The organism is Nocardia sp. NPDC055053, from assembly GCF_053608285.1.
In genome coordinates this window covers 1-57,671 of sequence record NZ_JBSGVD010000035.1, presented here as the reverse complement: position 1 = coordinate 57,671, position 57,671 = coordinate 1, and the positions used below count along the sequence as shown (strand labels likewise).

Annotated in this window: 44 protein-coding genes and 1 tRNA gene (1 of these 45 running past the window's edge); 19 read left to right on the top strand and 26 right to left on the bottom strand. The window is 69.2% G+C overall.

Going from position 1 to position 57,671, the window contains the following annotated elements; all coding sequences use genetic code 11:
• The 4 genes in view from narI to ACWF82_RS27930 are tightly spaced (at most 11 nt apart) and all read right to left on the bottom strand, a layout consistent with a single transcriptional unit that may run on beyond the window.
• On the bottom strand, positions 1 to 533 hold the 5' portion of the coding sequence (narI, locus tag ACWF82_RS27945; protein WP_452505897.1) for a respiratory nitrate reductase subunit gamma. The gene continues 223 nt to the left of window position 1, outside the view; 533 of the gene's 756 nt are visible here — the first part of the coding sequence; it begins with the start codon at positions 531 to 533; its stop codon lies off the left edge, out of view.
• Positions 530 to 1,210 carry a nitrate reductase molybdenum cofactor assembly chaperone gene (gene narJ, locus ACWF82_RS27940; protein WP_452505895.1) on the bottom strand — a complete coding sequence of 227 codons (681 nt, stop codon included), beginning with the start codon at positions 1,208 to 1,210 and terminating at the stop codon, positions 530 to 532. The genes narI and narJ overlap by 4 nt, the downstream gene beginning before the upstream one ends.
• Positions 1,207 to 2,901, bottom strand: a complete 1,695-nt coding sequence (gene narH / locus ACWF82_RS27935) for a nitrate reductase subunit beta (RefSeq protein WP_452505928.1) — start codon at positions 2,899 to 2,901, stop codon at positions 1,207 to 1,209. Before narH ends, narJ begins: the two co-directional genes overlap by 4 nt.
• Before the next feature lie 11 nt (positions 2,902 to 2,912).
• On the bottom strand, positions 2,913 to 6,638 hold the full coding sequence (locus ACWF82_RS27930; protein WP_452505894.1) for a nitrate reductase subunit alpha: 3,726 nt from the start codon (positions 6,636 to 6,638) through the stop codon (positions 2,913 to 2,915).
• 538 nt (positions 6,639 to 7,176) lie between these two features.
• On the opposite strand from ACWF82_RS27930, the gene ACWF82_RS27925 reads away from it, so the two are divergent.
• On the top strand, positions 7,177 to 7,983 hold the full coding sequence (locus tag ACWF82_RS27925) for a helix-turn-helix transcriptional regulator (RefSeq protein WP_452505892.1): 807 nt from the start codon (positions 7,177 to 7,179) through the stop codon (positions 7,981 to 7,983).
• Here the strand turns inward: ACWF82_RS27925 and ACWF82_RS27920 are convergent.
• Positions 7,980 to 8,813 (bottom strand): alpha/beta fold hydrolase, encoded by an 834-nt coding sequence (locus ACWF82_RS27920; protein WP_452505890.1) that lies wholly within the window; start codon positions 8,811 to 8,813, stop codon positions 7,980 to 7,982. The two genes, ACWF82_RS27925 and ACWF82_RS27920, sit on opposite strands and share 4 nt — an antisense overlap.
• 220 nt (positions 8,814 to 9,033) lie before the next feature.
• Here ACWF82_RS27920 and ACWF82_RS27915 point away from each other — a divergent pair, with 220 nt between their 5' ends.
• The gene (locus ACWF82_RS27915; RefSeq protein ID WP_452505888.1) at positions 9,034 to 9,933 is read left to right on the top strand and encodes a hypothetical protein; all 900 of its coding nucleotides are present in this window, start codon (positions 9,034 to 9,036) and stop codon (positions 9,931 to 9,933) included.
• A gap of 25 nt (positions 9,934 to 9,958) precedes the next feature.
• Here ACWF82_RS27915 and ACWF82_RS27910 read toward each other — a convergent pair whose 3' ends face one another.
• The 5 genes from ACWF82_RS27910 to ACWF82_RS27890 form a co-directional block, all read right to left on the bottom strand.
• Positions 9,959 to 11,056, bottom strand: a complete 1,098-nt coding sequence (locus ACWF82_RS27910; RefSeq protein ID WP_452505887.1) for a hypothetical protein — start codon at positions 11,054 to 11,056, stop codon at positions 9,959 to 9,961.
• On the bottom strand, positions 11,016 to 11,747 hold the full coding sequence (gene mtnC, locus ACWF82_RS27905; RefSeq protein WP_452505885.1) for an acireductone synthase: 732 nt from the start codon (positions 11,745 to 11,747) through the stop codon (positions 11,016 to 11,018). Before mtnC ends, ACWF82_RS27910 begins: the two co-directional genes overlap by 41 nt.
• Positions 11,744 to 12,319, bottom strand: a complete 576-nt coding sequence (locus ACWF82_RS27900; RefSeq protein WP_452505883.1) for a 1,2-dihydroxy-3-keto-5-methylthiopentene dioxygenase — start codon at positions 12,317 to 12,319, stop codon at positions 11,744 to 11,746. The genes mtnC and ACWF82_RS27900 overlap by 4 nt, the downstream gene beginning before the upstream one ends.
• Positions 12,320 to 12,321: 2 nt before the next feature.
• Positions 12,322 to 13,959: an S-methyl-5-thioribose-1-phosphate isomerase gene (gene mtnA, locus ACWF82_RS27895; protein ID WP_452505881.1), complete on the bottom strand. Its 1,638-nt coding sequence runs from the start codon at positions 13,957 to 13,959 to the stop codon at positions 12,322 to 12,324.
• Between the two features lie 85 nt (positions 13,960 to 14,044).
• A complete protein-coding gene (locus ACWF82_RS27890; RefSeq protein WP_452505879.1) occupies positions 14,045 to 16,354 on the bottom strand; it encodes an arylsulfatase in 2,310 nt (769 codons plus the stop codon).
• Positions 16,355 to 16,627: 273 nt separating this feature from the next.
• Between ACWF82_RS27890 and ACWF82_RS27885 the strand changes: the two genes are divergently transcribed.
• From ACWF82_RS27885 to ACWF82_RS27870, 4 genes are read left to right on the top strand one after another with little or no spacing between them, the layout of a single operon-like run.
• A complete protein-coding gene (locus tag ACWF82_RS27885) occupies positions 16,628 to 18,205 on the top strand; it encodes an ABC transporter substrate-binding protein (RefSeq protein WP_452505877.1) in 1,578 nt (525 codons plus the stop codon).
• Positions 18,202 to 19,161, top strand: coding sequence for an ABC transporter permease (locus tag ACWF82_RS27880; RefSeq protein WP_452505875.1), 960 nt, complete (start codon positions 18,202 to 18,204; stop codon positions 19,159 to 19,161). The genes ACWF82_RS27885 and ACWF82_RS27880 overlap by 4 nt, the downstream gene beginning before the upstream one ends.
• Complete coding sequence (locus tag ACWF82_RS27875; protein ID WP_452505874.1) at positions 19,158 to 20,012, top strand: ABC transporter permease; 855 nt, start codon at positions 19,158 to 19,160, stop codon at positions 20,010 to 20,012. Before ACWF82_RS27880 ends, ACWF82_RS27875 begins: the two co-directional genes overlap by 4 nt.
• Positions 20,009 to 21,751, top strand: coding sequence for a dipeptide ABC transporter ATP-binding protein (locus ACWF82_RS27870; protein WP_452505873.1), 1,743 nt, complete (start codon positions 20,009 to 20,011; stop codon positions 21,749 to 21,751). Before ACWF82_RS27875 ends, ACWF82_RS27870 begins: the two co-directional genes overlap by 4 nt.
• A gap of 50 nt (positions 21,752 to 21,801) precedes the next feature.
• Here the strand turns inward: ACWF82_RS27870 and ACWF82_RS27865 are convergent, their stop codons facing one another.
• The 5 genes from ACWF82_RS27865 to ACWF82_RS27845 form a co-directional block, all read right to left on the bottom strand.
• Positions 21,802 to 22,146: a hypothetical protein gene (locus ACWF82_RS27865; protein ID WP_452505871.1), complete on the bottom strand. Its 345-nt coding sequence runs from the start codon at positions 22,144 to 22,146 to the stop codon at positions 21,802 to 21,804.
• A gap of 38 nt (positions 22,147 to 22,184) precedes the next feature.
• Entirely contained in the window at positions 22,185 to 23,624 is a 1,440-nt protein-coding gene (locus ACWF82_RS27860) for an ATP-binding protein (protein ID WP_452505869.1), read from the bottom strand.
• A 55-nt stretch (positions 23,625 to 23,679) separates the two neighbouring features.
• Positions 23,680 to 25,419 carry an NTP transferase domain-containing protein gene (locus ACWF82_RS27855; RefSeq protein WP_452505926.1) on the bottom strand — a complete coding sequence of 580 codons (1,740 nt, stop codon included), beginning with the start codon at positions 25,417 to 25,419 and terminating at the stop codon, positions 23,680 to 23,682.
• Between the two features lie 162 nt (positions 25,420 to 25,581).
• Positions 25,582 to 25,872 (bottom strand): MGMT family protein, encoded by a 291-nt coding sequence (locus tag ACWF82_RS27850; protein WP_452505867.1) that lies wholly within the window; start codon positions 25,870 to 25,872, stop codon positions 25,582 to 25,584.
• A gap of 3 nt (positions 25,873 to 25,875) precedes the next feature.
• A complete protein-coding gene (locus ACWF82_RS27845) occupies positions 25,876 to 26,667 on the bottom strand; it encodes an alpha/beta hydrolase (RefSeq protein ID WP_452505865.1) in 792 nt (263 codons plus the stop codon).
• Between the two features lie 88 nt (positions 26,668 to 26,755).
• Between ACWF82_RS27845 and ACWF82_RS27840 the strand changes: the two genes are divergently transcribed.
• The 4 genes from ACWF82_RS27840 (at position 26,756) to nudC (ending at position 36,266) form a co-directional block, all read left to right on the top strand.
• Positions 26,756 to 30,547, top strand: coding sequence for an ATP-dependent helicase (locus tag ACWF82_RS27840; RefSeq protein WP_452505924.1), 3,792 nt, complete (start codon positions 26,756 to 26,758; stop codon positions 30,545 to 30,547).
• Positions 30,544 to 34,200, top strand: coding sequence for an ATP-dependent helicase (locus ACWF82_RS27835; protein ID WP_452505863.1), 3,657 nt, complete (start codon positions 30,544 to 30,546; stop codon positions 34,198 to 34,200). The genes ACWF82_RS27840 and ACWF82_RS27835 overlap by 4 nt, the downstream gene beginning before the upstream one ends.
• An 85-nt stretch (positions 34,201 to 34,285) precedes the next feature.
• Positions 34,286 to 35,341, top strand: a complete 1,056-nt coding sequence (locus ACWF82_RS27830) for a potassium channel family protein (RefSeq protein ID WP_452505861.1) — start codon at positions 34,286 to 34,288, stop codon at positions 35,339 to 35,341.
• A gap of 34 nt (positions 35,342 to 35,375) precedes the next feature.
• Positions 35,376 to 36,266: an NAD(+) diphosphatase gene (gene nudC / locus ACWF82_RS27825; protein WP_452505859.1), complete on the top strand. Its 891-nt coding sequence runs from the start codon at positions 35,376 to 35,378 to the stop codon at positions 36,264 to 36,266.
• Positions 36,267 to 36,279: 13 nt separating this feature from the next.
• On the opposite strand, the gene ACWF82_RS27820 is transcribed toward nudC, so the two are convergent.
• Positions 36,280 to 36,510, bottom strand: a complete 231-nt coding sequence (locus tag ACWF82_RS27820) for a mycoredoxin (RefSeq protein WP_189027531.1) — start codon at positions 36,508 to 36,510, stop codon at positions 36,280 to 36,282.
• A gap of 131 nt (positions 36,511 to 36,641) precedes the next feature.
• Between ACWF82_RS27820 and ACWF82_RS27815 the strand changes: the two genes are divergently transcribed.
• The 3 genes from ACWF82_RS27815 (at position 36,642) to ACWF82_RS27805 (ending at position 39,666) form a co-directional block, all read left to right on the top strand.
• Positions 36,642 to 38,798, top strand: a complete 2,157-nt coding sequence (locus ACWF82_RS27815) for an ATP-dependent DNA helicase UvrD2 (RefSeq protein ID WP_452505858.1) — start codon at positions 36,642 to 36,644, stop codon at positions 38,796 to 38,798.
• A 110-nt stretch (positions 38,799 to 38,908) separates the two neighbouring features.
• Positions 38,909 to 39,235 (top strand): hypothetical protein, encoded by a 327-nt coding sequence (locus ACWF82_RS27810; protein ID WP_452505856.1) that lies wholly within the window; start codon positions 38,909 to 38,911, stop codon positions 39,233 to 39,235.
• A 176-nt stretch (positions 39,236 to 39,411) separates the two neighbouring features.
• Entirely contained in the window at positions 39,412 to 39,666 is a 255-nt protein-coding gene (locus ACWF82_RS27805) for a WhiB family transcriptional regulator (protein WP_189027533.1), read from the top strand.
• A gap of 78 nt (positions 39,667 to 39,744) precedes the next feature.
• Here the strand turns inward: ACWF82_RS27805 and ACWF82_RS27800 are convergent, their stop codons facing one another.
• The 3 genes from ACWF82_RS27800 to ACWF82_RS27790 form a co-directional block, all read right to left on the bottom strand.
• Positions 39,745 to 41,094, bottom strand: coding sequence for an ABC1 kinase family protein (locus tag ACWF82_RS27800; RefSeq protein ID WP_452505854.1), 1,350 nt, complete (start codon positions 41,092 to 41,094; stop codon positions 39,745 to 39,747).
• A gap of 59 nt (positions 41,095 to 41,153) precedes the next feature.
• Positions 41,154 to 42,026 (bottom strand): TOMM precursor leader peptide-binding protein, encoded by an 873-nt coding sequence (locus ACWF82_RS27795; RefSeq protein WP_452505852.1) that lies wholly within the window; start codon positions 42,024 to 42,026, stop codon positions 41,154 to 41,156.
• Positions 42,027 to 42,236: 210 nt separating this feature from the next.
• Positions 42,237 to 43,652, bottom strand: coding sequence for a zinc-dependent metalloprotease (locus ACWF82_RS27790; RefSeq protein WP_452505850.1), 1,416 nt, complete (start codon positions 43,650 to 43,652; stop codon positions 42,237 to 42,239).
• A 127-nt stretch (positions 43,653 to 43,779) separates the two neighbouring features.
• On the opposite strand from ACWF82_RS27790, the gene ACWF82_RS27785 reads away from it, so the two are divergent.
• Complete coding sequence (locus ACWF82_RS27785; RefSeq protein ID WP_452505848.1) at positions 43,780 to 44,805, top strand: YlbL family protein; 1,026 nt, start codon at positions 43,780 to 43,782, stop codon at positions 44,803 to 44,805.
• Here ACWF82_RS27785 and ACWF82_RS27780 read toward each other — a convergent pair whose 3' ends face one another.
• Positions 44,806 to 45,384: a PPA1309 family protein gene (locus tag ACWF82_RS27780; RefSeq protein WP_452505847.1), complete on the bottom strand. Its 579-nt coding sequence runs from the start codon at positions 45,382 to 45,384 to the stop codon at positions 44,806 to 44,808. It abuts the gene before it with no gap.
• 157 nt (positions 45,385 to 45,541) lie between these two features.
• Here ACWF82_RS27780 and ACWF82_RS27775 point away from each other — a divergent pair, with 157 nt between their 5' ends.
• Positions 45,542 to 48,523, top strand: a complete 2,982-nt coding sequence (locus ACWF82_RS27775; protein WP_452505845.1) for a UPF0182 family protein — start codon at positions 45,542 to 45,544, stop codon at positions 48,521 to 48,523.
• A 67-nt stretch (positions 48,524 to 48,590) separates the two neighbouring features.
• Here ACWF82_RS27775 and ACWF82_RS27770 read toward each other — a convergent pair whose 3' ends face one another.
• Positions 48,591 to 49,139, bottom strand: a complete 549-nt coding sequence (locus tag ACWF82_RS27770; RefSeq protein ID WP_452505843.1) for a transglycosylase family protein — start codon at positions 49,137 to 49,139, stop codon at positions 48,591 to 48,593.
• 364 nt (positions 49,140 to 49,503) lie between these two features.
• On the opposite strand from ACWF82_RS27770, the gene ACWF82_RS27765 reads away from it, so the two are divergent.
• Positions 49,504 to 49,577: transfer RNA gene (locus ACWF82_RS27765), tRNA-Met, on the top strand.
• A gap of 59 nt (positions 49,578 to 49,636) precedes the next feature.
• On the opposite strand, the gene ACWF82_RS27760 is transcribed toward ACWF82_RS27765, so the two are convergent.
• From ACWF82_RS27760 to ACWF82_RS27745, 4 genes are all read right to left on the bottom strand, one after another.
• A complete protein-coding gene (locus ACWF82_RS27760) occupies positions 49,637 to 49,894 on the bottom strand; it encodes an HPr family phosphocarrier protein (RefSeq protein ID WP_452505841.1) in 258 nt (85 codons plus the stop codon).
• Between the two features lie 26 nt (positions 49,895 to 49,920).
• The gene (locus ACWF82_RS27755) at positions 49,921 to 52,188 is read right to left on the bottom strand and encodes a PTS fructose transporter subunit IIABC (protein ID WP_452505839.1); all 2,268 of its coding nucleotides are present in this window, start codon (positions 52,186 to 52,188) and stop codon (positions 49,921 to 49,923) included.
• Between the two features lie 147 nt (positions 52,189 to 52,335).
• On the bottom strand, positions 52,336 to 53,328 hold the full coding sequence (locus ACWF82_RS27750) for a 1-phosphofructokinase family hexose kinase (protein WP_452505837.1): 993 nt from the start codon (positions 53,326 to 53,328) through the stop codon (positions 52,336 to 52,338).
• Positions 53,325 to 54,092, bottom strand: coding sequence for a DeoR/GlpR family DNA-binding transcription regulator (locus ACWF82_RS27745; protein WP_452505835.1), 768 nt, complete (start codon positions 54,090 to 54,092; stop codon positions 53,325 to 53,327). The genes ACWF82_RS27750 and ACWF82_RS27745 overlap by 4 nt, the downstream gene beginning before the upstream one ends.
• A 265-nt stretch (positions 54,093 to 54,357) precedes the next feature.
• Here ACWF82_RS27745 and ACWF82_RS27740 point away from each other — a divergent pair, with 265 nt between their 5' ends.
• Complete coding sequence (locus tag ACWF82_RS27740) at positions 54,358 to 55,170, top strand: amino acid-binding protein (RefSeq protein ID WP_452505833.1); 813 nt, start codon at positions 54,358 to 54,360, stop codon at positions 55,168 to 55,170.
• A 4-nt stretch (positions 55,171 to 55,174) separates the two neighbouring features.
• Here ACWF82_RS27740 and ACWF82_RS27735 read toward each other — a convergent pair whose 3' ends face one another.
• Positions 55,175 to 55,390: a hypothetical protein gene (locus ACWF82_RS27735; protein WP_378846647.1), complete on the bottom strand. Its 216-nt coding sequence runs from the start codon at positions 55,388 to 55,390 to the stop codon at positions 55,175 to 55,177.
• A gap of 121 nt (positions 55,391 to 55,511) precedes the next feature.
• Between ACWF82_RS27735 and ACWF82_RS27730 the strand changes: the two genes are divergently transcribed.
• A complete protein-coding gene (locus tag ACWF82_RS27730) occupies positions 55,512 to 56,687 on the top strand; it encodes an alpha-hydroxy-acid oxidizing protein (RefSeq protein ID WP_189026863.1) in 1,176 nt (391 codons plus the stop codon).
• Between the two features lie 138 nt (positions 56,688 to 56,825).
• Entirely contained in the window at positions 56,826 to 57,587 is a 762-nt protein-coding gene (locus ACWF82_RS27725; RefSeq protein ID WP_452505831.1) for a DUF6319 family protein, read from the top strand.
• Positions 57,588 to 57,671 lie beyond the last annotated feature (84 nt).

Below are 57,671 nucleotides of genomic sequence, written 5' to 3'. Positions count from 1 at the left end.
GGTTCGGGGCTGATGGTGAACAGGCTGCGGAACCAGGGGGAGACGGTGTTGCGGTAGTTGTAGGTACCCCACAGCAGGTTCGAGCCCCAGGTATTGGACAGGCCGGTGACCAGCGCCGCCGTGAGCAGCGTGTACATCAAGACGTCGTTGCGGCTGGTCGACTTGCGCACCGAGGGCACGACGACCCGGCGGTAGCACAGGATCAGCACACCGGCCACGACCATCAGGCCCGCGATCGAGCCGAGGCCGACGGCGATGATGTGGTAGGCGTGCTCATCGATGCCGACGAACGCCGTCCAGCTCTGCGGGATGAGCAGACCGAGCACATGGCCGCCCATCACGCCGAGCATGCCGAAGTGGAACAGCGGACTGCCCAGCTGCAGCAGTTTGGACTCGTAGATCTGCGAGGAGCGGGTGGTCCAGCCGAACTGGTCGAACCGGTAGCGCCACACGTGCCCGAGCACGAACGAGGTGAACGCGATGTAGGGCAGGATCAGCCACAGCGATTCGGGGATGGGGATCGTGGCGTTCATCTGCGGCCTTCCGATGCGTCGAACAACGAGGGGTCCATGGCGAAGGGGTCGAGCCCGACTTCCTCTTCGGGCGGGCCCTGCGCGGCGAGTTCGGCGATGCGGCGCCGATCGGCGGTGGTCACCGGCGGCAGCGTGGTCAGCACCGCGGCGAGCACGCCACTGTAGGGAGAGTTGTTGTCGCCCAGCGACAGTCGCAGCAGCTCCATGACCGGCAGGTGCTCACCGAGCAGGCGCTCGCCGCCGATCGGGTCGACGGTGGCGGCGAATTCCAGCAGCACCGGCAGGTGGTCGGGCAGCTCCTCGTCACCGAGTTCCACACCGGCCTGGCGATAGGCGTGCTTGAACCGCAGCAGCGCCATGCCACGCTTACGGGTGTCGCCGTAGGCGTAGTAGGTCAGGTGCAGGCTGGCGCGCCTGCGCATGTCGAAGGTCTCGACATAGCTCTGGGCCACCTCGATCGACGGGGTGTCGCGCAGGTAGGCGAGCACCGCGTCGAAGTGCGCGCGCACCTCGGCGGGCAATTCCGCCGCCGCGGCCGACATCTGGTCCAGCAGGGCCAGGGTCTTCTCACCCGGATAGTCGAGCAGCAGCGCGGCCAGGCGCCAGACCACGCGCCGGTCGCGCTCGGCCATGGCGGTGACCGGCTGCGGTCGCTTGCGGATCGAGAGCAGACTCATGGCGCCACACCGCTGATGGTGGAGTCGGCGACGGCAGCGCCGTTGCTGCCGTTGCCGTTGCTCCCTGCGGCGGCGCCGTTGCCGTTCGCGGTGGGCGCAAGCTTGTCGCTGCTCGGTACGAGCCCGCTGGTGCTGCGGCCGTCCCAGTTGAGCAGGTTGATCCGTCCCGACTTCTCCTCTGGCGCTGCCTGATTGGTGTCGGCCAGCGAGAACTTCTCCACGACCTGGTCGAACGCGGTCATGCCGGGCCCGCCGTCGGTGTCGAGGCTGCATCCGGTGGCCAGCGAATCCAGTTCGTGCGCACGGGAAGTCGCGCCGGAGGGGATCACGTAGCGGTGCTCGTACTTGGCGATCGCGAGCAGCCGGTACATGGCCTCGATCTCCTCGGGCTCGAGCCCGATCGACGGCGCGATACCGGGCTCGGGCTCCTCGCCGAGGTTGACCGACCGCATGAACGCGCGCATCCCGGCGAGCCGCTGCAGCGAGGCGCGCACCGGCCCGATCTCGCCCGCGGTGAACAGTTCGGCCAGGTATTCGATCGGGATGCGCAGCGCGTCGATGGCGCCGAACAGGTTGCCCGCGTCCTCGCCGTCGTGGCCGGTCTCGCTGAGCACGTCCACCACCGGCGACAGCGGCGGCACGTACCAGACCATCGGCATGGTGCGGTATTCCGGATGCAGGGGCAGCGCCAGCTGGTAATCCACGATCAGCTTGTAGACCGGCGAATCCTGGGCGGCCTGAATCCATTCCGGCGAGATGCCCGCCTTCTCGGCCTCGGCGATCACCCGCGGGTCGTGCGGATTCAGGAACACACCGAGCTGCGAGGGGTAGAGGTCCTTGTCATCGGTGACCGACGCCGCCTCGAGCACCGCGTCGGCGTCGTAGAGCATCACGCCGATGTAGCGCAGCCGGCCGACACAGGTCTCCGAACACACGGTCGGGATGCCGACCTCGACGCGCGGGTAGCAGAAGGTGCACTTCTCCGCCTTGCCCGTCTTGTGGTTGAAGTAGATCTTCTTGTACGGGCAGCCGGTGATGCACTGGCGCCAGCCACGGCACTTGTCCTGGTCGACCAGGACGATGCCGTCCTCCTCGCGCTTGTAGATCGCGCCCGACGGGCACGACGCGGCGCACGACGGGTTGAGGCAGTGCTCGCAGATGCGCGGCAGGTAGAACATGAAGGTCTCTTCGAACTCCAGTTTCACCTTGTCCTCGAGCTTGCCGAGCAAGGGGTCCTTGCCGACCGCTTCGGGACCGGAACCGAGGTCGTCGTCCCAGTTGGCGCCCCAGGTGACCTTGGTGTCCTCGCCCGTGATCAGCGACTTCGGCCGTGCGACCGGGGTGGTGTCGGTGGGCGGGGAGGCCAGCAGGTTGTCGTAGTCGTAGCTCCACGGCTCGTAGTAGTCATCGACCGTGGGCAGGTCCGGGTTGGCGAAGATGTTCATCAGGCGCTTGAACCGCGAGCCCGACTTCAGCGACAGCTTGCCACGCTTGTTGAGCGTCCAGCCGCCCTTCCACTTCTCCTGATCCTGGTACTGGCGCGGATAACCCTGTCCGGGACGGGTTTCCACATTGTTGAACCAGACGTATTCGGTGCCACCGCGGTTGGTCCACGCCTGCTTGCAGGTGACGCTGCAGGTGTGGCAGCCGATGCACTTGTCCAGGTTCATGACCATGGCGAGCTGAGCCATTACGCGCATGATTAGTACTCCACGTTCTGGTTACGGCGACGGATCGTGGTCACTTCGTCACGCTGGTTTCCGGTGGGGCCGTGGTAGTTCAGGGCGAAGGACTGCTGGGCGTAGCCGCCGATCAGGTGCGACGGCTTGATCAGCACCCGGGTCAGCGCGTTGTGGATACCGCCGCGCTTGCCCTTGGATTCCTTGGTGGTCTGCTCGGTGCCCTCGATACGCGGCACGTCCACGGCGCGGTCCTGCGCGTGGTACATGAAGACCGTGCCCTCCGGCATGCGGTGCGAGACGATCGCGCGGGCGACGACGATGCCGTTGCGGTTGACCGCCTCGATCCAATCGTTGTCGGCGACACCGATCTTGGCGGCGTCGCGGTCCGACATCCAGATCGTCTGACCGCCGCGCGAGAGCGTCAGCATGTGCAGGTTGTCCTGGTAGGCGGAGTGGATGGACCACTTCGAGTGCGGGGTCAGGTAGCGCACGGTGACGCCGCTGCCGCTCACATTGCCGATGCTCGGCTCGGCGAACAGCGCGGTCATGTCGAGCGGCGGCCGGAAGATCGGCAGCTGCTCGCCGAGTTCGATCATCCAGTCGTGGTCGAGGTAGAAGTGCTGGCGTCCGGTGAGGGTGTGCCACGGCTTGAGCCGCTCGACATTGATGGTGAACGGAGAGTACCGGCGCCCGCCGCTCTCACTGCCCGACCATTCCGGCGAGGTGATCACCGGGACAGGACGGGCCTGGGTGTCGGCGAAGGTGATCTGCTTGCCCTCGGCCTCGGCGGCGAGGTCGGCCAGCTTGGTGCCGGTGCGGCGCTCGAGCTCGTGGAAGCCCTCGACCGCGAGGCGGCCGTTGGTGGTGCCGGACAGCGCCAGGATGGTCTCGGCGGCGAAGGTGTCCTTGGCCAGCGAGGGGCGCCCGGCCGCGACGCCCGAGACGACGGTGCCGTTCTTGCCCGCGAGGTATGCCACCTCTTTGTCGGGGTAGGTCGTGATGCCCTTGGTGGTCACGCCGAGGGTGTCGACCAGCGGGCCCAGTGCCGCGAGCTTCTCCGCGATCTTGGTGTAGTCGCGCTCGATCTCGACGATCTTGGGCATGGTCTTGCCCGGAATCGGCTCGCACTCACCGGCTTTCCAGTCCAGCACCTTGCCACCGGCCTGCGCCAGCGCGTCGGGCGAGTCGTGCTGCAACGGCACCGCGACGATGTCCTTACGGGTGCCAAGGTGCTTCTCGGCCAGCCAGGAGAAACCGCGCGCGATCCGGTGGAACGCGTCGAAGTCGGTCTTGGCCTCCCACGGCGGGGAGATGGCGGGGGAGAAGGCGTGCACGAACGGGTGCATGTCGGTGGAGGACAGGTCGTGCTTCTCGTACCAGGTGGCGGCGGGCAGCACGATATCGGCGAACAGGGTGGTGCTGGTCATGCGGAAGTCCAGCGCCAGCAGCAGATCCAGCTTGCCCTCGGCGCCTTCCTCGCGCCATTCCAGTTCCTGCGGGCGCACGCCGGTGGCGTCGGTGGTCTGCAGGTTGGAGCCGCAGCCGAGCAGGTGCTTCTGGAAGTACTCGTTGCCCTTACCGGAGGAACCGAGCAGGTTGGCCCGCCACACGGTGAGCACGCGCGGGAAGTTCTCCGGTGCGTCGGGGTCCTCGCAGGCGAAGCGCAGGTCGCCGGACTTGAGCTGGGAGACAACGTGTTCCGCGGGCGTCGCGCCCGCCGCCGCGGCCTCGTCGCTCAGGTCGAGGGGGTTGCGGTTGAACGTCGGGTAGCTCGGCATCCAGCCGAGCCTGCTGGCCAGGGCGATATTGTCCGCGGCGGTGCGGCCCGCGAACGTGCCCTTGCCCAGCGGCGAGGCGAAGGAGTCGGAGGTGAACGGGTCGTAGCGCCACTGGTCGTTGGTCAGGTACCAGAACACGGTGCCCTGCATCTGACGCGGCGGGCGCTGCCAGTCCGCGGCGGAAGCCAGTGTCGCCCAGCCGGTGACGGGGCGGCACTTCTCCTGGCCGACGTAGTGGGCCCAGCCGCCGCCGTTCTTGCCCTGGCAGCCGGTGAGCAGCGTCAGGGTGAAGAAGGCGCGGTAGATCTGATCGGAATGGAACCAGTGGTTGGTGCCCGCGCCCATCAGGATCATCGAGCGGCCGCCGGAACGCTCGGCGTTGTCGGCGAATTCGCGGCCGATGCGCGCGGCCTGCACGGCGGGCACACCGGTGATGCGTTCCTGCCAGGCCGGGGTGTAGGGCGAGTCGGCGTCGTCGTAGCCCTTGGCCCACTCGCCGGGCAGGCCGTCGCGGCCGAGGCCGTACTGCGCGAGCAGCAGGTCGAACACGGTCGTGACCCGCTTGCCCGCAACGATTTTCGTCGGGACGCCACGCAGGATCGTCTCGGCGGTGTCGGTGTCGAAGCGCGGCAGGGCGATCGTGGCCGGTGCGTCGGCGGAGTGGCCGAGCAGGGTGAGCAGCGGGTCGACGCCCTCGAGGTCGAGGTTCCACTTGCCCTTGTCGCCCTCGCCGAAACGGTGGCCGAGAGAACCGTTGGGCACCACCGGGTTTCCGGCCTGATCCAGCAGCACCGGCTTGTGCTCGACACCCTCACCGGTCTGTCCCAGATCGGCGGCGGTGAGGAACTTCCCGGGCAGGGCTGTTTCTTTTCCTCCGGAGCCCTGATCCGCCGCCTCGTCGAGACAGATCAGGTACGGCAGGTCGGTGTAGGACTTGATGTAGTCGAGGAACATCGGAGTCTGCTTCTCGAGGAAGAACTCCTTGAGCACGACGTGACCCATGGCCATCGCCAGCGCGGCGTCGGTGCCGGGGCGTGCGGCCACCCATTCGTCGGCGAACTTGGTGTTGTCGGCGTAGTCCGGGGAGACCACGACGACCTTCTGGCCGCGGTAGCGCGCCTCGGTCATGTAGTGCGCGTCGGGCGTACGCGTCACCGGGACATTGGAGCCCCACATGATCAGGTAGCCCGCGTCGAACCAGTCGGCCGACTCCGGCACGTCGGTCTGGTCGCCGAAGACCTGCGGCGATGCCACCGGCAGGTCGGCGTACCAGTCGTAGAACGAGAGCATGTAGCCGCCGAGCAGCGACACGAAGCGCGCGCCGGTGGCATGGCTGACCATCGACATCGCGGGGATCGGCGAGAAGCCGGCGACACGGTCGGGGCCGTACTGCTTGATCGTGTAGACGTGCGCGGCCGCGGCGATCTCGGCGGCCTCCCACCACTCGGCCCGGACGAAACCGCCCTTGCCGCGCGCGGTCTTGTAGGCCTTGGCCTTGACCGGGTCCTCGACGATGGACTCCCAGGCCAGCACCGGGTCCTTGAGCTCGGCCTTGGCCTCGCGGTACAGGTCGAGCAGGGTGCCGCGCACATACGGGTAGCGCACCCGGGTGGGAGAGTAGGTGTACCAGGAGAACGACGCGCCACGGGGGCAGCCGCGCGGTTCGTACTCCGGCTTGTCCGAACCCACCGACGGGTAGTCGGTCTGCTGGGACTCCCAGGTGATCACGCCGTCCTTGACGTAGATCTTCCAGGAGCACGAACCGGTGCAGTTCACGCCGTGCGTGGAGCGCACCACCTTGTCGTGCGACCAGCGGTCCCGGTAGAACGCGTCGGCATCGCGCCCGCCGACCTTGTAGACCGACCGGCTGTCCGGCGATACCTCACCGCGCTGAAAGTATTTACCCAGGTTCAGCAACGTGTCGCCGATATCGGTGGGCGACGGACCATGAGTGCGCGAATTAACCACGACGCCCCCTTCGAGCTGTGCATTCGGGCTGTTAGATGGCAACTGTAAAGAGGCGCACTGCTCCGGCAAAACGAACTTTTCACAACCTCCCTTGACGCGCGGTGAGCTGTGAGGTCGGCGCAATCTCGTGGTCATGGACCCGGTGCGTGGCCCAGCCCACGAATCGGGTCCTACCAGGGTGAACAGGCTCCGAGCAGTCGCGACGGTGTCGGCGTGGAGCATGGCGCGGAGTATGCGGTGATGCTTCCGAAACCGTCGCTTCTCGGGCGGTTTACATTTGTTTACACACCGGGCAGGCCCGCTGAACAGGGCGAATGTGACGGCCCGCACAGTTTGGCCGGCGTGAACATGCCGGAATTCGACGCGGCAGGCGACTCTGAACGCGGGGGTGGTGTCCGCCCGGCGCGCGGAGTTGCCAGTCGGTAACTACTCGACGGTCAGCGCGTCAAGATAAAGAAACGGCAACTTTTCCGTTCGGCGATTGGTTCGAGGTTGAAACCTCATCCAGGATGAGGCGGTGCAGACAGGGAGGGTTGCGGTGCTACCGAAGTCATCGTCCGACGGTCCGGCTGGTCCACCGAGGCCGCCGACGCTCGGCGGGTTGCTGCGGCGCCTGCGCGACGATCGGCGGATTTCCCGGGAAAAGCTGGCCTTCGCGGCCGGTGTCAGCTCGAGTTACATCACCCATCTGGAGAGCGGCGACCGGGACCGGCCGACGCAGGCCGTCGTCGAGGCGCTCGTGCGCTATCTCGACCGCATCGAGCCGGTGACCGATATCGAGCGCAGGCATCTGCTCGACCTGGCCGGCCTGTCGGCCGTGGGCAATCCGTCGGTCGAGGAACTGCGCGCCGAGATCAATGCCGAGATGCGCCGGACACTGACGCTGCAGGAGCCGAATCTGGCGGCCTATGTCGATACGCGCTGGAATGTGCTGGCGGGCAACGAGTCCTACCATCGCGCCTTCCCCGGGCTGGTCGAGGACGTGAACATCCTGCGCTGGTTCTTCGGCAATCCGCTCTCGCGCAAGGTGATGGTGGAGTGGGAGAAGGAATCGTCGCTGACCGTGCACTGGCTGCGCGGTCTGATCGGACAGCAGGGCGGCGGTGACTGGGCCGCGGACCTGCTCGACGAACTGGCGCAGTACCACGACTTCCGGCGGATCTGGGACGACGGCGACACCGTCTACGGCCGCGAGCACACCGCCATGCGGCTGTGCGATCTGGACACCGGCGAGTACTACACCATCGACGTCCAGCTGTTCCGGCTCGATTCCGTCGCCTATCCGGGCCGCATCCAGTACTACCTGGGGGTTCGCGGCCCGGACGGGTCGCCCGTCGCCGGCTAGATCCCGGCGACGGCGACCGGCGCCGTGAGGTTCGGCGTGCACGCGGTGACCAGTTCGATCAGTGCGGCGGCGACCTGTTCGGGATGGGTGAGGGCACAGCCGTGACCCGCGCCTGCCACCGTGCGGACACCGCGGGCGCCCGGTAATCCGGTCGCCAGCGCCGCGCATTTCTCGGCGGTGCTGCTGTGGTCGTGCTCGCCGCGCAGCACGAGCGCGGGCGCGGTGATCTCGCCGAGGCGGTCGAGCACCGAATCGCGGTCGATCAGGCAGCGCGCCGCGGGCTGGATCGCCGCGCGGTCGTGGGTGAGCCAGCGGGTGATCCACCACCGCCAGATATCCGGGCGGTCGCCGCCGATCAATTGGGGCGCGAGCTTTTCGGCCAGCGGAACCAATTCGCCGGTGCCGCACCATTCACCGAAGAATTCCTCGTAATAGGTTTCGTCGGCCGTGGTGCACGCGCCCGCCTCGGTATCGAGCAGGGCCAGTCCGCCGATCCGCTCCGGTGCGAGCAGCGCCATGCGCAGGGCGGCATATCCGCCCTGGCTCATTCCGCCGACGACGGCCCGCTCGACGCCGACCGCGTCGAGCACGCGCACACCGTCCTCGGCCAGATCCCAATAGTCGAAGCGCGGGTCACGGCCGTAGCCGGTGCGGCCGTGACCACGGGCATCCCAGGCGATGACGTTGATATCGTTGTGCGCCAATATTATTCGAATCGGATCGAACATCGATTCGTCCATCAGGAAACCATGGGCGAGTAGTACGGTGGGACCGCGGACGGCGCCGGTGCGGAAATGGATGTTCACCGAATCGGAGTGCACGTAGGGCATGCTCGAAAGATACAAGCGTGGATGATGTTTCCGCGTGGTTGCCGGGCATTGTGGTCACCGCCCGTTCCGTGTACTGCCGGACCTGTGAATTCACTGGCGAGTGTATGTACCTCACGGGGGCGTGCCTGTTGCACCGAAACTATGGACACCCGTGTTCACGGGCTATTGGATCGTAGGAGAACGACGTTCGGCTCGATCAGCATATTTCGGGGAGATTCTGATGAGGGTGACGGAGTACGGAAACGACGCACACATATGGCTCGCCGCCGCCGGCGACGGCCTCTCGGACACCTTCGCGGTGTGCGGCGCGGAAGGCAGGGCGATCTGGTACGGCCCCTTTCTCGACGCCGATGTCGATCATCCACACGGCGACCGCGCCGCCGCGGCCATGAGCGCGGCTGGACGCGCGATCTGGCTGGCAGGCCGCGCCCGCGACGACGCGGGGGCAGGCAAGGCGACACTGCATCTATCGGTCAGCGATGACGAGCTCGACGCCGTCACGCTGGCCTGCACCGCATCGATGGCCGGTCTGGCCCTCGATCTCGTTGTCACCGATGACAATCCGGCACTGGACTGGTGCCACGCCTTCGGCAGGCTCGACTGGACCCCGGGCCGGCTCGGCGAACTCGTCGACCCCACCGAATCGCACGGCGCACCGGCGCTCCGGTCGATCATCGGTGGCCTCGACCCGCAGACCGACCCACAGGAAAGGCCCGTCATGCAGGACAACACTGGAGACCCTTGGACGGAACTGCGCTCGGCACTGGAGGGCCTGCTGCTGCACGACGCGGTCGGCATGGACGCCAAGATGCGTCACGCCGTCGCCGCCGTCGTCCACCTGACCGTCGACACCCCGCACGGCCCGCCCGAGGACGCCGAGGAGTTCCTCGGCCGCTTCGACGCCGCCTGGCTGGTCGCGTCCTGGCTGGACCACGACACCGAACTCTCCCTGATCGCCACCCTCGCCGCGGGCGAGATCCCGGCCCTGTCCTGGTGCGAACTGATGTTCACCACCACCCTGGCCCCCTGGTCGACCAGCCCGGTAGCCGCCCACGCCCGCCGGGTGTTCGCCACCGTGCAGCGGAAGAAGCTGGGTGCGGTGCGCGCGCAGGTCAGCTGAGTACCCCCCCCGCCATCGCATCGCCTCAGTGGCGTACCACCCGCACCCCGAGCCGCTGTAGCTGTGCCGGAACAGGTTCGGGGAACAGGGCAGTCGGGATGGCGTAGGTGGAATCGCGACCGGTTCGGCGCACGATGGTGACCGCGTCGCGGATGTCGATTCTCCGTATGTCGGCGTAGCGGATACGGAGTAGGCCGGTGGCGGTCTGGAACACGAACCCGTCGCTGCCGAACTGCGTGGCCATGACCGCACCCGGCGCCGCGTACTTCAGCGCGCGGACGTCGTCCGGCGCCGGGTTACGCGCGGCGTAGAACGAGACGCAGGCCAGCACCACGCACATCACGATGATCAGCCCGGCCCAGCGTGGGCCGATCAGCCAGGCGGTGAGCGCGACAACCGTCACCACGAACGTCGAGACCGCGGCGACGAGAGGAATCCGGTTCCACGGTTCGCGCAGTGCGGCGGAGAGCAGGTGGCGGCCGAGGTCGTCGTCAGCGACCACTGTCGCGTGCGGGGAGGGCACGATGGGCATCGGGGGTAGTGGAGCCGGGCTGCCGGGCAGCGGCTCCTGCCGATTCTCGAACAGCGCGGGCAGTCGCTCGACGATCGAGGGCGGAAACAGTTCACGGGCGACCAGCAGCGTTGTCCACACGGTCTGCAGCAGCGTGAATGCCCCGGCCTCGCGGATCGCGACGATGAACTCGTAGGGCAGGCGCACATAGCCATCGGCATCGGCGATGTCCATGGCGTCGGGCCCGAGCTGAACCGCGCTGAGCGCGCCAGGGGCGTAGACCAGTGCGCATAATCGGCGCAGTTCGCGTCGGGACGCCAGGTAGCCGATGACCGGCCAGCCGAGTACGACCGCCACCGTGAGCACTGCCTGCGTCCACAGGCCATGGATCTCGCCCAGCGGGAGGAGCGCCAACGCGATGGCTGCCGGGACGAAGACCCTGGCAGGTTGCCGCACCGTCAGCAGCGCACCCCGGTGCGCGAGTCGAGCGATGGTGTCGGCGTCAGCGGTGAAAACACTGTCCGGTTGGGCCGGCGAGGGCACCATCGGCGCCGTGTGCCGGAACGGAGCGTCATCGGGTGCCGGGGTGCGGTTCCTGCTCGGGTCGGTCATCAGCTGTGCTCGGGACCTCTATCTCGGTGAACGTAGTCACCCAATGATGAGGTGGGCGTGCGGGATTGGGTTCACCGGGCCGGTGGACGCCGATTGCCTGCCAACCCGCCGCGGTCGCGGCGTCGAGCTCGTCCGGGTGATCGGACAGGAACAGGATCTCCTGCGCGGGGATGCCGATGCGGTCGGCGATGACGTCGTAGGACGCCGACTCCCGCTTGGGTCCGGCGCTGACGAGGTCGAAGTGGTCGGTGATGAGGCCGGACAGGTCGCCTGCCTCGGCGAAGGCGAACCAATCTCGTTGGTTGCGTTCGGAACCCGAGGAATAGATGTAGAGCGGGAGTCCGGCTTCGTGCCAGGCCGACAGTGCGGGCACCACGTCGTCGAAGAATCGTCCGTGCAGTGCGCCCGCGCGGAAACCCTGGGCGCAGATCGCGCCCTGGGCGGCCTTGAGCGGCTCGGCCTTGACGTCGGAACGCAGCCAGCCGGTGAGTATTTCGGCGATCCGGTCGGTGTCGGCGGTGGGTTCACCGGCCAGTTCACGGGTCTGCGTGAGCACGGATTCGGCAGTGCCCGAGGCATTCTCGGCCAGCCAGGCGGGCAGGCGCTGCTCGGTGTAGCCGTAGAGGTCGTTGCGGACCGAGTCGGTGGGGCTGGTCGTGCCCTCGATGTCGAGGACGATGGCGCGGGTCACGGGGCGGTGAGCAGTTCGTCCAGCGTGGGGAAGCCCGCGCTGATCTTGTCGCCGGTGAAGTCGCCGATCCAGCCGTCGGCCTCCTCGAAGAAGCGCAGGGCGATGAAGTCGGGGCGGGAGCCCATATCGAACCAGTGCAGGGTGCCCGCGGGCACCGAGAGCAGGTCGCCCGCTTCGCAGACCGTCGCCAGCACGGCGTCGCCGATGTGCAGGTAGAAGCAGCCGCGACCGGCGGCGAAGAAGCGGACCTCGTCCTCTGCGTGGCGGTGCTCGTCGAGGAATTTGGCGCGCGCGCCCGCCGCGGTGGCGGGCCACTCCGGGTTGTCGTCGTCGGGGTGGATGCGGGCGACGTCGATGTGCTCGTAGCGGCCCGAGGCGTTGAGCTCGGCGATCTGCGGGCCGTAGTGGGCGAGCAGGGTGTCGGAGCCGGTGCTCGCGGCGTCGGCGAGAACGTCCCAGCGGGAGAACGCGATGCCGTGCTTGGCCAGCTCGGCGGCGATCTCGGCGGTGTCGGTGGTGCGCACCCGGACGTCGGCGGCGTTGTCGGCGGCCATCACTTGCAGCAGGGTCATGATTATCCGATCTCGAGTGGCGTGGCGTCGGTGCGTCCGGTGCGGGCGATCAACTCGCACAGGGCTTCCAGGCATTCGGCGCGGTCACGCGCCTGAGCAAGAGTGTCACCCCAGGTGGTGATGCCGTGCCCGGTGATGAACAGAATCGGTGGGGCGGTGGGGTTGTCGCGCAGGTAGGTCTCGATGTCGGCGCCGATGCGCCCGACATCGGGCCAGTTCGGGAACACCGGCACGTCCACCGCGGAGGGGTCGTCGAGGCCGAAGCCTTTGAGCAGCTCGTATCCGCTGATCCGCAGTGTGGTCACCGCGTCACCGGGCCGCGCCGCAGTGGTCGCCAGGGCCGTCGCGAACGGCGAGTGCACGTGGACGACCGCTCCCGCCGTCCGGGTGCGGTACACCGCGGTGTGAATGCTGGTCTCCGCGGACGGTTTACGGCTCTGTCCCGGCCGTGTGACCGTATCGGTCACACCGACGAGCACCGTATCCCGTTCGGTCAGTTCGCCTTTGGACAGCCCGCTGGCGGTGATGAGTGCGTCGTCGCCTGCCCGCACCGAGATATTGCCCGCGGTGCCCGGCATCCAGCCACGGTCGTAGAGCTGCCGCGCCGTCGCCGCGATCGCGCGGCCCTGTGCGTCGAAGGTGTCCGAATTGCGATAGACCACACCATTTTCCGTGACCACAGCGGTCACGAGGTCGGTGGGCGTCACGTCGAAGGCGGGGTTGAAGACGGCGGTCCCGGCGGGCGCGCTCGCCACTCCGCCGAACCCGGTGACCTCGTCGGCGGCGCGCTGTTCGACCACGATCTGCGCGCCGGTCGCCATCGCGGTGTCGCGGGTGGACTCCGGGGCGACCACGATGAACGGGATGCCGTGGTGCCGGGCGGCCAGCGCGAGGGTGAAGGTGCCGATCTTGTTGGCGACGTCGCCGTTGGCGGTGATCCGGTCGGCGCCGACCAGCACGGCGTCGACCTGTCCGGTGGCCATCGCCCACGCGGCGGCGGAGTCGATGGTCAGCCGGTGCGGGATGCCCGCCTCGGCCAGCTCCCACGCGGTGAGCCGGGCGCCCTGCAGCAGCGGGCGGGTCTCGTCGACGATCACGTCCGCCACGGCACCGCGTCCGTGCAGCACCCGCAGCGCGCCGATCGCGGTGCCGACCGCGCTGGTGGCCAGGCGGCCGGTGTTGCAGTGGGTGAGCAGCCGCAGCGGCCCTTCACCACAGAGGCGTTGCACCAGGTCGGCGGCGTTGGTGGCGGCGGCGAGATTGACGCGACCGTCCTCGGCCAGCATGTCGAGGGTCTCGGCCAGCACCGCGTCGGCACCGTCGGCGATCCGGGCACGCACCCGATCGACCGCCCAGGCCAGATTGACCGCGGTCGGCCGGGCCGCGGCGATCCGGTCGGCCTCGGCCTGCACGGCGGCCACCTCGACCACGCCGGCGGTCGTGTGCGCCCTGGTCGCGATGACCACGCCGAACGCACCCGCGATCCCGATGGCCGGTGCGCCGCGGATGGCGAGGGTGGTGATCGCGTCGATGATCTCGTCGACGGTGCCAAGGCGCAGCTCGCGCACCTCGTGCGGCAGTCCACGCTGGTCGATGGTGACGAGCGCACCGTCGTCCCAGATCAGGGAACTGTCGTCCATTCGGGTGTCCTCACTGCGTGGCGTTTTCCGGCTCGTAAACGGTATCCGACCTGGTCGGGGCTCGGACTCCTGGGCCCGCGAGCAGTCATTCCGCGGCGTACTCGGCCTCTCGCTCCACCGCATCGATGGTGCGCTGCGGGACCTGGATCGGGCCGGGCGTGTAGGTGATCGCCCGTAGTGCGCCTGTGTAGCGGAACGGTCCGCGGCGTTCGCGCAGGTCCCACGAGACGGGCCCGCGCGCGTCGACGCCGACGGAGATGCCGGTCCACGGCGCCATACCGACCAACTGCACCTGGTCGGTGAGTTCGGCGAGCGGGACCCCGTCGGCCTCGAGCACGAAATCCCACCGCAGACGCGGCCGGACCGTGGCGCGCACGGTGACCTCCCGCGCCCCGACCGGAAGCGGTGCCTGGGCCGAGGCATAGCGGCCGTAGCTGTTGACACCGAACACCACGTCACCGTTCTCGACGTAGAGCAGGTACCCGCCGAGCGGGTCACCGTGCGCGACGAGCACGCCCTCGTCACCCGGCTGATACACGGTCAGATCCGCGGTGATGGTGAAGTCGCGGTAGGCGATGAGCCGCTGGGAGCGGTAGCGCTCCAGCGTCGGGGTGCCGGGCAGCAACCGGACCGGTGCGCCGAACCGCGCCTCCTCGGGTCGGCGGCGGAACAGGTCGGCGCGTGTCAGCAGCGGGAAAACGGTATTGGCCCAGGCGGAGTCGTCCCAAGCCGCAGCCAGCTCAGCCGCCTTCTCTGGGTTCCGATTCGAAAGATCATGAAGCTCTGTCGGATCCGCCCGCACGTCGAACAGCTGCCAGTTCGGTGCATCGAGATCGTCCCCGGCCTCATACAGCGACAACAGCTTCCATCCGTCGCGATAGAACCCGCGATGACCGGTCATCTCCGAGTACTGCTCGGTGTGCCGGGTCGGCGCCGCCGGATCGCGCAGCAGCTCGGCGGCCGACACACCGTCGAAGTCCTTGGCGGGCAACCCGTTGCGCACTGTCGGCCGCTCCAGTCCGGCCAGCTCGAGCAGGGTCGGAGCGAGATCGGTGACGTAGGCGTACTCGTGGCGGATGCCCGAATCGGTCTCGGTGCGCGGTAAGCCTTTGGGCCACGAGACCACCAGCGGCACCCGGACGCCACCGGCGAAGGTCTGACCCTTGTAGAACCGGAACGGCGTATTGGACGCCTGACCCCAACCGCGCGGATAGTGCACACCCAGCTTCGCGGTGCCGATCAGGTCCTCGTCGTGCGGAACGTCGCCGACCCAATCGGGGTCGTCGATATGGGCGAACTCGGCGAAGTAGGAGCGGGTGCCCTCCGGACCGCCCTCGGCGGTGCCACCGTTGTCGGAGGTGAACACGATGATGGTGTTGTCGAGTTCGCCGAGGTCCTCGAGCAGGTCGACGATGCGGCCGAGGCTCTGGTCGATGCTGTCGACCATGCCCGCGTACACCTCCATGTACTTGGCGTAGCGGCGCTGCTCGTCGGCCGACAGCGAATCCCATTCGGCCGCTTCGTAACCGGGCTCGGTATTGCGCGGCTTCTGCTCGGTGCCCGGCGGGAACAGCCCCTGCGCCAATTGCTCGGCGAACCGCTTCCTGCGCAGCTCGTCCCAGCCCTCGGCATACCTGCCCCGATATTTGGCCGGGTCCTCGAGTTTGGCCTGTAGCGGCCCGTGCATCGCCACATGCGCGAAGTACAGGAAGAACGGCTTCGTCGCATCGTGCGCGCGCAGATCCTTGATGTAGGACAGTGCCTTGTCGGTGAGATCGTCGGTGAGGTAGTAGCCCTCGGGATACTCCTCGATATCGACCACCGAACTGTCCGAGACCAGCTGGTTCGGATAGTAGAAGGAGTTCAGGCCCTCCAAAGATCCGTAGTAGCGGTCGAATCCGCGCTGTGTCGGCCACGAATCCCGATGCGCCGACGGATTCATCGTGGCATCACGCACGAGATGCCACTTGCCCACCGCGTAGGTGGCATAACCGTTGCCGCGCAGGATCTCCGGCAGCGTGAGCACATCGTCGGCCAGCTCCAGCCGCAACCCGGGATAGCCGGGATCGGCATTGGCGACGAAGCCGAAACCCGCACGGTGGGAATTGATCCCGGTCAGCAACGCCGCGCGCGACGGCGAGCACAGCGGCGTCGTGTGATAGTTCGACAGCCGCACGCCGCCGGCCGCGAGCCGATCCAGCGTCGGCGTCTCGATCTCGGAACCGAACGGGCCGATATCGCTGTAACCCATATCGTCGACGAGGACGACGACGATATTGGGCGCACCGGCGGGCGCGGTCGGCGGCGAGGTCCAGTCCGGTGTGGAATCGGCCGAGGTGCGACCGGCTGTGCCGCCGAAGGATTCATAACCGCGAGCATGGGGTGGAACAGGCATCCTGGCAGTAAAGGTGACATATTCGCTGGTCACCAGGGTTATGTGCAGGATGCGTGGAATCGGTGACCCCTGCGGCGCAACTTGTTAGCGTCACTGCCGTGCCCACGAATCAGCCCTCTTGCTGCTGTTCGTGTCGCGTCCTGCGTGGCTGACGTACGTCTGCTGACGTGCGCGGCCGAACCGAGCCGATGTATCCCCTTTCCCACGGTGCGCCCTGCCCTGCGCGCCGATCGGCCCGCATCGCGGGTCGACGTGTCTTCGAGGAATCCCACGATGAGCTTTACCCCCGGCGGCCTCGACCGCCGTAACTTCCTGCGCGCCGGCGGCATCGCCGCGGCGGCCATCTTCGGCGGCGCGGCGCTGGCGGCCTGCACCTCGGCCGTGTCGGAGCAGAAGGCGGGCGGCGACGGTGCCACTCCGGTGCGTGGCGGCACCTTGAAGGTGGGCATCCGCGAGGACCTGGTGCCCGCCAACCTGCTCACCAACACCGCCGCGACGCCGGTGCTCATCGGCCTGGTCTACGAATCGCTGATCCGCTATCCGAACGACAAGCTGGAACCGCAACCGCTGCTGGCGAAGTCGTGGCAGCTGGCCGCCGACGGCCGCTCGCTGAGCCTGGACCTGCGCGACGACGTCACCTTCCACAGCGGCCGCGCGTTCACCGCCAAGGACGTGGAATTCTCGATCCGTACCTACGCCGATGCCAAGTGGTCCGCGCAGCTGCGCAGCACCGCCGCCGCCGTCACCGGGTTCGACATCGTCTCGCCGACCCGGATCGTCCTGCAGCTCGCGAATCCGCTCAGCAATATCTTCGACCTGCTCGACACCGTCCCGATCCTGGACAGTGAAACCGCGGATCAGCTCGGCAGCGGCGACAAGTACATCGGTACCGGCCCGTTCAAGTTTGTGCAGCGGGTGCCCAATTCACAGATCGTCTTCGAGAAGAATCCCACCTATCGGGTGCCCGAACGGCCCTATCTCGACCGGGTCGAGGTGTCGATCATCCCGGATCAGCAGGCGCTGCTGAACGCGCTGAAGTCCGGTCAGATCAATGTCGCCAGAGAGCTCGCCTACCGCGATGCCGAAAATCTCGGCAAGACAGGCGGATTCCAGGTGCAGAATCTCGACGGCGCCGAACTGCAGGCTTACGTCGGTGTCAATGTCACCGAGCCGTCACTGGCCGATGTGCGAGTGCGGCAGGCGATCGCGTACGCGCTCGACCGCGAACGGATCGTCGCCGAGGTGTTCCGCGGCGCGGGCTACCCGCTCAATGTGCCGTGGCCGAAGAACTCGCCCGCCTTCGACGAGGCCAGGAACACGCGCTACAGCCGTGACATCGGGAAGGCCAAGCAGCTCCTGGCCCAGACGGCCACACCGTCGAAGCTGCCGCTGACCTTCTATACCGCGCACGAGGAGATCGCCCAGATCGTGCAGGCCAACCTCGCCGAGGCCGGCATCGAGGTGACGCTCGACCCGGTGGACTCCGCGACCTTCGTCAAGCTGCTCACCGGCCAGCAGTTCCGGGGCCTGTGGGTCACCGATCACTCGTGGGCACAGTTCGTGCCGTCGACGCTGACGGTGAGCGCGTACCCGTTCAACGCCCGCCGTAATGCCTCGCGCTACGAATCGCCCGCCTACACCGCGGCCGCCGACGCGGCATGGCGGTTGCCGCAGGGCACCGGACCCGACGCGGTGCGCGCCTTCAACGCGGTCAGCGACCAGCTGCTCGAAGGCCTGTTCCTGATCGAGATCGGCGTGCGGTTCCAGCAGTACGCGAGCTCGAACAAGGTGCACGGTTTCGGCTGGACCAAGCGCCGCGAAACCCTGCTCACCGACACCTTCCTGTCATGACCCGCTACCTGCTGCATCGACTGCCCTCGGCGCTGCTGGTGCTGTTCGGTGCCTCGGTGCTGATCTTCCTGCTGCTGCGTCTGGTGCCGGGCGACCCGGCGACCATCCTGGCCGGCAACGACGCGACGCCCCAGTCGATCGAGGCGATCCGGCACCAGCTGGGGCTGGACCGGTCGATTCCGGTGCAGTACCTGAGCTGGCTCGGCGACCTGGTCACCCTCGACCTGGGCCGGTCGTACCTCGTCGGCGGCCAGATCGGCGAGCTGGTCGGGCGGGGCGCCACCAACACCCTGGTACTCACGGTGAGCGCGCTACTGCTGGCGGTGGTGGTGAGTCTGGCCGTCTCGACCGCGTCGGTGCTGTGGCCCAGCCGGTGGCTGAACACCGTTGTCGCCGCGGCGAATACGGTCGCCGTTGCGCTGCCGACCTTCGTCGTCGGGCCGCTGCTCGTGCTCGTCTTCGCGGTCGCCGTCCCGGTGCTGCCCGCCGGTGGTGTGCCACCGGACGGATTCATCGCCCGGCCCGATATCGCCGTGCAATACCTGCTGTTGCCCGCGATCTGCCTCGCGCTCCCGGTGGCGGCGGCGCTGACCAGGTTCCTCACCGAGTCGCTGCGCACCGAACTCGCCAAACCCTATGTGCTGACGGCACGTTCGCTCGGTGTCGCGCATCGCGAGATCGTCACCCGTGGTGCGCTGCGCAACGCCCTGCCGACCATGCTGACCGTGCTCGGCATCCAAACCGGGCAGCTGCTCGGCGGTGCGGTGCTGGTGGAGGCGGCGTTCGTCTGGCCAGGTATCGGCCAGCTCATCGAACAGGGGATCAGCCGTCGCGACTACCCGCTCGTGCAGGTGCTGCTGCTGTTGTCGGTGGCGGTGTTCGTGGTGATCCAGCTGATCACCGATATCGCGCACGCCTGGCTGGATCCGCGGATCCGGATCGGAGGGCGATCGTGACTTCGGCCGTCGAGAAACCCCTTGTTGCCGAGAAGAATTCGAGTCCGCTACGCGCCTTACGGAGCGGGCAAGGTCTGGCGGGCGTCCTGCTGGTCGGCCTCGTCGCACTGGCCGGTGTCCTGGCCGGGGTGCTGAGCTCCTACGACCCGCTCGCCCAGATCCCCGGCGCCAACCTCCTCGGGCCCAATGCCGAGCACTGGCTCGGCACCGACCACCTCAATCGGGACGTCGCCGCGCGCGTACTCGCCGGCATCCGCATCAACCTGCTGATCGTGCTGCTCGCGGTACCCGTCGGCGCCGTGATCGGCTCGCTGGCCGGGCTCGCGGCGACCGTGCATCCGATCGCCGACGTGGCCGCTCAGCGCGTCTTCGACCTGATTCTGGCGTTCCCCTCGCTGATCTTCGCGATCGCGCTCGCCGCCGTCACCGGGCCCGGCTGGCACGCGGTCGTGATCGTCATCGTCGCCGCCGAGATCCCGATCTTCGGTCGCCAGATCCGCACCGCCGTACTCGCCGTGCGCGAGCAGCCGTTCGTCGAAGCGTCCGAGGTGATCGGCGCCGGCACCTGGTGGACGCTGCGCAAGCATGTGCTGCCCCATGTGCTCGAGCCGCTGGGTGTGCAGTTCGCGCTGTCGCTGTCGGTGGCGGTGTTCATCGAAGGGGCGATGAGCTTCATCGGTATCGGGGTGCGGCCGCCGGAGCCGTCGCTCGGCTCGCTCATCGGCGAATCGATCGCCAACCTCGACGCCAATCCGTGGATGGCGATCGGACCGCTGACCGTCGTCGCCGCGCTGACCCTCGGATTCCTGTTGATCGCCCAGGCATTGGGCCGGGCAAGGAGAGTGGCATGAGCACCCAGGCTGATCGGCCGGGCACCGACGATCTGGTGCTCGATATCGACGAGCTGGTCGTCAGGTTCGGCGAGCGGACCGTCGTCGACCGGGTGAGTCTGCGGGTTCGCCGAGGTGAGGTGGTCGCGCTGGTCGGGGAATCCGGTTCGGGGAAGTCGCTGACCGCGCGATCGGTGCTCGGTCTCCTGCCCGGTACCGCGCACGCCGCGGGATCCATCCGTCTCGCGGGCACCGAGGTCGTCGACGCGACCGAACCGGTGCTGCGCGGACTGCGCGGGACCGAGGCGGCCATGGTGTTCCAGGAGCCGCAGACCGCGCTGAACCCGGTGCAGAAGATCGGCACCCAGCTCGTACAGGCACTGCGGGCGCACGGCACGACCGACAAGGGCGCCGCACGGGCCCGCGCGATCGAACTGCTCACCGCCGTGGACATCCCGGAGCCGGAGAAGCGATTGGACTGGTATCCGCACCAGCTCTCCGGCGGGCAGAAGCAGCGCGTGGTCATCGCCCTGGCTCTGTCCGGCGACCCCGCGCTGCTCATCGCCGACGAACCGACCACCGCGCTCGATGTCACCGTTCAGGCCGAGATCCTGGACCTGCTGCGATCGCTGCAACGTGAGCGGGGGACGGCCATCCTGTTCATCACCCACAACCTCGGTGTGGTCGCGGAGATCGCCGACCGGGTCGTGGTGATGCGGGCTGGGCAGGTGGTGGAGCAGCAGACGGTGTTCGGGTTGTTCGGTGAGCCGGGAGAGGAGTACACGCGGACTTTGCTGGCCGCGGTGCCGCGTCTTCCGGTGGTTTCCGCGCGCGGGGCCGGTCCGCTCGCGAATGAGCACGGTGGCGGTGAGTCGGCATCGTCCGCGGTCGCCGAGAAGGGTGGCGGTGCAGCCGAACCCGAGTATCGCGATGTGTTGCGCATCGACGACCTTTCGGTGGTGTATCCGGAAACCCATGGTGCGGCGGCCTTCCCCGCGCTGCAAGATGTCTCGCTCACTCTCGGACCACGCGAAGTGCTTGGTCTCGTGGGTGAATCCGGTTCGGGCAAGAGCACTCTGGGGCGCACCGCGCTCGGCCTCGTGCCTGCGACATCGGGAACTGTCGAGCTGCAGGGTGTTTCACTGGCCGGATTGTCGCCGCGCGAAATACGGGGGCTGCGAAAGAATGTCGCGCTGGTCCATCAGGACGTGAGCGCTTCGCTCGATCCGCGGCGCAGTGTCGCCGACGCCATCGGGGAACCACTGCAGGTGCACCGGGCCGCTTCGGGCGCGCTACTGCGGAGCAAGGTCGGCGATCTGCTCGAATCTGTCCGGCTGCCAAGGGATTACGCACAGCGTCGGCCGGGAGAACTGTCCGGTGGGCAGCGTCAGCGGGTGGCTTTGGCGCGCGCACTCGCGCTGGCGCCGCGACTACTGGTGGCCGATGAGCCGACCAGTGCGCTGGATGTGTCGGTGCAGGCGCAGGTGCTCGATCTCTTCGCCGACCTGCGTGCCGAATACGGCTTCGCCAGCCTGTTCATCAGCCATGATCTGGCCGTTGTGCACCAGGTCGCCGACCGGGTTGTGGTGCTGCGGCAGGGCCGGATCGTCGAAACCGGCGAGGTAGGTGCCGTGTTCGCCGCACCGGCCCAGGAGTACACCCGCCGCCTGCTCGATGCGGTGCCCGCTCCCGATCCTTCGACGGCTCGCCGTCAGCGGGACGAATCCGCGGCGATCGCGCTACAGCGCGTCGGGGCCTGACGTGGACGAGCCGCCGGAAGGGGAACCGGCGGCTCGTCGACACACGTAGATCAGTGATGGCCGGGGCGGCGCTGTTCACGCCCATCGTCCTGGCCTGCTCGCCTGCCTTGCGAGTCGTCGCCCATCTGCTCCTGCCGCTGTTGCTGCTGCTGCCGCGGCATCTGCTTGGGCATTTTCTTAGGCGCTTTCTTAGACTTGTCAGCCATCTCCACACGGTCCTTTCCGAGGGATAGTGTTTCGCCTAACGCGCCTACGATATCCAGCAGATTTGCACTCCGGAAGAGGTGCGCGAAAAATCGCATTCCGACCAGGGAATCAGCGGCGTGTCGATATCCGCCGATAAATTCACGAACATTATTTTCCAACGCATGAATTATGAAATCGGATAGCGTCATCTGCCAGCGGCGGGTCCGTCGGCGCCCTGACCGCGAACTCAGGTCGCCCGCCAGGCCTCGACCAGTTCGTCTGGGCCCCACGAGCTTGCGATGGGGGCGTCGTCGGTGATTCCGGAACGGGATACCGCGACCAGCGGTGTGTCGAGGGTTGTGCCGGGGATGGCGAGAACGGCGCGGGTGAGGGCGTCGTAGTCGTGGCGGTCGAACGGATGGTTTTCGAGCCATTTGATCGAGCCGACGAAATGCACGGCTTTCGCGACAGGGGAGCGGTCGGTGCCGATGAGGTCGATCTCGGGGTTGTTGGTGCGATTCCACCAGCCGCCGATTTCTTCAGTGTCCGGCCAGGTTTGGTTGGGGATCAGGCGGAGGAGGGAAGCGCGGATCAAGGGTTCGGCCGCTCGGCCACGCCACGATGTCCAGGACCGTTCGATGCGGGACAGGGCGAGGTCGCCGCGGCCGCGTTCGACGAGGGGGATGCCGCGTTCCAGGAAGGCCAGCCAGAAGTGCAGGTAGGAGTCGGTGATTCGGTAGCGCTTGTTCTTGGTGTCGGCGATGGTCGACAGGGGGAGGTCGGCGGCCACTATTCGTTTGTCCTGCAAGGTTTTCAGCAACGGGTTGAGAGTGCCCGCGGGTAGTGCGCCGGTGGATCCCGCCTGTGCGGCGATGGCGCCGAAAGTGCGTTCGCCGCTGCCGATTGCCCGCAGGACCGCGCGGGAGCGAGTGCCCTCCGGGAATTCGCCGAGTAGGGACAGCTCGCCGGCGACAAGGAGTGGCGACAGCGGGTCCGCGGTGGCTTCGCGGAGGAAGTCGAGCCGATCCATGCCCGGGCGCCACGAGGCCAGAATCTGCGGGAAGCCGCCGGTGATGAGGCGGGCGTCGATCGCGCTGGCTGCGTCGAGGCCGGTCATTGTCTGCACGTCTGCCACGTCGAGCGGGTCGACGGTCATTTTGGTGGCACGGCCGAAGAACGGGCGGTCGCGGGCGCCCAGCGCTTCCATGACCGAGATGTCGCTGCCGACCAGGATCAGCAGCACGGGCTTGCGGGACAGATCGCGGTCCCACACCGTCTGCAGCGCGCCTTCGAACTCGCGGTCCTGTTCGACCAGCCACGGGACTTCGTCGATGACCGCTATCGACGGGCGATCGTCAGGTGCCGCGATGGCGAGGGTCCGCAACGCCTGGTTCCAGTCGGCAGCGGGGATCCCGCGGACCATTGCCGCGCCGGCGGAGTCGACGCGGCTCGCGGTCTCGACGAAGTCGGCGCGCTCGGCGGCGGGATTTCGACCGCGTGTCGCCTGGAACACGCTGTATGGCGTGCCTGAGCGATCGCAGAATTCCTGCACAAGGCGTGATTTGCCGACCCGGCGCCGTCCGGTGACTATCACCGCGCGACCGGGCGTGCCTGCTTCGCCGTCGGCGACCGAGGCGAGTTGACCGGTGAGGAGGTGGAGGTCATGGGCTCGGCCGATGAACTCCATGTCTGCACCTAACTAAGATGTCATCTTACTAAGATTGAATCTTAGTTTAGTGCACTCAGTGCGGCAGCGGGAGGAACTCGACGAGGGTGCCGTCGGTGGCTTCCGGGGGAACGATGACGAGGCCGTCGCGGTCGATCAGGCCGGCGAGGTGGGCGGTGCGGACGGAGGCGTCGCCGGTGTAGCCGCCTTCGGGGGCGTGGCGGGCCGGGGTGATTCGCTGGATGGGGCCTGCGATTTCGGCGGCGTTGTGCAGGGGGCCGCGGAGGGAGCGGGGAGGGGGTGCTGAGGTGCGGCCCGCGACTATCGAGGGGGTGAGGGCCAGGAGGACGGCTATGGCGGCGAAGGGGTTGCCGGGGAGGCCGAGAATGGTCGGGCCGGTGGGGAGTTCGGCTACGACGGTGGAACCGCCTGGGCGCATGGACAATCGCGGGACCACGATGCGGGCTTCGGCGCGGGCGATCGCGGTGCGTAGTTGATCGGCTGCGCCGCCGCCGGTGGCACCGACGACGACCAGGAGGTCGAAACCCGCTGTGGCGGTCAGCATTTCGTCGAAGCCGTGGGCGGTGTCGCGGAGGTGGACGCGGTCGAGGACGTGGACGCCGAGGCCGGCGAGGATGTCGGGGAGTACCGGGCCGATGGAATCGCGGGTCTGGCCGGTTTGCAGGGGGCCGGTGCTGCGGATCTCGTCGCCGGTCATCACGATGCGGGCGCGGACCGGGCCGCGGACCAGGCCGGAGGTGACCTCTACCGAGGCGGCCGCGGAGCGGAGTGCGGTGGTGACCCTGGTGCCCGCGGGGGCGAGGAGGTCGCCGGCCATCTGGTCCTCGCCGCGCCGGCGGATGTCGCCGCGGAGCGGGGTGCCGGGGCGGCGGGCGAGTTCGTCGCCGGTGATCGCGGTGAACTCGTCGCGCAGGACCGAGGTGGTGCCGTCGGGAACGTGGGCGCCGGTGGCGATCCGGACGGCCTCGCCGGGCAGCAAGCCGACCGGTCTGGCCCCGCCGGCGAAACCGATGTCGCGGCGCAGCTGCCAGGGACCCTCGCCGCACACGGCGTAGCCGTCCATCGCGGACACGTCGAAGCGGGGTAGCGCGCCCGCGGCGATGATCGGCGCGGCGAGCGCGGCGCCGCCGACCTCGTCCAGGTGGGCCTCGTAGGCGACCAGCGGGGTCAGGTCGGTGACGAGGCGCGCTCGGGCTTCGGTGAGGTCGAGCCGGGTCGTCGTGGCGGCCAGCGTCTCGCGGGCGCTGCGGACCTCTTCCTCGGTGTCGCAGTCGCCGGTGCCCGGCAGTTCGACGGAGGTCGTCTCGGTGGGCACGATCGCCTTCATCGGCTGGTTCACCAGGGAATCGAGCCCGGTCAGCGCGGCCGCGAGGGCGGTGCGCCGCCAGACACCGACGAGATACTGGGGACGTCCGGAACCGTCGATCGCGAAGACCGCGTCGGTGGTGGATTCGGCTGCCCTGCGCAGCAATTCGCGCACGGTGTCGGCGGTGAGGAACGGCATGTCCGCGGCGAGCACCACGATCCACGGCGCCGGATCGGGACCGAGTGCGCTCAGGCCGGTGCCGATCGCCGCGACCGGACCCGAACCCGGCGGCACCTCACGGACCTGCTGAATCCGGGCAGCCAGCTCCGGCCGATGCGGCCCGACCACCACGATCCCGCCGCACTCGCGCACCGAGTCCAGCGCCGCGTCGAGCATCGACCGGCCGCCGATCACGATCGCGGGCTTGTCGACCCCGCCCATCCGGCTGGCCCGCCCGCCCGCGAGCACGATCGCGTCGGCGGCGGTCATCGGCTGGTTCGGCATAGGAGTATCGGCACAAATTTCATGCTAGCGGGGTGTGACGTCAATGCTCGAGCGCCGGCGGCCGAGTTCGGCGTACCAGGTTGATGGTGGAGCGCGGACGGGCCTGCGCCTTGGCAGTCGGATCCGGTGGTGTGCCGGGACCGAGCATCACAGCCGCGCCGTGCGAAGGTCTATCCGGCCGTCGACTATCGGCACTCCTTCCTCGGCGAGCAGTCGCAGCTGGCGGGCGGCCAGGTGGGCGGCGGGGCGACCGGAGGCGCCGATGACCCGGTGCCACGGGAGATCGGCGGAATCGGTGCGCATGATCCAGCCGACGGTGCGGGCGGAGGACAGGCCGGCGGCATGGGCGATATCGCCGTAGGTGGCGACGCGGCCGGGCGGGATCGCGGCGACCAGCGCGCGGACCCGTTCGACCTGTTCCTCCGTGGTGGCCGCCATCGCCTACAGGGCCGCGGCGATCAGGGCGGCGGCGTCGGCGGGTCGCGCCTGGGCGACCATGTGATCGCAGTCCCAGACTTCGACGGTGAGCCGGTCGCCGAGGTGGGCCGACAGCGCGGCGAGGAACTCGCCGGTGACGTACGGCGGCTGCACCTTCGCCGCCCGCACGAGCACGGTCGGCAGGTCGGCGGGTGGCAGCACGAACGGTCGCGCCAGCTGACCCCAGTAGGAGGTGATCGCCGGCTGGAAGATCCGCCAGCCGACCCGGCCGCCCTCGGTGGGCACCAGGTGCTCGGCCAGCTCGCGCTCCAGGACCGCCGGGTCGACCTCGCCGGGACTCCAGGCGCTGTGCTGCTTGTCCGACCTGGCCTCGGCGATGTCGGTGTAGTCGGGGGAGGCGAGGTTGGCGAGCGCGACCTGTTCGATCATCTTGGGGTCGATGCCGATCGCGGGATCGAGCAGGACCAGCGCGCGCACCAGCTCGGGATGGCGCCGGGCGAGGTGGATGCCCGCCGCGCCGCCGAAGGAGTGTCCGGCCACGACGACCGGGCCGTCGGTCTCGGCGCGCAGCAGCGTGGCGAGGTCGTCGACGATCGTCTCGAAATCCCACGGCGGGAGCGAGCTGGATCGGCCGTGTCCGCGCAGGTCGGGGGCGATGACCCGGGCCTGGGGGAGGTGCTCGGTGGCGAGGGTTTCCCAACGGTTGCCGTGGCCGGTGAGACCGTGCAGGGCGAGGACGACGGTGCCGTCGGCGGGGCCGAAACGGTGCACATGAAGCGAGGACACGACAGCCATTCTGGCCGGTCGCGCACGCTCGCGCAGCGTGTCTGTCCGGCAGGGGAGTGCTGGCGTGTCGTACTGGTCTGTTGCAATAGCCGACGTGGTGCGATCGGATAGCTCGGTGCGACTCGTGCGCCGGACGACGCGGGCGCCCCGGCCGCGGGTCTGGGGCGCCGCTGTTCGCGCGCTGTTCGCCGAGCAAGCCCAGCCCGCGCCGCCGCGTCCGGGCTGGTTGCCGTGGCAGGTCCTCGGCGGGCCGGGCACCGGGAAGACCGCCCTGCTCGTCGACCTGGTGACCGCGCGGATCACCGACGGCGCCGACCCCGCATCGATCCTGGTCCTGACCCACACCAAGCAGGCCGCCGCCGCGCTGCGCGACGCGATCACCACCCAGCTCGGTCCGCACGCCGGTGGCATTCCCGGCGCGAGCAGGGAACCGATGGTGCGGACGCTGCACTCCTACGCGTTCTCGGTGCTGCGCCGCCACGCCGACCTGCACGGCAATCCGCCGCCCCGGTTGCTCACCGGCGCCGAACAGGACGCGGTGCTGCGCGAGATGCTGCGCGGTGACCTCGACGACATCGACGCGGGCGCGCGTGGTCTGTGGCCGCCGCGGCTGCAACCCGCGCTGGCGCTGGGTGGGTTCGCCGAACAACTCCGCGACCTGATGTTGCGGGCCACCGAACGCGGGCTCGGCCCCGAAGACCTGATGGCGCTGGGACGCGAACACGACAACGACGCCTGGGTGGCGGCGGGCCGGTTCTTCCAGCGCTATGAAGAGGCGTCGATGCTGCGCTGGTCGGTCGGTGTCGCGGCGCCGGAGGCGACAGCGCCCGCCCTCGACGCGGCCGAGCTGGTCGGGGCGGCGCTCGACGCGCTGGCCGGTGACCGGAACCTGCTGGCCGCCGAACGTGACCGGACCCGCTCTCTGCTCGTCGACGACGCCCAGCATCTCGACCCGCAGGCCGCGACCCTGGTGCGCGCCATCGGCAGTGGTAGTGCGAGCACGGTGATCACGGGTGACCCGGATCAGAGTGTGTTCACCTTCCGCGGTGCCGATTCGCGCTTCCTGGTCGATATCGACACGGTGCCGCAGCGGCGAATCATCCTGCGCCACAACCATCGCAGTGGTGCGCCGATCCGCCTCGCGACCGCTCGGATCGCGGCGCGGTTGCCGGGTAGCGCGCGTCATCGGGTGCTGCCGGGACAGGAGACGCAACCACCGAAATCTGGTGTGCCCGCCGATCCTGTTGGTGTGGAAGAGGATTCGGACATCGGCAGCGGTTTGCCGGAGCCGGTGCTCGGTGGATCCGGGAACTCCGGCGGTGCGGGGTACGGCGGGTCGGTGGGGTCCGGTGAGTTGGGCGCGCTCGACGACCTTGGACCAGACGAGGAGGTCGACGAATCGAGTGTGCGGGTTCGGGTGCTGTCGACCGCGGCCAAGGAGGCGGCGCTCATCGCCGACCATCTGCGGCGGGCGCACCTGACCGACGGGGTTCCGTGGTCGTCGATGGCGGTCATCGTGCGATCGGTGCCGCTGTCGCTCGCACCGTTGCGGCGGGCGCTGCTGGCGGCGGGTGTGCCGGTGCGCAGGCCGGCGGTGGCCGAGCCGCTCGCGCGCAGGCGCGGTGCGGCGTGGATGGTGCTGGCGCTGCGGGTACTGCTGGCGGGTGATCCGTCGCGGCCGGGGTCGCGGCGGGCGATCGATGCCATGTTCTCGCCGGAAGACGCGATGGATCTGCTGGCCGGACCGCTCGGTGGCGCCGACCAGATCGCGCTGCGGCGGTTGCGTCGCGGTGTCCGGCGCACGGTCCTCGACCTGGAACGCACCGGGGCGCTGGCCGCCGCCGACCCGTACGCCGACGCCGACCAATTCCTGCTGTGGGGCGAGGCGCCGCCACCGCCGCCGGAACTGCTCGAGCCGGAACCGGATCCGATCGATGAATGGTTGCCGCCGGAGCCCGACCCCGAGGACCCGCTGCGCCCGGAACCCGAACCGGACTGGGACATCGCCGATCGGCTCCCCGACGACATCGACATCCTCGACGCCGAAACCCTGCCTGCCGCACCGCCGGTCGACATGGGTCCACCACGCCCGGAACCGGAACCGCCCGCGGTACCGCTGATCGACCAGTCCTCGGCCGAAGTGCTGCGCGACCTGATCGTCGGCATCGGCGAGGAACGGCTGCTCGACGGGCTCACCGAGGTGGAGGCGGCGCCGCTGCAACGCGTGCTGCGCGCCGTGCGCAAGGCCAGGGAGACCCAGGCCAGGGGACAGGGTCTCGAAGACGTGCTGTGGACCCTGTGGACCAGCTCGCGGCTGGAACGGCGCTGGTTCCGCCAGTCCCGCCGGGGTGGTGCCGCGGGCATGCAGGCCGACCGCGACCTCGACGCGGCCGTCGAATTGTTCGACGCCGCAGCGGCTTACGTCGACCGGCTGCCCAAGGCCAGCATCGAAGGCTTCGTCGAATATCTTCTGCACCAGCAGATTCCGCAGCAGGGCAGGCCGCTGACCGCCGAAGGTGAAGCGGTGTCGCTGCTCAGCGCGCACGCCGCGGCCGGGCGGGAATGGGATGTGGTGGCCGTCGCCGCTGTGCAGGAGGGCATCTGGCCCAACCCGCGCGCCAGGGGCACTCTGCTGCACACCGAGGACCTCGTCGACCTGGTCGCCGGGCTTGATCCCGGTGCGACGACGAGCCGGGCCGCGCCGATCCTCGCCGAGGAACGCAGGCTGCTGCTCGTCGCGTGTAGCAGAGCGCGGCGATCGCTGCTGGTCACCGCCGTCGAATCCGCCGCAGGAGACCAGGATCTCGTGCCGTCGCGGTTCCTCATCGAACTGCTCGGCGACGAGGACACCGGCGAACCCGGCGCGCTGCCCGTCGCCGATCCCGGTCGCGCGCTGGTGATGCACGCCCTCGTCGCCGAATTGCGGGGCGTGGTCTGCGATCCCACCACCGCACCCGACCGGCGCGACCGGGCCGCGCATCAACTGGCCAGGCTCGCCGACGCCGGTGTCCCCGGCACCGACCCCGGCGACTGGTACGGCACCGCCGAACTCAGCTCCGACCGGGAACTGTGGGACGACGACGACTCCCCGATCGGGCTGTCCCCGTCGACGGTCGAACTGCTGCGCACCTGTCCGCTGCGCTGGGCGCTGGAACGCCACGGCGGCACCGACGGCGACAACCCGCACGCCGTCAAGGGCAACCTCGTGCACACGCTGGTGCAGGCGCTGGCTGGTGAGGTGCCGGAGGCGCAGGTCCGCGCGGCGCTCGACCAGGCGTGGAAGACCGTCGACCCGGCCACCGGCTGGCACTCCCGGCAGGAACTGCGCCGCACCGAGGCGATGCTGGAGACCTTCCTCGCCTGGGTGCGCACCACCCGCGGCGAACTCACCCAGGCCGGGGTGGAGGTGCCGGTGGACTGCGTGCTGCCCGCGCGGGCGGACGACGAACGCGCCGTGCGGATCCGCGGCCGCATCGACCGGCTGGAACGCGATGCGCAGGGCCGGTTCGTGATCGTCGACGTGAAGACCGGTAAGACACCGGTCAGCGCGAAGGCTGTCGCCGATCATGCCCAGCTGGCCACCTATCAGGTGGCCGCCGCCCACGGCGCGCTCGACGAGGAGGAGTCCGACGGGTCGCCCGTCGCCGATCCCGGTGGCGCGCGGCTGGTCTATGTCGCCAAGCCGCACAACAAGACCGGCGCCACCGAACGCGCCCAGACCGCGCTGGACGCCGAAGGTCTCGGGACCTGGCGCGACACGATCCACGACGCCGCAGCCGCCACGCGCGGGCCCGGATACCTGGCCGTGCGCAACGACGGGTGCAGGCACTGTCCGGTCGCGGGCAGTTGCCCGGTGCAGGACACCGGACGGCAGGTGACCGACGAGTGAGCGGCGTGCGCGTCACCCCGCAACGGCTGGCCGACGCGCTCGGCCTGCCGCCACCGACCGCCGAACAGGCGGCCGTCATCGCCGCGCCGCCGGGACCGACGCTGGTGGTGGCGGGCGCCGGCGCGGGCAAGACCGAGACGATGGCCGCGCGCGTGGTGTGGATGGTGGCCAATCAGCTGGTCGCGCCCGACGAGGTACTCGGACTCACCTTCACCCGAAAAGCCGCCCAGCAGCTGACTTCCCGCATCCGCACCCGGCTCGCGCGGCTGGCGGGCGCGCCGCTGGTACGCGAGATCGACCCGACCGGTGCGCTGCGCACGCTGATCTCCGGCGCCGAACCCGAGATCAGCACCTATCACTCGTACGCCGGCAGACTGCTCACCGCGCACGGCCTGCTGCTGCCGGTGGAGCCGTCGGCCGCGCTGCTCACCCAGACCCAGCTGTGGCAGCTCGCGCACGAGGTGGTGCGGTCCTGGGACGGTGATCTCGACACCGACCGCACGCCGGTATCGGTGACCGAGGCGGTCCTCGCGCTGTCCGGGCAGCTCGCCGAACATCTGGTGGAACCGGAACAGCTGGCCGAGGCACACGCCGAGCTGGAGAAGCTGGTCTACACGCTGCCCGCCGGGCCGCGACAGCGCGGCGGGCCGAGCAAGGCACTGACCGCGCTGGTGGACGCGCAACGGGAGCGGGTGGCGCTGCTACCGCTGGTCCGCCAGCTCGCCGAAGCGCTGAACCGGCGTGGCGCACTCGATTTCGGCTCCCAGATGTCCCTGGCGGCGCAGCTGGCGGTCGACCACCCGGAGGTCGCCGCCGCCGAACGCGCGCGATTCAAACTGGTCCTGCTCGACGAATACCAGGACACCGGCCACGCCCAGCGAGTGCTGCTGTCGGCCTTGTTCGGCAATGCCGAGGCCGTGCGCCAGGGTCGGCCACGCCCGGTGCGCGTGCGTGGCCGTGTGCCTACCGCCCAGACGTCGGACGCCGACATGTTGTGGGGCCCACAGGATCACCTCGACCCGGCGGGATCTGACCAGCTCACCGGAGCGCGCGGCGACGACCGGGATGGAGGGCGCGCCCACGGTGCTGTCGACGGCGACTTCAGCCGTGCAGACGAAGGCGGCGCGGCAGGGCGCGGGGAAGGCACGGTCGCGGATGAGCAGTCCCACGGCCACAAGAACACGGCGTCGGGCGGTGACACCCTCGCCGTGACCGCGGTCGGTGACCCGATGCAGTCGATCTACGGCTGGCGTGGTGCCTCGGCAGCCAACCTCCCGCGCTTCGCGACCGATTTCCCCACTGCACCAGGGGTTCCCGCGCCGATCCTGCCGCTGCTGACCAGCTGGCGGAACCCGCCGGAAGCGCTGGCGCTGGCGAACCTGGTCGCCGATCCGCTGCGGCTGCGGGCCAAGGCCGCGGGTGGGGCGACGGTCGACGCGCTGCGGGCCAAACCGGAGGCGCATCCGGGGACTGTGGAGCTGGCGCTCACCGAAACCGTTGCCCAGGAACGTGACTGGATCGCCGAGCGGATCGCGCAGGAATGGGCGATGGCGCGGGAAGCCGAGCAGCCACCACCGACCTCGGCGGTGCTGATCCGGCGCAATGCCGACGCCGCACCGATCGCGGAGGCCTTGCGTGAACAAGGTCTCCCGGTCGAAATCGTCGGCCTCGGTGGGCTGCTGGCGACACCCGAGGTCGCCGATATCGTCGCCACCCTGCGGCTGATCGCCGAACCCGGCACCGGCAGCGCCGCGATCCGCATTCTCACCGGTGCGCGCTGGCGGCTCGGCGTCGCCGACCTGGCCGCGCTGGCCCGGCGTGCGCGGATGCTGTCGATCGGCAGCCTGTCCGGCGACGCGTCCACCGCCATCACCGACGCCGCCGGACTGGCGACGGCATTGCGTGAGGTCGCACCGGAACCCACCGAACAGGCGGGACTGGCCGACGCCATCGCCGATCCCGGTGCGCCGGACCAGTATTCGGAGGCTGGATTCGCACGCGTCCTCGCGCTGGGCGAAGAGCTGGCCGCATTGCGTGAACGCAGCGGTCAGCCGCTGGTCGAGCTCGTCGCCGATGTCGAACGCACCATCGGCGTCGGCGTGGAAACCCAGGCCAGACGCGCCATCGCAGGCGGTGGTGCCGGTCGCGAGCACCTCGACGCGTTCGCCGAGGTGGTGGCCGGATACGCGGCGGACTCGCGGGCGTCGCTGAGTGGCCTGCTGGCCTTCTTCACCGCCGCCGAATCGGTCGAAAACGGTTTGGAGCCAGGGGAAGTGGAGGTCGCGCGCGATCGCGTGCAGGTACTCACCGTGCATGCGGCCAAGGGCTTGGAGTGGGAGGTCGTCGCGGTGCCGCACGTGAGCGCGTCGGTGTTCCCGTCGACGACCGCGCTGAGCACCTGGCTCGGCGCGCTCACCGAACTGCCCACCTCCCTGCGCGGCGACCGCGCCCAGCCCGACGCGTCCGAGGGCGTGCCGGTCCTCGACCTGAGCCGGGTGGGGGATCGGGCCGAACTCGAGCACGCCATCGCCGATCACAAGGAGGCGCTCAAGAGCCGCCGACTCGACGAGGAACGACGGCTGTTCTATGTCGCGCTCACGAGAACGGAACGGGTACTGCTGGTTTCGTCCTACTACTGGCCCGAAACCGGCACCGCACAGAAGGGACCGTCGGAGTTCCTGATCGAGCTCAAGCAGGCCAATGAGGACCCGGACAGCGCGGCCTTCGGCGTCGCCACCATCGCCCGCTGGGACGACCAGCCGCCGCCCGACGCCGTCAACCCGTTCGCCGACAATCCACCCACCGCCCACTGGCCGCGCGACCCACTCGGCGGCCGCCGCGACCCGATCGAACAGGGCGCCGCGCTCGTCCGCGAGGCACTCGAACAGTTGCGTTCGGGCCCAGCCGATCCCGAGGCGGACGAGGAGGACGACCCGGAGGGCTGGGCCACCGACGTCGATGCCCTGCTCGCCGAATTCACCGCCGCCGAACTCGCCGAACAACAGGTGGAGCTGCCCGGCCAGCTGCCCGCCACCGCGCTCGTCGAACTGCGCGCCGACCCCACCCGGCTGGCGGCCCGCCTGCGCCGCCCACTGCCCTACCCGCCGAACCCGATGGCACGGCGCGGCACCGCCTTTCACGCCTGGGTGCAGTCCTGGTTCGGCACCGAACAGCTGCTCGGCCTCGACGAACTGCCCGGGGCCGCCGACAGCACGACCCAACTGGGCCGCGCCGACCAGGAACTCGCCGCCATGCAGGCCGCGTTCCGCCGGTCGCCGTGGGCGCACCGCAACCCCATGGACGTCGAGGTGCCGTTCGAGACCAGCATCGCAGGCACCGTCATTCGCGGCAGGATGGACGCCGTGTTCGCCGAACCCGGCGGTCGCTGGGTGGTGGTCGACTGGAAGACCGGCGCCGAACCCGGCCCCGCCGACGAAGCCGCCGTCGCCGTGCAGCTGGCCGTCTACCGCCTCGCCTGGGCGCGGCTGATGGCCGCCCGCACCGGTGCCACCGAGGACCAGATGCTCCAACGAGTCGGCGCGGCATTCCATTACGTCCGTTCCGGCCGCACCATCGCCCCCGCCGACCTCGCGGGTCCGCAGGAGCTCGAGCAGCTCATCCGCGACGCCGCTCCGGCCCCGGATGTCGAATGAGCCCGGCGCGCGGGAACACAGTAGGCTCCGGGTTTGTGCCGGAGCCTGACGAAATCGGTGCCGGGCCGAGCGAAAGGAGGGGGCGATGTTAGGGGACAAGGTCGGCCCGATCGGGCTCAGTAGCAGCCCGGACTACGCGCTGGTCGGTTTGTTGCGGATCCCCGCGGCACAGACCAGTCCGTGGTGGTCGCTCACCCGCCGCGTCCTGTTCGCGATCGCCCTGCTGTTCACCGCGGCGATCGTGGTGTATGTCGGCCGCGACGGCTATAACGACAATGCGGGCGGCGAGCTGTCGTTCCTCGACGCGATGTACTACGCCACCGTCTCGCTGTCGACGACCGGCTACGGCGACATCTCCCCGTTCTCTCCGTCGGCGCGACTGATCAACACGATCGTCATCACCCCCCTGCGCATCCTGTTCCTGATCGTGCTGGTCGGCACCACCCTCAGCGTGCTCACCGAACGGTCACGGCAGGCGTTCAAGATTCAGCGATGGAGGCACACCGTGCGCAATCACACCGTCGTCGTCGGCTACGGCACCAAGGGACGCACCGCGATCGACGCCATGCTCGGCGACGGGGTGCAGCAGTCGGAGATCGTGGTGGTCGACACCGACGCCGTGGCACTCGAGCAAGCCGCGAACGCGGGCCTGGTCACCGTGCACGGCTCGGCCACCAAATCCGATGTGCTGCGGCTGACCGGTGTGCAGCGGGCCGCCTCCGTCATCGTCGCCACCAATCGCGACGACACGGCCACGCTGGTGACGCTCACCGCCCGCGAACTGAACAAGACGGCCAAGATCGTCGTCGCCATCCGCGAGGCCGAGAACACCCACCTGGTGCGCCAGTCCGGCGCCGACTCGGTGGTCGTGTCCTCGGAGACCGCGGGCAGGCTGCTCGGCATCGCCACCACGACGCCCACCGTCGTGGAGATGATGGAGGATCTGCTGACGCCCGAACAGGGCTTCGCGGTCGCCGAACGCGAGGTCGAGCCGGGTGAGATCGGCGGATCGCCGCGGCACCTGAGCGACATCGTGCTCGGCGTCGTGCGCGGCGGCGACCTGATCCGGGTGGGTGAACCCGAGGTCGACGCGCTCGACGCGGGCGACAAGCTGCTCTACATCCGGCGCAGCGGGAAATAAGCCGGGACCGGGGGGTACGACTAGGCTCGGCACTGTGCCGTTCCGACTGAAAGACGTTCCGCTGCTGTCGCGTTCCACCATCGATCGAGCCGAGCACGTCCGGCTCGATCCCGATGCCCTGCGCGAAGGCTGGGGTAAAGCGAAGGTCCTGCGTGTCGACGCGCGCGGGCGGGTGCGGGTCGAGAGCGCCGGTGTCGTCCTCGACGCGGCCGTCACGATCGCCGAACAGCCGGGTCCCGGCGCGGTCTTCCTCGGCGTCGTCGAGGGCAGCCACCTGTGGGCCGTGCGCGAGCCCGAACTCGACGGGACGCTGAAGGATTTGCGGGCACTCGGCGCCGTCGACGACTTCACCGCCGACCTGCTCGCCACGGCCTACGCACTGCTGAACTGGCACGATCGCGCCGGGTTCCACGGCGGCGACGGCACGACGACCACGCTGGCGCGGGCGGGCTGGTCCCGGCTCACCACCGACGGTGTGGAGGAGTTCCCGCGGATCGACCCCGCCATCATCTGCCTGGTGCACGACGGCGCCGACCGCGTGCTGCTGGCACGCCAGCACACCTGGCCCGCGACGATGTTCTCGCTGCTGGCGGGGTTCGTCGAGGCGGGCGAGTCGCTCGAGCACTGCGTCGAGCGTGAGGTCCGCGAGGAAGTGGGCGTCGACGTACGCGAGATCCACTATCTCGGCAGTCAGCCGTGGCCGTTCCCGCGCTCGCTCATGGTCGGCTTCGCCGCGGTCGGCGATCCGGCGCAGGAGCTGGTGTTCTCCGACGGCGAGATCGCCGAGGCGCACTGGTTCACCCGCGACGAAGTCAGGGCCGCGCTCCGGATCGGGGACTGGTCGGCGAAGGAAACCGGCGCGCGGCTGCTGGTGCCCGGTTCGATCTCGATCGCCCGCACGATCATCGAATCCTGGGTGGAGTAGCAGCCGCCCGCGGTCAGGCCAGGGCGGCGAGTGCCTGCTTGACCTGCGACAGCGACGGGTTGGTCGCGGTCGAGCCGTCGCGGAACTTGATCGTCGGGACGACGTGGTTGCCGTTGTTGACGCTGCCGACGAATTCGGCCGAAGCTGGGTCGTCCTCGATGTCGATCACCGTGTAGGTGATGCCCGCCTCGTCGAGCTGGGTCTTGAGGCGACGGCAGTAGCCGCACCAGGTGGTCGAGTACATCGTCAGATCAGTGGTTGCTTCAGTCACGGGATGTGCAACGTCGCGCGAGCGCGTGGTGTTCCGGGCAGGCATCGGCGCGCCGTAATCCGGGGTACGGCGGCCATCGGGTCCGCTTGTCGGCGGGCGCTGTCATGATGGTGCCCGTGCCAGCACTCGATCTCACCGCCCTCGACCCGGAACAGGCCGCCGCGGTGCGGGCACCGCGAGGACCGGTGTGCGTGCTCGCCGGCGCGGGCACCGGCAAGACCAGGACCATCACCCACCGGATCGCGCACCTGATCGCGGGCGGACACGTGAAGGCCGACCAGGTGCTTGCCGTGACGTTCACCGCCAGGGCGGCGGGGGAGATGCGCAACCGGCTGCGCACGATGGGACTCGGTGGCGAGGCAGGGCAGGTCCAGGCCCGCACCTTCCACGCCGCGGCGCTGCGGCAGCTGCGGTACTTCTGGCCGCAGGTCGTCGGTGACGTGCCGTGGCGGTTGCTCGACAGCAAGTTCCCGGTGGTCTCCCAGGCCGCGCACCGTGCCGGGCTCGGCACGTCCACCGAACTGATCCGCGACCTGCTCAGCGAGATCGAATGGGCCAAGGCGTCGCTGATCGCGCCCGAGGACTACCCCGCCGCCGCGGCACGGCACCACCGCGACGCGCCGGTCGAGGTCACCAGGGTCGCCCAGGTCTACGCGGGCTACGAGTCGATGAAGACCTCCGCCGACGGTCTGCTGCTCGACTTCGACGATCTGCTGCTGCACACCGCGGCCGCGCTCGAGGACTATCCGGCCGTCGCCGACGAGTTCCGTGGCCGCTATCGCAGCTTCGTCGTCGACGAGTACCAGGACGTCACCCCGCTGCAGCAGCGGGTACTCGACGCGTGGCTGGGCGAACGCGACGATCTCACCGTCGTCGGCGACGCCAACCAGACCATCTACTCCTTCACCGGCGCCACCCCGAACTACCTGCTCGACTTCTCCCGCCGCTTCCCCGACGCCACCGTCATCCGGCTCGAACGCGACTACCGGTCGACCCCGCAGGTGGTGTCGCTGGCCAACCGGGTGATCGGCGCCGCCCGTGGCCGCATCGCCGGGACCAGGCTCGCGCTGATCGGACAGCGCCCCGACGGGCCGGAACCCGAGTTCGCCGAATACCCCGACGTGCCCGCCGAGGCCGCGGCCGTGGCCGGCCGGATCAAGAAGCTGATCGCCGCGGGCACACCCGCCGCCGAGATCGCCGTGCTCTACCGGATCAACGCCCAGTCCGAACCGTTCGAGCAGGCGCTCAACGCGCGCGACATCCCGTTCCAGGTGCGCGGTGGCGAAGGGTTCTTCCAGCGGCAGGAGGTCCGCCAGGCGGTGCAGGCGCTGCGCCAGACCGACGCCCGCGACGACCTGCCCGACGAGGCGCGCAGCGGCGCGGAACTGATCACGCTGGTCCGGGCCGCGCTCGCCCCGGTCGGGCTCACCGCCGAGGAGCCCGCCGGCGCGCAGGCCAAGGAACGCTGGTCCTCGTTGCTGGCACTGGTGCAGCTCACCGAGGAGCTGGTCGGCCACGACGAGGAGATCGACCTCACCGGGCTGCTTCGCGAACTCGCGACCCGTGCCGAGGCCAAGCATCCGCCGACCGTCGACGGCGTCACCCTGGCCTCGCTGCACGCGGCCAAGGGACTGGAATGGGACGCCGTGTTCCTAGTCGGCGTCGCCGACGGCACCCTGCCCATCCAGCACGTCCTCGGTGACGACGGCAGTCCGTCCGATCAGGCGGCGCTGGAAGAGGAACGCAGGCTGCTCTACGTCGGCGTCACCAGGGCGCGCGAACATCTCGCCGTGTCCTGGGCGCTGGCCCGCGCCGAGGGCGGCAGGCGGGTGCGCAGGCGATCGCGGTTCCTCAACGGGCTGGTGCCCGACGACTCGCCTGCCTCGCGAATCGCCGCGACCGCGAACGGTCCGAAGGACTCCGACGGCAAGCGGCCGCTGTGCCGGGTCTGCGCGAAGCCACTGATCGGCACCTACGCCACCATGCTCGGCCGGTGCCGTCGCTGCCCGGCCGAGCTCGACCCGCAGCTACTCGAGGCACTGCAGGCATGGCGGGCGGAGAAGGCCGAGGTCCTGCGGGTGCGCGACTTCGTCGTCTTCACCGACACCACGCTCACCGCTATCGCCGAGCAGCTGCCCGCCGACGACGCGGCACTGGCGTCGATCGCGGGCATCGGCCCGAAGAAGATCGAACAGTACGGCGCCGACGTGCTCGCCATCGTCGCCTCACGGATGCGGGCTACGACACAAAACCGCAGGTAGAAAATAGGTTGTTCGGTTCTCGATCATTGCCTATGGTGGAGAACACGCACCGAGGGTGACTTCGGCGCGAGTTTCCAATCAGCACACGAGTTCAGGAGGGAGGCAGTCAGATGAACAGCAACACCACGTTCGACGCGATGGGCAATCGCGTCCTGGTGAACGCATCCATGGTGTCGGCCTCCCGGGGGGTCCTCGCTCTGCAGGGGACCGGTCTGTCCGGCGTCGATACCAAAGCTGTGCCGATGACTGTCGTTCATCAGCACACCCCGATTCGTCTCCAGGACAAGCCCAGCGTGGGTTGGCAGCCGACCGCCGTCGAGGCGCCGGCAGCACCGGCCGTCGAATTCGGATACGCACCCGAATTCGCCGGCGCAATCCGCCTCCGTGTCCACCCAGCGACCGTGCTCAGGTCTCGACAGAGATGTCGAACTAGGTAGGGAACTCCTCCCAGACCTCCTGGCCACGGATCGCGAGAAGCGAAATCCGTGGCCTTTTTCATTCGGCTCCTCAGCCGTTGGCACCGGGTTCGCACACCGAACGAACAACCGCTGCAAACGAGCTGAAGGAGAACGACGTGTTCACCGCCCAGGACTGGCCGCAGGCCACTACTGACGTGACATGCCGAACCGTGGCGTCCCTGCCCTGCCGGGCCGGAAACCCTGATCTGTGGTTCGCCGAGAGCCCGAACGACCTCGAGCAGGCCAAGCAACTGTGCGCGTCCTGCCCGATCCGCAAGGGCTGCCTCACCGCGGCCATCGACCGTGCCGAGCCGTGGGGTGTCTGGGGCGGTGAGATCTTCGACCAGGGTGTCGTGATCGCCCGCAAGCGCCCGCGCGGCCGCCCGCGCAAGGTCGCGATCCCGGCATGAACCCCGGAATGGGGTTGTACCGCAAGCGAACCGCTCACCGAGTCCTGGTGAGCGGTTCGTTTTGCGTTGGGGGCCGGACTACGACGCGCGTTCGGCCCGGAAGCCGGGGACCCAGGTGCGGACCAAATTCATGAAGCCGAGTTCGGCGTCGAGCTGGGCCAGGATGCCGACCGAGCCGCCGAGGACCCGGAAGATCATCAGATACTCGGCCGGGAGTTGCAGTGCGCGTGCGGTTTTCATCTCGGGGCTGGAGAATTCCGAGGCCTTGCCCGCGACGCGCTGCAACCAGGTGCGGGTGAAGTGGAAGGTGTCGGTGCGGATCGGGTCGCTGAACGGGCGCAGGTACGCCTCGATCTCCTCGTGGGTGACGGTGCGGCCGGGGATCACCCAGCCGTGCTCGTAGAGCAGCTCGGTGAGCGCGGCGTGGTCCTCGGCGACGGCGAGGGCGAGCATCCGGCCGAGGATCTCGGGAAAGCCGTCGGGCATCGGTGCGCAGGCACCGAAGTCGAGGACCGCCAGCCTGCCGTCGGCCAGCACGAGGAAATTGCCGGGATGCGGGTCGCCGTGCAGCAGGCCCGCCAGTTCGGGCGAGGAGAAGTGGAAAGTGCCCATCAGCTCGGCGATCCGATTGCGCTGTGCCCGTGTGCCTTCCGGATCGGCCGCGCCCGCCGCGATGAGCGCCGAGACCGGCGTGCCGTCGAGCCATTCGGTGACGATGACCTTCGGCGCGCCCGCCACCACCCGCGGGACGACGATCTGTGGATGCCCCTCGAACGCGGCGGCGAAGCGGCGCTGATTGGCGGCCTCGGTGCGGTAGTCGAGTTCTTCCTCGGTGCGCTCGGTGATCTCGGCCAGCAGCGGCTTCACATCGGCGCCGGGAATCACCGACGAGAGCAGCCCGGTCATCCGCGACAGGGTCTTCAGATCGGCGCGCAGGGCCTCGTCGGCGCCGGGGTACTGCACCTTCACCGCGACGGGCCGCCCGTCCGACCACACCGCCCGATGAACCTGGCCGATGCTGGCCGAGGCGGCCGGGGTGTCGTCGAAGGACTGGAAACGGTCGCGCCATTTGGTGCCGAGCTGCTGGTCGAGCACCCGGTGGACGGTCTCGGTCGGCATCGGCGGGGCGGCGGCCTGCAGTTTGGTGAGCGCCTCGCGGTAGTGCTCGCCGAACTCCTCCGGGACGGCGGCCTCCATCACACTGAGCGCCTGCCCGAACTTCATCGCGCCGCCCTTGAGCTCACCGAGCACGGTGAACAACTGCTCGGCGGCCTTCTGGTTCAGTGTCGCGTTGATCTGCTGCTTGTCACCACCGACGAGCTTCTTGCCGAACCCGACGGCGGCTCGTCCGGCGATGCCGAGCGGTATCTTGGCCAACTTGGCATTGCGGCTGGTACTGCGGCGCACGATCTCGGACACGCTACCCATCATGGCCGAACTTGCCCGCGGTGTGCCATGGGAATGCTCACACCGGTCGGTGCCGGTGCTCATCGGCCCGTGCCCGATCCGGTGGCGGCGACGGTCCTGCACCCGCAGTCCGGGTGCGGCAACCAGGGCCGTCGCTGCACCTCATGGGTGTCCAGATCCAATTCGACGGTGGCGTCGAGGGTGCCGGGCCGTCGTCGCGGCGAGCACGCGACGATCGCCTCCAGCTCGCCCATGGCCAGCGCGGTCGTCGCCGCGATGCCGGCGGGGGAGGCGTGCCCGGTGCGGCCGAGCAGCTGCGCCGCCAGATGCGGCCAATCGGCGTCGAATCCGGTGCGGGTCAGGTCGGCGCAGCGCAGGCAGCTGGTCTCGCCGGGCAGCACGAGCGGGCCGACCACGCCGACGCCGTCGCGCACCCGCACCTGCAGGTGCGGTATCCGGCGCAGCACCAGGTCCACCGACAGGCGTGGATCGACCATCAGGGCATCGGTGAGCACCACCAGATCGCTGCCTGCTCCGATCACGGTGTCGGGCCGGTACTCCCGCGACCGGACCGGGCGGAAACCCATGCGCCGCAATCCGATTGCCACGGCATCGGAGAGCGGGCCGAGTCCGTGCACGGTGACGGCGCGGATGCGGCCCTGTTTGCGTTCGGGTTGTAGCAGCAGTCCGGCCCGCTCGATCGCGGCGAGCAGGGCGATGGTGCGATCGGGCGCGATTCCGAATTCCCCTGCGCGCCAGATGATCTGTGGCCGCGATTGCAATCCGTCGAGCAGTCGCAGGAACGCGAGCACCGTGCCGGTGTCGAGTTCGGTGGTCTCGAGCAGCAGGGCGCGTTCGGGATCCCAGCCCAGTTGCACCGTGCCCGACGGGCGGACCAGCGTGGTCACCCTGGGGTGGAGCATCGGTCCGCGCAGTGGCGTCGTGGTCGTCATGTCCCGAGTATCGGCATCCGGCCACGACGGGGGGCCTGCCGAAAGCCTGGTTATCCACAGGCTTTCGGTGTGTCGCGGTCATGATTTCCGGCCTGTGGACAACTCGTGTCCCGCCGGTCGGCGCGGGGTTTCGGACGCGTCCGCGGCCGCGGAACCGTGTCGCGCCACCACGATCCGCAGATTTTTCGCGGACCGTGGTCGCGGTGCGGATCAGGGACGGTCGGTGCCGGTGTCCGGGTCGGTGCCGGGATCGGACTTGCCGCGCTCGGCCTCGTCGCGCTCCCGCGCCTCGGTCTCGGCGAGCTGGGCCAGCGGGTCGTCGAAAGCGCCGGTGCCGCCGCCGATCACCGAGTCGATGAAGCCGGCGGGCGAGTCGAGGTCGCTGGAATCGGGCAGCAGGTCGGGGTGCGCCCACACGCCGTCGCGACGCTCCATGCCCGCGTCGGTGGTCAGCCGGCGCCACAGTGCCGACGCCTCGCGGACCTTGCGCGGGCGCAGTTCCAGCCCGACCAGGGTGGCGAAGGTCTGCTCGGCGGGCCCGCCGCTGGCGCGACGGCGGCGCAGCGTCTCCGACAGCGCGCTCGCGCCCGGCAACCGCTCGCCGACGGCGTCGGTGACGACCACGTCGACCCAGCCCTCGATCAGCGCGAGCAGGGTCTCGAGGCGCTCGAGCGCCTGCTTCTGTTCGGGGGTGGTCTGCGGTTCGAAGGTGCCCTGGGCGAGCAGTTCCTCGAGCTTGGACGGGTCGCTCAGCGACATCGGGTCGATGTTCTGGGCGGCTTCCTCCAGCGAGGAGAAGTCCATCTTGATGCCGCGCGCGTAGCCCTCGACCGCGGCGAGCACCTGCTGACGCAGCCACGGCACATGCCCGAACAGCCGCTGGTGGGCGGCCTCCCTGGCCGCGAGGAACACCATGATCTCGCTCTCGGGCTGCTCGAGTCCCGCGCTGAACGCCGAGATCGCGGTCGGCAGCAGGGCCGCGGTACCGGCCGGGCCGAGCGGCAGACCGATATCGGTGGAGGTCAGCACCTCCTTGGCCAGCTGGCCGAGTGCCTGACCGAGCTGCGAACCGAACGCCAGCCCGCCCATCTGGCCGAGCATGCCGACCATCGGCCCGGCGAACTGCTTGGCCTCCTCCGGCAGCTGCGCGGTCCACATGCCCGAGATCTGCTCGGCCACCGGATCGCACAGGCGCTTCCAGGTGGGCAGGGTCTCTTCGATCCAGTCGTTGGCGGTCCACGCGACCGTCTTCGACGCGCCGACGGGCAGCGTGGTGGCGCCGTCGAGCCACAGCTCGGCCAGGTGCGCCGCGTCGGCCACCGCGGAGGTCGTCTTCGCCGCGATCGGTGCGACGGAGGCGCCGAGCTGCTGGCGGGCCAGCCGCTTGGCCACGTCGTAGTTGACCGGTCCCGACTGCGCGCCGCCAGGGCCCGTCGCCTGGCCCATGCCGCTGAGCATCTGCCCGAGCTGGGTCAGCATCTGACCCAGCTGCGACGGATCGAAGCCGCCTGCGCCCGCCGCCCCGAACCCGAACGGATCGCTTCCGCCGGGACCGTTCGCCTCGTCGCGACGCTTGCCGGACTCGTCGTCGTCGCGGTTCGAGAAGCCGAAGGGGAGATCGCTCATACCTCTTACGTTACGCGGGACCCCTGGACCCACGGTGTTCGCGCATCGCGAAATCGGGCGAACAGCGCGCACGGCAAAAGCGTGCCACTACCGTCGGTCACGGCGGGTGATCACTACTGTGGTCGGAGTGAATCGTCGGATCCTCACCCTGATCGTGGCCCTGGTGCCCGTGCTCGTGCTCGGAGTCGTCGGCAGCGTGGTCACCGTGCCGTTCGTCGCGCTCGGCCCCGGCCCCACCTTCGACACCCTCGGCAAGGTCGACGGAAAGCAGGTGGTCGACGTCACGGGCGCGCCGCTGGATCCGACGAGCGGGCAGCTCAATATGACGACGGTGTCGGTGCGCGACGGGCTCAACCTGTTCGAGGCGTTCGGGTTCTGGGCCAGCGGTGAGCACGGCCTCGTCCCGCGCGCCGAGGTGTACCCGCCGGGGGTCCCGCGCGAAGAGGTCGACAAGTCCAATCAGCAGGAATTCAAGGATTCCGAGAGCAATGCCGAAGTGGCGGCGCTGCACTTCCTGAACATGCCGACGGTGGTGCTGGTGCGCGGATTCGGCGAGGAGGGCCCGGCCAAGGACGTGCTGCAGGTGGGCGACGAGCTGCTCAGCATCGACGGCATCCCGATCACCGCGCCCAAGGACGTGATCGACATCGTCGGCACCAAGGGCCCCGGCACCACGATCACCGTCCGCTACCGGCGCGGCGACGCCGAGCAGACCACGCCGATCACCCTCGCCGCCCGCCCCGACGACGCGTCGAAGGGCTATCTCGGCATCACGCCCGGCGAGGGCGGCCGCCCGCCGCTGCAGGTCGAGTTCAACCTCGCCGACATCGGCGGCCCGTCGGCCGGACTCATGTTCAGCCTGGCGCTGATCGACAAGCTCTCGCCCGGCGAGCTCAACGGCGGCCGGTTCGTCGCCGGCACCGGCACCATCGACCAGGAAGGCAAGGTCGGCCCGATCGGCGGCATCCAGTACAAGATGATCGCCGCGCGCGAGGCAGGCGCCGAGACGTTCCTCGTCCCCGCCGACAACTGCAACGAGGCACGTCAGCGCGCGCCGGAGGGCCTGCGGCTGGTGAAGGTCGACACGCTCGACAGCGCGGTGACCTCGCTGGCCGATATCGACGCGGGCCGCGAGGCCGTCAGCTGCGGCTGATCACTCCAGCGTGTGATGCAGCGCCTCGACCAGGCCGGGCGCCAGGTTCGGGTAGGTACGCAGATCGAGGTCGCCGAAGCCGTCGTCGTCCTCGGGCCGGATCTGCAGCAGGCACAGTGCGGTGCCGTGACGCAGCACCCCGGCGATGAGCCGCGCGTCGCGCCTGCCCGGATGGGCGTGCGCGGCGGCGCGACCGGCCGCGTCGGCGGCGTCGTCGTCGGCGAGCAGCGGGACCAGCGCCTCGTCGAGATCGCTCTCGGCGTCCGGCGGCAGCACCACGATCTCCTGGACCAGCACGCAGCCCTCGACGGCGGGCGGCCAGGTGGTGGTGGCGAGGAATTCGTCGAGCGCCATCGACCCGCCGGTGATGTCGTCGGGGAAGGCTTCCTGCGCGATGGGGGTGAGCTCGCTGCCGTCGTCGAGCTGATCCTCGAGGCCGGGTTCGGCCGCGACCAGGTCGGCGGTCGGTACCAACGCGAACATCTGCGGCGGGTTTCCCCAGCCCTCGGCGTCGGCGAACTCGACGACCTCGCGCACACAACGGGCGAGGACGGCTTCGGCGTGCTGGTCATCGGTCACCCGCCCATCCAATCATTTTCGGCCCAGGCGCTTGCACGGTGTCCGATTTCCGTAGAGTGGGCGCCAACGGTCCGGTAACGGACCAACCGCAACATCGGACTGCGGTGTCTGCGCCGATAACCGGTGCGGTCGCCGCCGGACCCTGGAGAGTGGCACCGTGGGCATGCGGCCCCCCACCGGCTTACCTTCGTTGTCCCGACGCAGCCGAGTGCTGCTGGTGACAGCAGTCGTCCTCGCGGCGCTGTTGCTGCTCGGGCCCCGCCTCACCGACGCCTACACCAACTGGTTGTGGTTCGGTGAGGTCGGCTATCGCAGTGTCTACCTGGGCGTGCTGGTGACGCGGCTGATCCTGTTCGCCGTGGTCGCGCTGTTCGTCGGCCTCGTCGTGTGGGGCGCGCTGCTGCTGGCCTACCGGTCGCGGCCGGTGTTCGTGCCGGTCGCCGGTCCCAACGACCCGATCGCGCGCTATCGCACCACCGTGATGAGCAAGCTGAAGCTGTTCGGCGTCGGCATCCCGGTGCTGCTCGGCCTGCTGTCGGGGCTGGTTGCGCAGTCGAATTGGGCGACCGTGCAGATGTTCCTGCACGGCGGTGATTTCGGTCAGCAGGACCCGCAGTTCCACCTCGACGTCGGCTTCTACGCCTTCGATCTGCCGTTCTACCGGATGGTGCTGAACTGGCTGTTCGTCGCCGTGGTGATCGCGTTCTTCGCGAACCTGGTGACCCACTACGTGTTCGGCGGCCTGCGTCTGGCCGGGCGTGAGGGCACGCTGACCAGGGCCGCGCGCGTGCAGCTCGCCGTGCTCGCCGGAATCTTCGTGCTGCTCAAGGCGGTCGCGTACTGGTTCGACCGCTACGACCTGCTGTCGAGCACCCGCAAGGAGCCGACGTTCGGCGGTCCGTCGTTCACCGATATCAACGCGGTGCTGCCCGCCAAGCTGATCCTGCTCTCGATCGCGGTGATCTGCGCGATCGCGTTCTTCGCCGGCATCGTGCTACGCGATCTGCGGGTGCCCGCGATGGCCGCCGCGCTGCTGGTGCTCTCGTCGATCCTGGTCGGCGCGGTGTGGCCGATGGTGGTCGAGCAGTTCTCGGTGCGTCCGAACGCGGCCGACAAGGAGAGCCCGTACATCGAACGCAACATCCTGGCGACGCGCCAGGCATACGGCATCACCGACGACAAGATCGACTATCAGGAATACAAGGGTGAGAGCACGAAGAACCCGCTGGAGGTGCCCGCCGACGCGGTGACCATCGGCAACGCCCGCCTGCTCGACCCGAACATCCTCTCGCCCACGTTCACTCAGCTCAAGCAGCTGAAGAACTTCTACGGCTTCCCCGAGTCGCTCGACATCGACCGCTACACCCTCAACGGCGACATGCAGGACTACATCGTCGCCGCGCGCGAGCTGCACCCGGAAGCGCTGTCGGGCAACCAGAAGGACTGGATCAACCAGCACACCGTCTACACCCACGGCAACGGCTTCGTCGCCGCGCCGGCCAACCGGGTGAACAAGCCGCAGTCCGACGCGCAGAGCGCGGCGGGCGGCAGCGATTCCGGCTATCCGCTGTTCATGGTGAGCGACCTGTTCACCAAGATCGACGACCAGCAGATCAAGGTCGACCAGCCGCGCATCTACTACGGCGAGCTGATCGCCCAGTCCGATCCCGACTACGCCATCGTCGGCGCCACCGACGGCCAGGCGCCGCGCGAATACGACTCCGACCAGGCCTCCTACACCTACGACGGCAGCGGCGGTGTGCCGATCGGCAACTGGTTCAACCGGCTGGCCTTCGCGGCCAAGTACGCCGAGCGCAACATCCTGTTCTCCTCGGCGATCAGCGACGAATCCAAGATCCTGTACAACCGCGGTCCACGCGAGCGCGTGCAGAAGGTCGCGCCGTGGCTGACCACCGACGGCAATGCCTACCCGGCGGTCGTCGACCAGCGCATCGTCTGGATCGTCGACGCCTACACCACCCTCGACAAGTACCCCTACGCGCAGTCGACCTCGCTCGACGGCGCCGTCGAGGACAGCATCGACAAGAAGACCGGCCGGGTGATCCCGCGCAAGGAGGTCAGCTACATCCGCAACTCGGTGAAGGCGACCGTCGACGCCTACGACGGCACCGTCACCCTGTACGAGACCGACACCACCGACCCGGTACTCAAGGCCTGGCGCGGGGTGTTCCCGAACGCGGTGAAGCCGGAGAGCGAGATCTCCCCGGAACTGCGCTCGCACTTCCGCTACCCCGAGGACCTGTTCAAGGTGCAGCGCGACATGCTGACCAAGTACCACGTGGACAACCCGCGTGAGTTCTTCACCAACAACGCGTTCTGGTCGGTGCCCAGCGATCCGACGATCGAGGGCGGCACGTTCAACCAGCCGCCGTACTACGTGCTGCTCGGCGATCCGAAGACCAACAAGCCGGTCTTCAGCCTGACCTCGGCGATGGTCGGCTACAACCGCCAGTTCCTGTCGGCTTACATCGCGGTGCGTTCGGACCCGGACAACTACGGCAAGTTCACCGTGTTGCAGTTGCCGACCGACTCCCAGACCCAGGGCCCACAGCAGACACAGAACTCGATGACCACCGCCGACGCGGTGTCACGGGAGAAGACGCTGCTGTCGAACTCGAACAAAATCCGCTACGGCAATCTGCTGACGCTGCCGGTGGCCGAGGGCGGCATCCTCTATGTCGAGCCGTTCTACAACGAACGCAACACCGGTTCGTCGACGTTCCCGCAGCTGCTGCGTGTGCTGGTGAGCTATCGCGACGCGGCGGGCAGCGTGAAGGTCGGCTACGCGGCGACGCTGGCCGAGGCGCTGAACCAGGTTCTGCCGGGTTCGGGCTCGCTGGCTACGCCGTTCGGCGGTGACCCGGCGCTGAAACCGAAGCCGGGTGCGACGCCACCGGTCGAGCAGGGCACCACGCCGCCGGCGAATGGCACGACCCCGCCGCCGGGGACGACGACCCCGCCGGGGTCCACCGGCCAGGAGGCCGCAGCCGCCGAGCTCAGCCGCAAGATCGAGGCGGTGCGCACGGCGATGCGGACGGGCAACTTCACCGATTTCGGTAAGGCGCTCGAGGAACTGGACGCCGCGGTGAAGGCGTACCAGGACGCGGGCGGCCGGTAGCCGTACCGAACAGCAAGAAAGGCCCCGCCGGATGGCGGGGCCTTTCTCGTGCAGGGGGAACGGTGGATCAGCCGCCGATCGAGGCGATCAGCGGGGCATTGGCGTTGAGCAGGTCCTGGTACTGACCCGCGACGCCGTACTGGTCGGCCAGGGCCTTGCCCGCGGCCTTGGCCTGGTCGACGGCAACCTGGATGTCGGTCTTGGCCTCGGCGGGCAGCTCGACCGGCAGTTCGACGGCGGGCTCCTCGACCACGGCGGGCTCGGGCTCCGAGACGCCGGCCTGCAGGTACTGGCCGCAGTGCGGCCAGGCGCCGACGCCCTGGCTGGCGAGCACGTTCTCCGCGACGCGGATCTGCTCTTCCTTGCTGGCGTTGTGCGCCGAACCCTGGCCGCCGTTGGCAGCCCAGGTGCTCTGCGAGAACTGCAGGCCACCGTAGTAGCCGTTGCCGGTGTTGATACCCCAGTTGCCGCCGCTCTCGCACTGGGCGACGCCGTCCCAGTTGTGGTTCGCGGCGGAGGCGGTGCCGGCGGCCAGGCTGAACGGAACGGCAACCAGGGCGCCGGTGATGGCGGCGACGCCAAGGGCACGGGTGCGGAATTTCCGGGTCTCAGTCATGGGGGAGACGCTAACCAAGAAATCCATGACGATCACATCTTGATAACGGGACAATTCTGTGAATGAAACAGATGTCTTTTCGGTGTTTACGCTGCATAGCGCTGGGGAATACCTAGATTCCGGTCAGTCTGTTATTGCACCGTTATGTGCGTGAGATCACGTCGAGATAGTGACTCCGGTCACTGGATTGCGGCGACTCGTGCCCGGAGTGGGGCGAAGACCGCTATTAGGTGACGTCCGTCACATCGCGGGCTTCCCTGTCGCCGCATGAGTCGCCGAAGATCGTGTCCCACACCCTGAAAACCGCCGCTGACCTCACGATTTGGCATCCACGCTAACCCGTGTGTAATGTTGTATTCACCGACGCGGGGTGGAGCAGCTCGGTAGCTCGCTGGGCTCATAACCCAGAGGTCGCAGGTTCAAATCCTGTCCCCGCTACAAACGAAAGGCCCGGAACCACCAGGTTCCGGGCCTTTCGCGTTGTCCGGGTCGGGGACTCAGGCGTCGAGGTCGCTGGCGACCATTTCGGCGATCTTGTCCAGGGTGGGCTGGTCCTCGCTGGCAATCACCACTTCGGCGCCCTGGGCCGCGCCGAGGGTCATGATCATCAGGGCCGAGCCCGCGTCGACCGGGTCGCCGCCGGTGAGCGCGATGGTGACGGGGACCCCGGCCGCGCCGACCGCTTCGGCGATCAGGGCGGCGGGGCGGGCGTGCAGGCCGACCGAGGAGCCGACGATGACGGTGGTGCTGGCCATGGGATATCTCCTTGTGTGCGAATGGATTACGCGGGAATGAGGACGGGGGATACGGACTGTTTGCGGGTGAATTCCTTGGCGAGGGTGACGCAGAGGGCGGCGACCACGGTGCCTGCCAGCAGCGACAGCAGGAACCAGGCGAGGTGCCCGATCGCGAAGAACACGAAGATGCCGCCGTGTGGCGCGCTCAGGGTCACGCCCGTGGCCATCACCAGGCCACCGGTGACCGCGCCGCCGACCATCATCGACGGCAGCACCCGCAGCGGGTCGGCCGCGGCGAACGGGATCGCGCCCTCGGAGATGAACGAGGCGCCAAGCAGCCAGGCCGCCTTGCCGTTCTCGCGCTCGGCCTCGGTGTAGAGCCTCGGGCGCAGGGTGGTCGACAGCGCCATCGCCAGCGGCGGCACCATGCCCGCGGCCATCACGGCGGCCATGATCCGCAGCGTCGCGGTGTCGGTCACCGACAGGCCGACGGCGGCGAAGGAATAGGCGGCCTTGTTGACGGGCCCGCCGAGGTCGAAGCACATCATCACGCCCAGGATGACACCGAGCGCGATCGCCGAGGTGCCGGACAGGCCGTTGAGCCAGTCGGTGAGCCCGCTCGTGACAGCGGCGAGCGGCTTACCGAGCAGCACGAACATCGCGACGCCCACGATCAGCGACGCCAGCAGCGGAATGACCACCACCGGCATCAGGCCGCGCGCCCAGGTCGGCACCGGCAGTCTGCCGACCCACAGCGCGGCGAAACCGGCGACCAGACCACCCACGAGCCCGCCGAGGAACCCGGCGCCGACGAACACCGCGATGGCGCCCGCGGTGAACCCCGGCGCCAGACCGGGCCGGTCGGCGATCGCGAAGGCGATATAGCCTGCCAGCGCCGGAACCAGGAAACCGAACGCGAGCGAGCCGATCTGGAACAGCACCGCGCCGATGTAGGTGGCCAGACCGCCGTCGGGCAGCTCGGTGATCGAGTTGTTCAGCACGATGTCTTTCGCGCTGTCGGAGATCTCGTAGCCACCGAGCAGGAAACTCAGCGCGATCAGCAGACCGCCCGCGGCGACGAACGGGATCATGTAGCTGACGCCGGTGAGCAGGATCTGCCGCAGGCGCGTGCCCCAGCCGATGCCCTTGGCCGCCGCCTGTGACGGTGCGGGCGCTGCGCCGCCGACCGTGGCGGCGTCCGGAGTGGTGCTCGCCGTGACGGCCTCCGCGATCATCGTGTCGGGTTCGTTGATGGCGCGCTTGACGCCGGATTCGACGACAGGCTTGCCCGCGAACCTGCCCCGGTCCTTCACCCCGACATCGGTGGCGAAGATGACCGCGTCGGCGGCGGCGATGACAGCGGGGTCGAGCTTGTCGCCGCCACTGGAGCCCTGGGTCTCCACGGCCACGTCGACACCGGCCCGCTCGCCCGCGGCGACCAGGGAGTCGGCCGCCATGTAGGTGTGAGCGATGCCGGTCGGGCAGGCGGTGACAGCGACGATCTTCGGTCGCGCGCCGGAGGCGGACCCGCCTTCGGATCCGTGATCAGCGGAAGCGGTCGTTGCCGTCGTTGCCGCGTCGCCTGGTTTGGCAGCAGGCACAGCGGAAGCTGTTGCCTTGGCTACTGTTTCGGGCACACCACCTGGTACAACTCCGGCTCCGGCCATGGCGTCGGTGGTTGTTGCACGACTGTCGGCGGGACCAGCGGGAGTTTCGGTACCAGTCGTGGCGGCAGAACCGGCGGTTGCGGCACTACCGGCACCACCGCCGGTGTCGCCACCGCCCGCCGACGTACCGGCTGTTCCAGCACCGGCCGCCGACGAACCCGACGCTCCGGATGCAGTCCCGGCGGCGGCAGGCGGATTGATCACGCCATCGACGAGACCCACCACCTCCGCCGGGGTCGATGCCGACCGCAGCTCGGCCACGAATGCCGGTCGCACGAGTGCACGTGCCAGCGAGGACAACAGCTTCATGTGCTCGGCGCCCGCTCCTTCCGGCGCGGCGATCAGGAACACGAGGTCGGCGGGGCCATCCGGTGCGCCGAAGTCGACCCTGGGCGAAAGCCGGGCGAAGGCCAGGGACGCGGTGGTGACGGCCGCCGCCCGGCAGTGCGGGATGGCGATGCCGCCGGGGAGTCCGGTGGCCGACTGTGCTTCCCGGTCCAGCGCCGCCCGGCTCACCGCGTCGGCGTCGCTCGCGCGGCCCGCCGCGGCGAGGGTGCCCGCCAGCGTGGTGATCACTGCGTCCTTGTCGGCGCCGAGATCGGCGTCGAGGGTGATCAGGTCGGTGGTGATGATCGAATCGGCCATCGTGGTGTCTTTCGGGAGTGGGCGTATCGGCGGGCGGCGGTCAGCAGGTGGGAAGCTGAGGGAGAGTCGAGCAGCGGAGCAGCGCGACGCTGCGGTAGGCGGTCAGCCAGGGGAATGGGCGGGCTGACAGGTGCGCGCGAACGGTACTCATGCCGACGCCGGGGGAAGGTCGGCTGCCGCTCGCAGCGGGTGGGCGGTGACCGCATCGAGCAGGATGTCCGCTGGTCCCGGCAAACCAGTACCGGGCAGGGCCGTGGCTGCGCTGCCGTAGGCGACGGCGGCGCGGAGCCGGTCGGCAGGGCCGGCGCCTGCCAGGTCGGCGAGCAGGTATCCGGCCAGGGCGGAGTCGCCTGCGCCGACGGTGCTGCGGGGCACGATCGGCGGTGCGGCGGCGAACCAGGCGTCCTCGGCGGTGACCAGGACCGCGCCCGCCGCGCCGAGGGTGGCCAGCACCGCGCCGACGCCGCGGTCGATCAGGTTCGAAGCGGCCGACGCGGTGGCGGTGGGGTTTTCGAGATCGACCGGGTCGAGGCCGGTCAGCTGTGCGAGCTCGTCGGAGTTGGGCTTGAGGAGGTCGGGTGCGGCGCCGAGGGATTCGGTGAACAGCGCCAGCAAGGGCGTATCGGAGGTGTCGACCGCGATGCGGGTGCGGCGGGCTCCGTTCGACGCGCGGAGCGGAGACAACGTGGCGACCAGCCGCGCGTACCAGTCGACCGGCACGCCGGGCGGCAGCGAGCCGGACAGCACGATCCACTCGGCTTCGGCGGCCAGTTCGACGAGCAGGGTCGTCAGCTCGGCCAGCTCGCGCCCGGACAGCGGTCGCCCCGGTTCGTTGATCTTGGTTGTGGTGCCGTCGGTTTCGGCGATCGTCAGGTTGACCCGCGGCCCACCAGCCACCGGCACCGTGCGATATCCGATGCCCGCCGAGCGCAGCCCGTGCACGACAGGATCGTCGTCGGCACCGGGGAGCACCGCAACGACCGGCGCACCGCCCGCGGCGACGACCCGCGCCACATTGACGCCCTTCCCGCCGGGATGCGACGTGACGCCCGCGGCGCGATGCACCTGCCCGCGCCGCAGCGGCTCGGGCAGGGTGACCGTCCGGTCGACGCTCGGGTTCGCGGTCAGCGTGACGATCACGCGAGCACCACCTCGATCCCCGCGCCGACCAGCTCCGCGTGCGCGGTGGCCGGGATATCGGCATCGGTGACCAGGACATCGATGTCGCCGATGCCGGCGAAGCGGACGAAATCCTCGCGGCCGACCTTGCCCGCGTCGGCGACAACGACGACCCGGTCGGCGGCGCCGATCATCGCCCGCTTCACCGCGGCCTCCTCCTGGTCCGGCGTGGACAGGCCGTGCCGCACGGTCAGCGCGTTCGTGCCGACGAAGGCGACGTCGACGCGCAGTTCACCGAGCATTCGCAGCGTCTCGGCGCCGACGGCGGCCTGGGTGACCCCGCGCACGCGTCCGCCGAGCAGATGCACCCGCACCCCGGCGAATCCGGTCAGCCGGGTGGCGATGGGCAGCGAGTTGGTGACGGCGACGAGGTCCAGATCGGTCGGCAGCGCCGCGGCCACCCGCGCGGTGGTCGTGCCTGCGTCGAACAGCACGCTGCCACCGGAGCCGGGCAGGAACCGCTGGGCGAGTTCGGCGATGCGGTCCTTCTCGGCGGCGCGCGTGCTGTCGCGTTCGACGGTGCCCAGTTCGATCGTGGTCAGCGCGCCGGAGATGACCGCGCCGCCGTGCACGCGCCGGATCAGGCCGAGCCGGTCGAGTACCGCGAGGTCGCGCCGCACGGTCTCGGTGGTGACGCCGTACTGGTCGGCCAGTTCGGCGACGGAGACCCGCCCGCGATGCCCGATCACGGACGCGATCGCCTGCTGCCGTTCCTCGGCGTACATGGTTTTCCTCCGGCTTCCTCAGAATGTTTACTCATGTTGTTTTATGCCCATTTGTGTGGCTTTGTCAATCTTTTTTGGTGAGCCGAGTCACAACTGTTGCCGGTGGCTGGGGTTTCGCGATGGTGCCCGCGGTCACAGCAGGGCGCCGCGAGTGGCGGGCATCACCACGGAAATCGCTGCAGGTCAACGGATTTCGCGCAGGCTGTCACGCCGCTGTTACGCGCGACTGCGGTGATCGACACGCGCCAGGGTGAGGCTGACCCGCATGTGGCGAAACGCTGTGCGACCCGGAGTCCTGGCCTGCGAGGTGTGCGGCCGCCTGCCGCATCCTCGCCGCACCCGGCTGGCGCTGGCCAAACTGGCGGCGGTGTTCCCGGTGGAACTGGCGCTACACGCGCTGGTGATCCACCTGCACCCGCCCTATCTGCTGACCGTCGCGCTGCTGACGATCACCACCACGATCCTGGTGATCTGGGTGGTCGAACCGTCGGCGATGCGCATGCTCGGCGGCTGGCTGCACGGCCCGGAACTGCGGCATCGCGATCGGATCGACCAGGCGCAGGCACTGTGGCGGATCAGGGTCAGGCTGGCGGATCGCCCGGGCGCACTGGAGACGCTGGCCAAACACTTGGCGCACCGCGACGCCAACATCCTGACAGTGCACGTGCATCAACTGGAGGACGCGGTCCTGGACGAAGTGGTCGTCGCCGCGCCCGCCGAGGTCACCGCGCCCACTCTCACCGCAGCCGTGGTGCGGGCAGGCGGATCGGGGGTCCGGGTGTGGCCCGCCACGGTGCTGTCACTGATCGACGGCCAGACCAAAGCGCTCTCGATCGCCGCCCGCATCGTGGCCGATCCGGCCGAATTGCCTTTGGCCGTAGCGGAACTGCTCGGTGCGCGCTACCTGGCCCCCGGCACGCCCGAGGCGGGAGAGGTCGGCGAGGGCACGCTGCTGGAAATCGATGGCGACGAATGCCGCTGGGGTTTCCTGCGTCCCGGCGAACCGTTCACGCCCGCCGAGATCGCCCGTGCCCACCGGCTGGCCGACCTGGCCGCGCTGACGGCGCGACGTCGATGAGATGTCAGTCGAAGCCGAGGTCGCTGGTCAGCGGATCGCGTAGCGCGCCCTCGGCGGCGCGTAGTCGGTCGGTGACCGAGGTGAGCAGATCCATCGAATCCTGCGACAGACCGCAGGCGAGGAGGGTGAGGTAACGGATGGCCGCGCTGGTGATGCGCTGAGCGAGGAGAACGTCCGGGTCGGCGGGTGCGGCCGCGGCCGAGTGTTCGACGAGGGTCACGACAGGGGCACTCACAATCTCGGAACGCGCTGCTGGTTCGCTGCTGTCTACTTACGAGTATGACGCACCTTACATCCCCCCTGGGGTTTGTGAACCACGGCTCGCATGCGAAAGTTCAGCGATGAGTCAGTTCGCCGACTATCAGAACGAGATCTACCTGGCCGCACTCGGCGGGATCCAGCCCGAGTTCCCCATGGATTACGCGACGCTCGAGCGCAAAGCGACCGCCGCGCTGCCCGATTCCCTGCTGAACTACATCGCCGGTGGCGCGGGCGACGAACTCACCCAGCGCCGCAACGCCGAGGCGTTCGCCGACTGGGGTCTGGTGCCGCGGATGCTGGTCGGCGCGACCGAGCGCGATCTCACCGTCACCGCCTTCGGGCAGACCTTCGCCAGCCCGCTGTTCCTCGCGCCGGTCGGCGTGATCGGCCTGGTCGGCGAGAACGGCCACGGTGACATCGCGGTCGCGCAGGCGTCGGCGAAAACCGGTGTGCCCGCGATGTTCTCGACGCTGATGGAGGACCCGCTCGAGGACGTGCGCCCGCACGCCGGTGACACGCCGTCGTTCTTCCAGCTGTACACGCCGAAGAACCGGGAGCTGGCCGAGAGCCTGGTCCATCGTGCCGAGGCCGCTGGTTACGCGGGCATCACCGTCACCCTCGACACCTGGGTGCCCGGCTGGCGCCCCCGCGACCTGGCCTCGGGCAACTTCCCGCAGCTGCGCGGTCACGTGCTGAAGAATTACACCAGCGACCCGGTATTCCAGGCGATGGTCGGCTCCGACGACCCGAAGATGATTGTCCTGCACTGGATCTCGACCTTCGGAAACTCGCTGACCTGGGACGATCTGACCTGGCTCCGCTCGATCACCGACCTGCCGCTCATCCTCAAGGGCATCTCGCACCCCGAGGACGCGCGCAAGGCGATCGACTTCGGCGCCGACGGCATCTACTGCTCCAATCACGGCGGCCGCCAGGCCAACGGCGGCCTCAGCGCGCTGGAGACACTGCCCGCCGTCGCCGCCGCCTGTGACGACCGGGTGCCGGTGCTGTTCGACTCCGGTGTCCGCTCCGGCGCCGACGTGGTGAAGGCGCTGGGTCTCGGCGCGACCATGGTCGGGCTCGGCAGGCCGTACGTGTACGGCCTGGCGCTGGGCGGTGTGCGCGGACTGGTGCACCTGCTGCGCAGCTACGCCGCCGAGGCCGATCTGCTGATGGCGGTCAACGGGTACCCCGATGTCGCCGCGGTGCGGGCGAACATCCGGCCGACCACCCGCGGAAACGCGACCAGAGGCTGATCGCGGACGGTCCGGATACCTGTCACCGGAGGGGTTTTCGGGCCGTGACGGTGGCACTCCTTGCGAACCTGTCGGTGCCGTGCGGCATCATCTCCAGCACACCACGCTGTAGAACGCACCAACCTTCCGGAGTCCACGATGTCCTCGCCGAGCACCAAGTCCGCATCCCGCCGATCAGCCAAGCAGGTACTGTCCGAGGCCGAGCTCGCGCGCATCGCGGGCGAGCTGGCCGAAGGCAAACCGCCGATGGTGTGGTTCACCGCCGCCGCCGTCGGTGTCGCCGAGGGCAAGTCGGGCAAGGTCGTCGCACTCGGCGATCCGTCCGACGGCGACTTCCTGCAGGTAAAGCCCACCGGTTCCAAAGATGTGCTGTCGTTCGGACCGAGCGAGGTCACGCTGACCAAGCCGGCCCGCGCGACTACCGTAGCGCCGGGCGGATCCCCGCGGACCCGTCCGGAGAGCGTGCCCGAGCCGAGCAACCGAAAGGACACCACTGTGACCCAGCCGTCGACCCTGCCGAGCACGGCCCCGACGCCCCCCGCGCCGCGGCCGCTCGCGCCAGTGCCCGACGAGGCCGTCGCCACGCCCAAGCCGGCGACGCCGCGCCCGGCGAAGGCGCCTGCCGCGCGTAAGCCCAAGGCGCCCGAAGTGACCGTCACGCTGACCGGTTCCGCCGACGGCGAATGGACCGTCGACGTGGTCAACGGCAAGAAGCGCAGTGTGAAGGGGCTGGCGGTGAGCAGCGGCGCCGTCGCCCAGGCCGCCAAGATCCTGCACCCCGAGGTCGAGGAAGTCGTGGCCGGGATCCTGGAAGCGGCGCGGGGCGCGCAGCAGGCCAAGGTCGCCCAGCTGCAGGCCGAACTGGAGGCGGCCAAAAGGCTCCTTGCTGAATTGAATTGAGCGCTGGCGCGCTCGAGTCGCGGCCCCTCCTGTCCCGCCGGTCAGGCACCGTTGCTTGCTCCTTCGTCGCGTACGCAACGGTGC

Excerpts from the sequence above, each read along its gene's own strand:
- narJ (WP_452505895.1), bottom strand. The coding sequence starts at position 1,210 with ATGAGTCTGCTCTCGATCCGCAAGCGACCGCAGCCGGTCACCGCCATG.
- narH (WP_452505928.1), bottom strand. The coding sequence starts at position 2,901 with ATGGCTCAGCTCGCCATGGTCATGAACCTGGACAAGTGCATCGGCTGC.
- ACWF82_RS27920 (WP_452505890.1), bottom strand. The coding sequence starts at position 8,813 with ATGCCCTACGTGCACTCCGATTCGGTGAACATCCATTTCCGCACCGGC.
- ACWF82_RS27915 (WP_452505888.1), top strand. The coding sequence starts at position 9,034 with ATGAGGGTGACGGAGTACGGAAACGACGCACACATATGGCTCGCCGCC.
- ACWF82_RS27910 (WP_452505887.1), bottom strand. The coding sequence starts at position 11,056 with ATGACCGACCCGAGCAGGAACCGCACCCCGGCACCCGATGACGCTCCG.
- ACWF82_RS27900 (WP_452505883.1), bottom strand. The coding sequence starts at position 12,319 with ATGACCCTGCTGCAAGTGATGGCCGCCGACAACGCCGCCGACGTCCGG.
- mtnA (WP_452505881.1), bottom strand. The coding sequence starts at position 13,959 with ATGGACGACAGTTCCCTGATCTGGGACGACGGTGCGCTCGTCACCATC.
- ACWF82_RS27890 (WP_452505879.1), bottom strand. The coding sequence starts at position 16,354 with ATGCCTGTTCCACCCCATGCTCGCGGTTATGAATCCTTCGGCGGCACA.
- ACWF82_RS27885 (WP_452505877.1), top strand. The coding sequence starts at position 16,628 with ATGAGCTTTACCCCCGGCGGCCTCGACCGCCGTAACTTCCTGCGCGCC.
- ACWF82_RS27880 (WP_452505875.1), top strand. The coding sequence starts at position 18,202 with ATGACCCGCTACCTGCTGCATCGACTGCCCTCGGCGCTGCTGGTGCTG.
- ACWF82_RS27870 (WP_452505873.1), top strand. The coding sequence starts at position 20,009 with ATGAGCACCCAGGCTGATCGGCCGGGCACCGACGATCTGGTGCTCGAT.
- ACWF82_RS27865 (WP_452505871.1), bottom strand. The coding sequence starts at position 22,146 with ATGACGCTATCCGATTTCATAATTCATGCGTTGGAAAATAATGTTCGT.
- ACWF82_RS27860 (WP_452505869.1), bottom strand. The coding sequence starts at position 23,624 with ATGGAGTTCATCGGCCGAGCCCATGACCTCCACCTCCTCACCGGTCAA.
- ACWF82_RS27855 (WP_452505926.1), bottom strand. The coding sequence starts at position 25,419 with ATGACCGCCGCCGACGCGATCGTGCTCGCGGGCGGGCGGGCCAGCCGG.
- ACWF82_RS27850 (WP_452505867.1), bottom strand. The coding sequence starts at position 25,872 with ATGGCGGCCACCACGGAGGAACAGGTCGAACGGGTCCGCGCGCTGGTC.
- ACWF82_RS27845 (WP_452505865.1), bottom strand. The coding sequence starts at position 26,667 with ATGGCTGTCGTGTCCTCGCTTCATGTGCACCGTTTCGGCCCCGCCGAC.
- ACWF82_RS27830 (WP_452505861.1), top strand. The coding sequence starts at position 34,286 with ATGTTAGGGGACAAGGTCGGCCCGATCGGGCTCAGTAGCAGCCCGGAC.
- ACWF82_RS27820 (WP_189027531.1), bottom strand. The coding sequence starts at position 36,510 with ATGTACTCGACCACCTGGTGCGGCTACTGCCGTCGCCTCAAGACCCAG.
- ACWF82_RS27815 (WP_452505858.1), top strand. The coding sequence starts at position 36,642 with ATGATGGTGCCCGTGCCAGCACTCGATCTCACCGCCCTCGACCCGGAA.
- ACWF82_RS27810 (WP_452505856.1), top strand. The coding sequence starts at position 38,909 with ATGAACAGCAACACCACGTTCGACGCGATGGGCAATCGCGTCCTGGTG.
- ACWF82_RS27800 (WP_452505854.1), bottom strand. The coding sequence starts at position 41,094 with ATGGGTAGCGTGTCCGAGATCGTGCGCCGCAGTACCAGCCGCAATGCC.
- ACWF82_RS27795 (WP_452505852.1), bottom strand. The coding sequence starts at position 42,026 with ATGACGACCACGACGCCACTGCGCGGACCGATGCTCCACCCCAGGGTG.
- ACWF82_RS27790 (WP_452505850.1), bottom strand. The coding sequence starts at position 43,652 with ATGAGCGATCTCCCCTTCGGCTTCTCGAACCGCGACGACGACGAGTCC.
- ACWF82_RS27770 (WP_452505843.1), bottom strand. The coding sequence starts at position 49,139 with ATGACTGAGACCCGGAAATTCCGCACCCGTGCCCTTGGCGTCGCCGCC.
- ACWF82_RS27760 (WP_452505841.1), bottom strand. The coding sequence starts at position 49,894 with ATGGCCAGCACCACCGTCATCGTCGGCTCCTCGGTCGGCCTGCACGCC.
- ACWF82_RS27755 (WP_452505839.1), bottom strand. The coding sequence starts at position 52,188 with ATGGCCGATTCGATCATCACCACCGACCTGATCACCCTCGACGCCGAT.
- ACWF82_RS27745 (WP_452505835.1), bottom strand. The coding sequence starts at position 54,092 with ATGTACGCCGAGGAACGGCAGCAGGCGATCGCGTCCGTGATCGGGCAT.
- ACWF82_RS27740 (WP_452505833.1), top strand. The coding sequence starts at position 54,358 with ATGTGGCGAAACGCTGTGCGACCCGGAGTCCTGGCCTGCGAGGTGTGC.
- ACWF82_RS27730 (WP_189026863.1), top strand. The coding sequence starts at position 55,512 with ATGAGTCAGTTCGCCGACTATCAGAACGAGATCTACCTGGCCGCACTC.
- ACWF82_RS27725 (WP_452505831.1), top strand. The coding sequence starts at position 56,826 with ATGTCCTCGCCGAGCACCAAGTCCGCATCCCGCCGATCAGCCAAGCAG.